Consider the following 57671-nt stretch of genomic DNA (forward strand, 5'->3'; position numbering starts at 1 on the left):
TATGGGTTTCATGGATTCTGCAACTATATCAATGGTTTGTTTGTTATAATCATTGTCAAAAACCTCGGCCTTTCTTTTGGCTCATTTTGGATAACACGAATTGTCTCAGATACGACTATACACTATTCCAACCGACATGATCGATACTGCCTGGAAGCAAATACTTCACTCACTTGAAAAGAGCCTGAACCCCAATCTGTATACAGTTTGGATTAAGCCTCTGCAGGGACGCGTGGACGGAAATAAACTGATGCTCATAGCGCCCAATGAATTTGTAGCAAACTGGGTCCGTGACCGTTTGCTGCAGGTTATTCGTGAAGCTGCCGCTTCTGTTCTGGGAGGCGAACCACGTATCTCCATAAACGTGAGCAACGTGAAACCTGCCAAGCGAAAACCCCGTTCGGTGCAGCCGAAAAAGGTTGTACAGGAAGCAGCGCCAAGACATATCGGGTTGCCCCTGGATCAGCCTCGACCTCTTGTCGCACCCAACTGGCGTTTCTCCTTTGATGATTTTATTGTTGGGCCATCCAATGAACTGGCCTGTGCGGCGAGTAAATCCATCAGCAATACATTTTTTAATTCCGACCACCTTTTTTTGAGTTCCGGTCCCGGGTTGGGCAAGACGCATCTCCTTCAGTCTGTCGGACAAAGTCTCTGCAAATCCTCCCATCGTAAGAATCTGCGTGTGGCCTGTCTCTCCTCCGAAGAGTTCGCGACCCGTTGGGTGTTGTCCTTCAAGTCAAGACAGGTTGATCAGTTCAAGGCGCAGTTCAGGGATGGTATTGATGTCCTGTTGCTGGAAGATGTCCACTTCTTCCAGGGCAAGGAAAAAATGCAGGAAGAGCTGTTGTGTACGCTCACGGCTCTTCGTGAGCGCGGGTGCAAAGTGGTCCTGACCAGTTCCTTTATGCCCAAGGAATTTTCCGGTGTTGATGACCGGCTGGTTTCCCGGTTCTGTTCCGGGTTCCTGGCACACATCAACCGCCCGGACATGGAGACCCGCCGTCGGATCGTCATGGAGAAGGCGCGCAGTCTTCAGGTGGATGTCCCTGTTGAGGTTACGGAACTCTTGGCCGAACGGATCACGACAGATATTCGTCAACTGGAAAGCTGTCTGAACAACATGGTGCTCAAGGCGCGTCTGCTGAATCGGGCCGTGACCTTGAACCTGGCCTGGGAAGTACTCGAAAACTATGCCGTGCAGCATTCGGCCCCGGATTTTGCCCATATCATTGATTTCGTCTGTACAAGCTACAGCCTGTCCGAAGAGGAGTTGAAGTCCAAAAGCCGCAAACGACAGGTCGTTCTGGCACGAAACACGGCTTTCTTCCTCGCGCGCAAACACACGGAGCTTTCTCTCAAGGCTATCGGTGAGCGGCTGGGCCGCAGGCATTCCACCGTGCTCAAAGGCATCACTAAACTGGAACGGGAAATTTCAATGCAGACCCCGCTGGGTCGTCAGATCGAGAACACGGCACAGAGGCTCACCCCCTAGCACAGCCGTCGGCACAACGCCCCCCATAAATTCCCCTGGAAGCGCAATGGCATCAGTCTCATGAATTCAAGCGGTTTCAGGGGGATTTTTTTGTTCTATGGTCAGGTGAGTGTCGACGCGGAATCAGGAGGCTGGCGGTGTGCAGGAGAAAATCTGGAAGGCGCTATTCCGTGCCGTTTGGTTTACCGAACCCGCCACCACCTGGAGTTTCCAGTCGGATGTGATCGCCTTGTTGCGCGGTTCGATGAAATTTCCCCGGCAGTATTTCCTCGACCCCGTTATGGGTGAGGACGTTTCGGCCAGGCTGACCAGATTCGCCTCCGGCAATGCCGAACGGACCGCGCTTTCGTCTTTCCGAGAGGACGGTTATTTCGCAGTCAGTCAGCAGTTCGATATCTCTGATCATGCCGTCACCTCCGGCATGGAAGCCGTCTCCGCCAGTGCCTCGTCTGACAGCATAGGTGTGCACCCGGAAAGGGTAGGCGTATTCCAGTGCTTCAACAGGGGTGTTGAGGGTGTTGGTCATGTGTGAGTGTACGGCTGATTCGCCGTCAGCGTCCCGAGAACCGCCCATACCACCAGCCAGAGTCTCGTAGTAGGCAAAGGGCGCTCCCCGCCATTCTCCGCCGATTGTCAGGTTGTTCATGGTCCCCTGGCTGGCCGCGGGCATGGCATCCGGCATGGCCTGGGCCAAAGCGCCGAGAATCACGTCCACCAGCCGCTGTGAGGTCTCCACGTTGCCCCCTGCCACGGCAGCAGGGAACCGGGCGTCCACGATGGAGCCGGGTCTTGTCACAACTTCGATGGGGCGCATGCATCCGGCGTTGGCCGGAATATCCCGCTCTGCCAGCGAACGGAAGACGTATAGCACGGCGGACAGCGTAATGGCACGAACTCCGTTGACGCTGCCCTGAACCTGATCGTCGCTGTCGCTGAAATCCAGTTGGGCGGTGTCGCCGTTGATGGTCATGGAAAGATGGATGGCGATGTCTGTGGTGCCCATGCCGTCACCGTCGAGAAAGTCCCTGAATGTATAGGTGCCGTCTGGCACGGCAGCGATACCAAGACGGGTGATGCGTTCCGAGTAGTCCATGAGCGCACCGGCATAGGCCTGGCAGGTTTCAAGACCATATTTTTCAATACATTCGGTCATGCGACGCACACCTGTGACATTGGCCATGAACTGGGCGGAAAAATCCCCTTCACGCTCGGATGGAGTGCGGACGTTGTTGAGGACCAGACGCATGAGTCCGGCGTCTGTGGTGCCCTGCTTGATGATCTTGACGGGCGGGATGATCAGTCCTTCCTGAAAAAGCGAGGAAGAGAGGGGCATGGAGCCGGAGGCCATACCGCCAACGTCCGCATGGTGGGCGCGGTTGGCCACGTAGAAAGCAGGCGTGTCCATGCCTTTGGCAAAGACCGGCGCCACTATGGTGATGTCCGGGAGGTGAGTGCCTCCCTTGAACGGGTCGTTGAGCATGACCATGTCACCCGGAGCAAAGCCTTCCGTTTTGCCCACGGTCTCCATGGCGGATTTGACGGACAGCGGCATGGAGCCGAGATGCACCGGGATATGCGCGGCCTGGGCAATCATGTCGCCGTGCTCATCAAAAACGGCACAGCTCAGATCCTGACGTTCCTTGATATTGGGAGAAAAAGCGGTCTGGGTCAGGGTCACCCCCATCTCTTCGGCAATGGACGAAAATCGGTTCTTGAAGACTTCGAGGAGGATGGGGCTGATCTGCATGGCGACTGGTTCCGGTGGTTATTGGTTCCTCAGTTTATCCAGCCGTTTTTTAGCTGCCTCCGGGTCCAGGCCGCGTTTTTTCGCTATCTGGGGGAGGTTGTCTTCGGCATCCGTGGGACGGACGTAGACAGGGTCCATTGAGTCGGCGGAAGCAACTGCCTGAATACCTGCTGCGAGCAGGGTGTCTGGTGAGGGGGTGTCCCACTGGGCATCCAGCAAGGTGTATCCGGTGTTGGCGGCGGCCAGTTCCGCGAAGAAATCAGGGTTCTTGCGCAGGCCCGATCCCATAAGGGTGGCGGTATTGCCAAGCTCGGCCATGCGAGCGGCAGCGTCCTTCAATGTGAATGACATAAGAGGGGCGGTTTCGACCAAGGTGGGCGCCTCAAAGGATTGGGAATAGACCAGGCCGCGCCGTGCATAGGTCAGAACATGCAGGGGGCCAGTCACGAGCGACGCCGGTCCGCTGGCAAGTAGAGGGAGGTAGTCCACCCCCGCCAGAGGCAGGTCGTGGCCCGCGGCAATGCCCTGCGCGGCGGCCAGAACCACTCGGAGGCCGGTAAAGCTGCCGGGGCCGCGGACACAGGCTATTTTTGCCAGCGCATCAGTGGTCACACCGAATCCGTCCAGCGCGGCCTTGATGCCGGGAACGAGAACCTTGAGCGACTGGCGTGGCGCGTGCCATTGACGGGCCGCGAGCACGCTGTAGCCGTTCGGTCCGGGTTCACCCAGAACTATCTGCAACCGCTCCTCGGACCCGCACAGGGCCAGGACGAGGCGGTCCGGTTTATGGCAGGAGACGGCGGACATCGTTGAACACTGCCAGAGACATGAGCAGAAGGAGCATGAGCAGACCAAGACGCATGGCTCGTCCCTTCCACTTTTCATTGAGGGGGCGTCTGAACACCATTTCAAGGACGAAAAAGAGAATGTGCCCACCATCAAGTACCGGAATAGGCAACAGGTTGATGATGGCCAGGTTGACGGAAATGAGCGCCATCATGGAGAGCAGATCGTAGATGCCTTTCTCGGCTGACTCACTAACCATCTGGGCGAGCATGATTGGTCCACCGACCTTCTCCACCGGAATGAGTCGTTCGATGATGGACAGAAAGCCTTTGACCACGACCATGGACATGCCCCAGGTGTGCATGAGAGCGGCTTCGGCGCCTGATCCGTCTACGGTTTCATAGCGGATCTTGCCTCCCTGATTGATGCCGACCATGGGCACGGTGACGGTCTCACCGAAGAGATTCTTGAAGGTGTTGATCTTGGGTGTCACCGTCAACGTGAGCTGTTCGCCTGCACGGTCAACGACCACTGCAAGGGATTTCCCCTCGGCCACCCGGATGGTTTCCACCATCTGGTTCCAGGAGACAATGGCGTTGCCTTCAATGGTGGTGATGAGGTCGTCCTTCTGAAAACCGGCAGCCGCCGCCGGACTGTCAGGCAGTACACCGCCGACAGTGGGCAGGATGACTGCCTGTCCCTGCGCCAGTACCAGGAACCAATAGATGATGAAGGCAAGCAGAAAATTGAACAGTGGACCGGCGGCCACCACGCACAGACGCTGCCATGCAGGGCGGTTGCTGAAAAGTTGGTCGTCCGGGAAGTCTGCTTCCTCTTCGCCTTGCTCTCCGGCCAGGGCGACATACCCCCCAAGGGGCACAGCGGACAGTTTGTATTCGGTTTTTCCCGAAGTGAAACCGGCCAGCTTGGGGCCGAAGCCGAGAGAAAAGGTCTTCACTCCCATGCCAAGCAGGCGGGCAATAGTGAAATGTCCCAACTCATGGAAGAAGATAAGACCGCCGAGGACGGCTATTATGGCGACAACGCTTGTTATCATGGTTTCCTCATAGGCCGCGGGGGTTGTTTTGGCATGCGGCTCGGATCAATATAAGCATTTTTGCGGTTTTGGCTAGAGGGCGGCGCGCGTCTGTTCCCGTACTTCCCGGTCCAGCGCCAGCACGGCCTCAGGCGTGGATACGTCCACACTGGTATGTCGGTCAAGTCCGGCCTCAATCATGTCCGGGATATCCAGGAATCGAATGGTTTCATTGAGGAACGCGGCCACAGCGACTTCATTGATGGCATTGAGCACGATGGGATGGCTTGGTCCGGCAGCATAGGCTTCCTGAGCCAGACGAAGGCACGGGAAGGCCTGCAGGTCCGCTTCCTCAAAAGTCAGATTGCCCACCTGAGCGAGGTTGAGCTGCGGTACGTCTACCTGCACGCGATCAGGAAAGCACAGGCAGTGCGCGATGGGCACCTGCATGTCGGGGTGGCCGAGATGGGCCAGTTGCGAACCGTCAACATACTCAACCAGCGAATGGATGATGGATTGGGGGTGGACCACCACGTCCACCTGCTCCGGCGGCAGTCCGTAGAGATGACAGGCCTCGATGAGTTCGAGGCCCTTGTTCATGAGCGTGGCGGAATCGATGGAAATTTTTGCGCCCATATCCCAGTTGGGGTGAGCCAGCGCCTGGTCGCGGGTGACGTTTGCGAGGAACCGTTTGTCCTTGCCTCTGAAAGGGCCGCCTGATGCTGTCAGGATGAGGCGTTTGAGGTCTTCGTCCTTGCCGTGTCCGGCAAGGCCCTGGAACAAAGCGTTGTGCTCGGAGTCCACCGGCAGGATGATCGCGCCTGAGGCGGAGCAGGCCTCCCGAATGATGTGGCCGCCCAGAACCAGCGATTCCTTGTTGGCCAGACCGATCATCTTGCCCGCTTTTGCGGCGGCCAGTGTGGGGCCGAATCCCGCTGCGCCGACAATGGAGGAGAGGACGCAATCCACTTCTGTCAGGGTTGCGAGTTCTTCATATCCTGCGGGGCCGATGAGAATTGTGGGTGAATAGCCTGTGGCGAGGTTGTCGACAAAAATCTGTCTGGTCTGTTCGTCAAGGACGCAGGCATGTGTCGGGCGAAACTCATTGCACAACTCGGCCAGTTTGGCGCCGTTGCGTCCTCCGGCCAGTGCCGTGACAATAAACAGGTCAGGGTGTTTTCGGATGACCTTGAGGGCGCTGTCACCGATGGACCCTGTGGCACCGAGGATGCTGATGGAGCGCGGAAAGTCCGGTAGGTCGGAAGTTCCGGGCCAGGAAGAAATATATGTTTTCACAACGAGTGTCCGCCGACAGGCTATTTGAAGAACGGGTGGAACAGAGAGATGATACCGAAGGTCGGGGCTGCCAGGAGCAGGCTGTCCACGCGATCGAGCAGGCCGCCATGGCCGGGCAGGATGACGCCGGAATCCTTGATATCCAGAGTGCGCTTCAGTGCGGATTCGAAGAAATCGCCGAATTGGGCGGCGATATTCAGGAGTGCGCCGAGCAGGAGCCACTTCCACCAGGCGACTTCGGCAAGACCAAAGGTCATGCCGTAGGCGGTAACGGCGCCCATGCACACAGTCAGGCCGCCGATGGAGCCGGCCCACGATTTCTTGGGGCTGACCCGGGGCCAGATCTTCTTTTTCCCCCAGAGCGAGCCGGAGTAGAAAGCCGCTGTGTCCGAGGCGGCAGCGGCCAATATGACCAGAATGATGCCCCACGGACTCATGGTAAGAAAAAAGTGAAAATTCAGCGGGATATAAATGAGGCCGGCCAGAAAGATCGCTGCGTGCCGGTAGGATGCGGTGACGTCCTTGTTGTATCTGACGAGAAAGACGAACCCTGCGGCCCAGAAAGCGATGAGCAGGACCACGGCGGGATATTGGACCTTCCCGGTGGTGAAGGCACCAAGCAGGAGGAAAGTGAAGGCCGCTCCCAGTGACTTGAAAGCCGTCATGGACTGCACCGGGCGGAACATGGAGTAGAATTCCCAGAGTGTCAGTACGGAGAAGAGGGAGAGAACCGTGAACAGAACCCATCCCTGGAAGAACAGGGCCAGGGCTGGCAGAATCGCCAGGCCTATACTCGTGGCGATTCTTTTTTTGTGTGGGGAAATATCCATAAGTTATTCAGTGGTTGCCTGTGTTGTTGTAGGGTAAGCGATTTTATTTCGTGTACGCTATTTGACGGATGGGGGCAATATAACACGTGACTGATGCCCGAATCGTCTGCAGGCGTTACTGATCATCGATCTGTTCAGCGGTTTTGCCGAAACGGCGTTCTCTGTCGTTCAGTTCGTCAATGGCCTTTTCCAACTCGGTGGGCGAGAAGTCCGGCCACATGATGTCCGTGAAATAAAACTCGGAGTAAGCGCATTGAAAGAGCAGGTAGTTGGACAGCCGCAGTTCACCGCTGGTGCGGATGATCAGGTCCGGGTCCGGCTGACCTGCGCTCCAGAGTTCTTCGGCAAAGGCTTCTTCTGTGACTTGGTCCGGGGCGATTCCCTTGGCGATCAAGGATCTGGTCGCGCGCAGGATCTCATCCCGTCCCGAGTAGTTGAGTGCCAGATTGAGCACCATGTCCGTACAGTCTCTGGTCTGGCGCATGACATGTTTGATGACTTGGCGAACCGCCGTGGGCAGCCCCTCAAGATCGCCCAGAATATTCAGGCGGACACCTTCCTGCTTGAGGCTTTTTTCTTCTCTTGTGAGGAACTGGGTTAGCAGTTCGAAGAGGGTCTTGACCTCACTCTTCGGACGTGACCAGTTTTCCTTGGAAAAGGTATAGAGCGTGAGGTGCTTAACCCCCAACTCACGGCACCGTGTGACCACGGCGCGGGCTGTTTCGGTTCCGGCCCTGTGACCTTCTGTCCGTTTCAGCCCGCGCTGTTTGGCCCACCTGCCATTGCCATCCATGATGATGGCTATATGGTCGGGAATATTTTTTTTAATCAATGGATGGTCCTGCTAGATTGCGAGGATTTCCTTTTCTTTTTCAGCCAGGGAGGTATCAGATGCCTTGACGTAGTCATCGGTCAGTTTCTGGACCTCGGTCTCTCCGTGCTTTCTGTCATCTTCGGAGATGTCCTTGTCCTTTTCCATCTTCTTGAGGGCGTCGTTCATATCGCGGCGCACGTTCCGGATGGCGATCTTGGCATCTTCCGTGTACTTCTTGGCAATCTTGACCAGATCCTTGCGTCGCTCCTCGGTCAAAGGAGGAATGGCGATGCGGATGATCTTGCCGTCGTTGACTGGATTCAGTCCGAGATCGGAAGCCATGATAGCTTTTTCAACCCCACCGAATGCGCCCTTGTCCCAAGGTTGTATGGTGATGGTCTTGGAGTCGGGAACAGACACAGAGGCGAGCTGATTGATAGGCGTGGGAGTGCCGTAGTAGTCTACGATGATCCCATCGACCAGGCTGGTTGTGGCGCGGCCCGTGCGCAGTTTGGAAAATTCTTTTTCAAGAGAGGTGATGGCACCTGCCATCCGTTTTTTTCCATCATCAAGTACGGTTTCCATATTATTCTCCTTGGACAGTCGTTCCTATGTTTTCGCCGTTGGCAGCCCTGCGGATATTGCCATCCTTGTACAGGTTGAAGACGATGATCGGCAGGTTGTTGTCCCGAGCCATGGAAATGGCTGTGGAGTCCATGACGCCGAGTCTTTTTTCCAGGGTTTCCATGTATGACACGGTTTCGTATTTGACTGCATCATCATGGATGTTGGGGTCTTTGTCATACACGCCGTCGACTTTTGTGGCTTTGAAAATGGCGTCGCACTTGAGTTCCAGTGCACGCAAAGCCGCTGCGGAATCGGTGGTGAAGTAGGGGTTGCCTGTACCGGCGGCACAGATGACCACGCGCCCTTTGTCCATATGACGCAGCGCACGGCGACGGATATACGGTTCGGCCACATCAGCCATTTGCAGTGCGGTCATGACACGGGTGTCACAGCCGTTTTTTTCCAGTGCGTCCTGAACGGCGAGGGCGTTCATGACAGTGGCCAGCATTCCCATGTAGTCGCCCTGTGCGCGATCCATGCCTTTGGCGCTGGCAGCCATGCCGCGGAAGATGTTGCCTCCGCCGATGACGAGAGCCAATTGGAGGCCTGTTGCGGCAACTTCAGCGATTTCCTTGGCAAATTGGCCGATAGCTGTCGGGTTGATGCCAAACTGTTGTTCTCCGGCGAGGGCTTCGCCGCTGAGTTTGAGTAGAATTCGCGAGTACTGCGCGTTATCCATTATTACCCCTGCGTGTATGTTATTGGTGGAAACAAATCTCGCCCAAAGGCGATAGCATGTTTTTCGGATAAAAAAAACGGGCCGTGAGGCCCGTTTTCATTTTTTATAAGCTCGTCAACTATTCGGCTTTTTCACCGAGAGCGAGACGCTGGAAGCTGGCCACTTCGGCTCCGCCCAGGATCTGCTTGATGGTCTGCTTGTCGTCCTTGATGAAGGCCTGCTCAACGAGACAGACTTCTTTGTAGAACTTGTTCAGGCGACCGGTAACGATCTTTTCAGCGATATTTTCGGGCTTGCCTTCGTCCATGGCCTGCTTGAGGTACAGGGCCTTTTCCTTCTCCAGAGTCTCGGCAGGGAGCTCGTCGGAAGTTTTGCAGGCGGGGTTCATGGCTGCGACATGCATGGCAACGTCCTTGGCAATGTTGTCGTCATCAGTACCGGTCAGCTCGACGATGGCGGCGAGCTTGTTGTTGGAGTGCACGTAAATGCCGAGCACGCCATCGGTAGTGATTTTGGCAAAACGGCCAACACCCATGTTCTCGCCCAGCTTGGCGATGAGGTCGGTGACGTCGGCAACTTCGGCAGGCAGGTCGTCTGCGTTACCGGTGGTGACGTCCAGGCCGGCGATCTTCTCGGACAGTGTTGCGGCAAAACCGGTGAAGTCGTCGCCTTTGGCAACAAAGTCGGTTTCACAGAGCAGCTCGGAAATGACAGCGGTCTTGCCATCTTCGGAGATGTAAGGAGTGACCAGGCCCTCGGAGGTGGCGCGGCCAGCTTTCTTGGCAGCCTTGGACAGGCCCTTCTCACGAAGGTACATGACGGCTTTTTCTTCGTCTCCGCCGGATTCAACCAGGGCTTTCTTGCAATCCATCATGCCTGCGCCGGTCTTTTCGCGCAGCGTCTTAACTTGTGCAGCAGTGATAGCCATTATTATTTCTCCTCAGCAGGGGCCTCAGCTTTTGCTTCAGCCTTCTCTTCGGTTTTGGGCTCAGCTTTGGCCTTTCTTTCTACCTTGGGAGCATCAGCCTTGGGCTCGGCCTTGGGAGCGGCGGCTTCCTTGGCGGCTTTGGCTTCAGCTTCGGCTTTGGCAGCGTAGTCTTTCTGCATGGCAGCGCCTTCGAGGCAGGCATCGGCCATGTGAGTGGCGAACAGCTTGATGGCGCGGATGGCGTCATCGTTGCCCGGAATGATGTAGTCAACCATGTCGGGATCGCAGTTGGAGTCAACGACAGCGACAACCGGGATACCGAGTTTGCGGCATTCCTGGATGGCGATCTGCTCACGCTTGGGATCGACGACGAACGCTGCGCGGGGCGCTTCGTTCAGGTCCTTGATGCCGCCCAGAGCCAGATTCAACTTCTTGACCTCGCGGTTCATGCCCACTGCTTCCTTCTTGGTGTAGCGGGAAATGGAACCGTCTTCGAACATCTGCTCAAGGTGCTTGAGGCGGTCGATGGATTTCTTGATGGTCTGGAAGTTGGTCAGGGTGCCGCCCATCCAGCGATGGGTGACGAAGAACATACCGGCGCGCTCGGCTTCCGATTTCATGGATTCCTGAGCCTGACGCTTGGTGCCGATGAACAGCACTTTGCCGCCCTTGGCAACAGTGTTGACGATGAAATCGTGAGCGGTAGCAAACATTTTGACAGTCTGCTGAAGGTCCATGATGTGGATGCCGTTACGAGCGCCGAAGATGTAGGGGCGCATTTTGGGGTTCCAACGGCGGGTCTGGTGGCCGAAGTGGACGCCGGTCTCCAGCATCTGCTTCATAGTAACATAAGCCATACTAATCTCCTGGGTTTTTCGTCCATCCTGCGTTCCAATAAGGAGCCCGTACCGATACGGACCACCCGGAGTTATGGGCAGGATGTGTGAATTTGAAGTCGGGGGTACTTAGCGCATTCCTTGTGGGTTGGCAAGTGCTCTGCACGTTTTTTTCAGGTTTCTCCATGGGGAAAAGCCGAGGGCTACTCGCCGAATGCCTGCGCCATGAGTCGTTTTCCCAGTCCGCCGAAATCCATGGGGGCATAGCCGAAGACCTCGTTCCAGACTTCGGTGGATTCCATGCAGAAGTAGAGCTGTTTGTCCATGCCGTGTTTGCGCAGACGATCGACCATGAAGGTGAATTGTTCCACGCGCAGAGGGCGCAAGAGACGGGCCTTGCCATCCAGGCCGGGTACAAATTCATTATATATGTACGTAGTGTCAGGGAAGTTGTCCGCGATGATGGGGTTCAACTGCGGCATACAGCGGAAGGAACCGATGGACATGTACGCGATGTTTTCGGGCTTCACATAGTCGAAGATCATGTCGATGATCGCACCATAGCCTTCCTTCCAGCCAGGGTAATGGATGACGGGATCGAAGTGCAGGCAGACTTTGAAGCCGGCTTCGGCACAGGTCCTGGCGGCTTCGAGGCGTTCTTTCAAGGAGGAAACGTCGAATTCTTCATGCTCATTGATAAAGGGGGCATTGAGCGACCATGCGGGCAGGATGCGGTCCGTGCGTGACGTGGCATCCATCCAGGTCAAGTCCACGACCTTGGATTTCAATTCAAGGACGACATTGTCGTATTGTTCAAGAAATTCAATAAGATTATGGCTGTATCCTGTGAGATGTTCCAGTGCCAGTGAATCCGTGAACTCGCCTGTTCCCACGCGATACCGCGTCTTTCTGTCCGCACCAAATGAGTTGCCCAGCTCGGTGAACAGGTCGTTTTGATTGGCCCATATTTTCAAAACCCGATCCTGAAAATACGCCTGCAAGATGCAATAGGAGCACGCCATGGGGCAGTTCTCGCCAATATGAATAATGCGGTAACCGCAACAGTGATAGGCGCGAGTGCCCGGGCAGAAACGGAGGAACTTCCCTTTGTATTCCTTGAGGTACAAGGCCTGTGTATCGCCTTCGTCAAACTCCACGCGGTCCTGTTCCGAAGGGACGACTGTCCATGGAATGTCAGCCTGTGTGGTGCCGGAGAGTTTCTCACGGACCCGGTTGGCCATGGGGGAATCCTGCATGGTTTCATCCACGAATACGTGGCCGATCTTGCGAAGGTGGCGGGGGAGCCGTTTAGTCATTGCCACCGCCCAAATTCCATATTTTTTTCCAGGCAGGGGCCTCGGCCATGGATGTGAGCTCTTCCACGGCCTGTTTGAGTTGGGCCGTGTTTTTTACCTGTACGATCAACTCACTGCCGCCGGTTTCGAAACTGTTGGGCTGATGCATGCGCCAGCGGGTGCCGGTGGTGATTTCGCCCGCTGCCGTGGCGAATGTGGTCTGTAGAGCGGAAAGTTCAGGGTAGCGGGCCAGTCTGGCTGCTGTGGAGATTCTGGCAATGGCATCCTTGGGCGACAGGCCCAACTGCAGTATTTCAGTGATCCCCGCCTGTTTCATGACGACTTGCACTGGCGCGTCAATCATTCTGGAGGTCTCAAACAGCCAGTTCAGGACATTGATCGCATTGGAGCGTGACCAGGAAAAACCGGTGAACAACGGTTCGACATGGCGGAGATCCTCCTGGCTCATTCTTTTGAGCGGTGTGGCGGAGGCCAGAGGGATATTGCCGGATTCCAGCAGGGCCTGCCATTGCTCAGGCATGTCGAGCCAGGTCAGCAGGAGTTTGGCATCCTTTGATTTGGGCTTGATTCCGAGACGGGGCAGGATGTCCGCTTTCACCGTGCGGCAGTCCATGAACGGTGCAAAGTATTTGAGTGCCTTGAGGCGCATGCCGTCATCCAGCACTCGGTGACCGTTGTCGGCCAGATAGAGCAGCCCCATTTCGACAGGAGAAACGTCCTCGACCATACGGGCAAGCACGGGGTTACCGAGGGCTGTCTGGACGGTCAGCCGGGCCATCCCCGCGATGAGCGTCAGCCCCTTTTCGGATTCGCAGGTCAGTACCGGTGCGGACTGGCCAAATTCCATAATGGATTTTTGTAATGATTCCTGAATGCTGTCGGTCCAAAACAGGTGTGATCCCGTGCACTCGATGCTTGTGGTTGAAGCTGTAAATATTTCGTTGGAAAGATGCAAATTCCGCTCCCGGCTGATCCTGTTCTGTTTGATCTAACTGTTTGTAATTATAGTTGATTGTAGAAAAAAAGACACAAATGTGTCAAAAAAACTTAATAATGTGAATAAGATATGCTACGGTCAAACCACCATTGGATAGCTTGACTTTCTCGCGTTGCTCTCCCTATAGGACTAAACGTGTTAAAAACCAAGTAGTGTACTTTCTCGGGGGCAGAATTGACCCCGAAAACATAGGGGAAACCTTAAAAAAATATGTGGAGTGAAGTATGCCTGATCTGAAAACCCAAAGAACGTATGCACTCGTAGGCCACGGCGGTTCCGGTAAAACCACCGTTGCCGAGATGGTGCTTTTCAACGCTGGAGTTGTAAACCGCCTCGGGAAGGTTGAAGACGGCAACACCGTCCTCGACTATGAGCCCGAGGAGATTAAGCGTCGCGGTTCCATTCAGCCCGGTTTTGCCAGCTACAAATGGAAAAAGAATGATCACTTCCTCATAGACACTCCCGGCGATTCCAATTTTGCTGGCGATCTCTCCTATAGCCTGACCGCTGCCGATGGCGTTGTCATGGTTATTGATGCCGTGGACGGCGTGAAGCCGTTGACTCGCAAGATTTGGGCGCAGGTTCAGGGGTACGGATTGCCCGCCATGATAGTCATCAACAAGATGGACCGTGACAGGGCCGAATTCGATGTCGCATTCAATGGTATCAGTGATGCCTTGGGCGCACGTCCGGTATTGTTGTATTACCCCATCGGCTCCAAGGAAAATTTCAAGGGTGTTGTGGACATGATGTCCGGCAAAGCCCTGCTGTTCGGCGAAGACAACGCAGTGAGCGAAGGGGAGATCCCCGGAGAAATCGCTGATGAAGTCGAACTGCTGCGTGAAACCATGGTTGAAAATATCGCTGAATCCGATGAAGATCTCATGGAAAAATATTTTGAGGACGGCGAACTTTCCACTGAAGATATCACCAAAGGCCTTCAGGCCGGTGTCGCTGCCGGAGAGCTGGTTCCTGTGGTCGTCTCTTCTGCCCTGAATAACCAGGGTGGTCAGATGATTCTTGATACTATTCAGAGTCTGTTGCCCAATCCTTTGGCACACACTCCGTGGGAAGGCGAGGACGGCGAACGCACCAGTTCTCCTGACGAGCCGCTGGCCTGCTTTGTCTTCAAGACACAGGCCGACCCCTTTGCCGGTCAGCTTACGGTTGTGCGGGTGCTTTCCGGTACGCTGAATCCGGACTCTCACCTGCTCAACGCCAACAACGGTGAAAAAGAGCGTGTGGGCCAGCTTCTGACAATGAACGGCAAGGATCAGGTTCAGGTCAAGAGCGGCATGGGCCCCGGTTCTATCGTGACTCTGGCCAAGCTCAAGAACACCGCCACTGGTGATACGCTGGTGGAGAAAGACGAGTTCAAGCTGATCAAGCCCGAATTGGCTCCGCAGTTGATCACCTTTGCCCTGGCTCCGGCCGAAAAGGGGGAAGAGGACAAGGTTTATGCCGCCGTTGCCAAGCTGCTTGATGAAGACATCACGCTTACCCTGGCTCGTGATGAAGAGTCCGGCGATATCCTGCTGTCCGGCATGGGACAGAATCATATTGAAATATCCGTAGAAAAGGCCAAGCGTCGCTACAAGACCCAGATCGTTCTCAAGACCCCCAAGGTTCCGTACCGTGAGACGTTCAAGACCGGCGCCAAGGAAGTGCAGGGTCGTCACAAGAAACAGTCCGGTGGTCGCGGTCAGTTCGGCGATTGCTGGATCAATGTGAGCCCGAGGCCTTCCGGCGCAGGGTATGAATTCGAGGACAAGATTGTCGGTGGTTCCATCCCCCGTCAGTTCATCCCCGCAGTTGACAAAGGCGTTCAGGAAGTTGCTGCCCGTGGTGTGCTTGCTGGCTACCCGGTAATTGATTTCCAGGTCACACTGTATGACGGCAGCTATCACAACGTTGATTCCTCGGAAATGGCGTTCAAGGTCGCTGGCTCCCTGGCCCTCAAGAAAGCCTGTGAAAAGGCCAAGATGGCATTGCTTGAGCCTATCATGCTCGTCACCGTGGCTGTTCCCGATTCCTTTATGGGCGATGTTATCGGCGACCTTTCTTCGCGTCGCGGCAAGGTGTTGGGGTCTGATTCCCAGGCTGGCCTGACCGAAGTCAAGGCGCATGTTCCCATGGCCGAGATGCTCAAGTACGCACCGGATCTGAACTCCATGACCGGCGGACAGGGAACGTTCTTCATGGAATTCGCTTCCTATGAGGAATGCCCGCCTCAGGAAACAGAGAAAGTCATCGCCGCCAACAAGAAGGTAGACGACGAATAGGCTTCATTTCTCGAAAACGATTAAGGGCGGCAGGTTTTCCTGTCGCCCTTTTTGTTTTCCTTGTTTCATCCCCTGTTTTGGTTTACTCAATTCTGAGCCTAAACAATAAGGAAAGCCGATGTTTCGACGTATATTTTTTGTCTTACTGCTCTGGATTGTGACCGTATACTACAGCTACAAAATGATGCAGGTCGATCAGGAGAACTCCACCCCGGAAGAGTTTGATAAATGGGGACTCAAATGGGGTGAGGCCGCTGTTAATCTGTCCGGTATGAAGATTGAGGCGGATATGGGGGATATTGATCCCAACGGACACTACGTGTTTATCTGCAACCACCAGTCCAATCTGGATATCCCGGTCCTGTTTGATAAACTCAAGGGGAATCGTATTCGTTTTGTGGCCAAAAAGAGCCTGTTCGATATTCCCATTTATGGCAACGCCTTGCGGCATGCAGGACATATCTGCATTGATCGTGAAAACAGACGCTCCGCCATGAAGAGTCTGAATGAGGCCGTGGAAAAGGCCAAATCCGGTTTTTCGCCGGTCATCTTTCCTGAAGGGACGCGCAATCAGCATCTGGAAGAACTCATGGAGTTCAAAGTCGGCGGCATGATTATCGCGCTGAAGTCCGGGCTGCCCGTAGTTCCTATCGTCATGACCAATACCGGTCTTGTCATGGGCAAGGGACAATACATTGTCGATAACAAGCCCATTGTCCGGGTCAAGGTGCTGCCTGTCATTGATCCGTCCCAGTATACGCTCAAAGATCGTGAGAAGTTGAAAGACGATCTCTATGAGATGATGAACACTGCGTACAAAGAACTTTTGGCAGAAGGCTAGTCATGGCTGGAAAACCTGTCAGCCTGTATCCCCTCGGCGGTCTCGGCGAGATCGGGATGAACTGCATGCTCTACAAGACCGACAAGTCCATGGTCATGGTGGACTGCGGGCTCATGTTTCCTGAAGATTATCACTTCGGCGTGGACGTTGTTATTCCCTGTTTTGATTTTGTCCTTTCCAACAAGCAGATGCTGCACGGTATCGTCCTGACCCATGGTCATGAAGATCATATTGGTGCGTTGCCCTGGTTGCTCCAGAATGTGGACGTACCTGTTTACGGTTCGGAGTTCACCCTTGGGCTGGTGGAAAACAAGTTGCGGGAACATGATCTCGACCAGTGGGCGGATCTGCGTCCGGTCAGACCGTATGATCGTGTGCTGCTTGGCGATTTCCATTTTAATTTTTTCCCGGTGTGTCACTCCATCATCCAGGGGTTTGGTCTGGGCATCGAGACCCCTGTGGGCCGGATGGTCCATACGGGCGATTTCAAGATCGACCGTAATCCGCTTGGTGGACACGCAACGGATCTCGCAGCCTTTCGCTCGTTCTCCGATGAGGGCATAAAGCTCATGCTTTCGGATTCCACCAATGTGGGGAGCGAAGGGTTCGCGCTGACGGAGCGGGAGATCAAGGTCAGTCTGCGTGAGATTTTTTCCACGGCAAAAGGCCGTATCCTTGTCTCATTGTTCTCCAGCCATATCCAGAGAATGCAGGAAGTTTTCGATTTGGCGGATGCCGAAGGGCGCAAGGTCGCGATCTCCGGCAAAAGCCTGTACCGGAATATCGAACTTGCGCGAGAGTTGGGACATCTCAAGGTCCCCAAGAGAACGCTCATTGATGTCGACATGATGGATGCATACGGCGACAGCGAGCTGGTTCTGCTGGTCACTGGGTCTCAGGGGGAGCCGCTGGCGGCACTGCCCCGCATGGCCGTGGGTGAACATCGCCATTTGAAGATCAAGGAAGGCGATCTGGTGTTGCTTTCCTCCCGTTTCATTCCGGGCAATGTGCGGGCCATCAACCGGGTCATCAACAATCTCTATCGCCTCGGTGCCGAGGTCCTGTATGAAAAAATGCACGGCATCCACGCTTCGGGGCACGCGCACGCCGGCGAGCTGACGCTCATGCTTCAGACCGTGCGCCCTGAATATTTCATCCCCGTGCACGGAGAGTACCGCCATCTGGTCAAGCACCAAAGGCTGGCTGTGGAGTGCGGGGTTGAGGAAGAGAAATCTCTGGTTGTTGACAATGGGCAGCCCGTGACGTTTTTTGAAGACGGCACCATGGTGTTCGAACCCAGAATTTCCGCAGAGAAGATTCTGGTGGACGGCAAGGGCGTCGGTGATGTCGGGCAGAGCGTGCTCAAGGAACGGCATCTTCTGGCAGGCGAGGGTATGGTCATAGTCGTGGTCGTGGTCGATGAAGCCACGGGTGAGATTACCATGGGGCCGGATATCATGAGCAAGGGGTTTGTTTTTGAGCAGGAGTATAGACATCTGCTTGATGACGCCAAATGCATCGTTTTGGACGTGCATGAAAATATCGCTCCTGGTGAGACCGAAAAACTCAAGGAACGCATTCGTTCGGCCCTGAGGCGGTTTTTCCGCAAGGTGCTTGGGCGTGATCCTGTGGTGGTGCCTCTGGTTATTACGACATAGGCATCTGGACTTCATCTTCGTGTTGGGCTAAATATTATTTTAAGAGTATAAAATTTCATTTTTTGTGAGGATAGATCGTATGAAAAAATTTGTGTTTGCCGTGCTCATTGTCTCCATGATCGTCAGTCTTGCCGCTTGCGGTGCCCAGAAGACAGACCTGACCGAAGGGGTTGAGCTGTACAAGGAAGGGAACTGCAAGGGCGCCATACCCTATCTGGATGCGACCATTGCCAACCCCGAAACGTCCATGGATATGGCGTATGCCTATTTCCTCAAAGGACAATGCGCCGAGAAAGCGGGTGAATTGGCCAAGGCATACGAACACTACTATGCGGCCAAACGGGTCACCTGCTATGAGGTCGGCAATGAACGGCGTACCAGTAATAATACAATCGCCCGAAGCGAATACTGCCAGCAGATATTGCCCAAGAAGCTGACAAAGTTGGCTCCTTCAGTCGGCGAAGAGCAGATTCAGGCCATCACAGCCAAGGTGGATGAAGAACTCAGCTCCATTTATATGCAGCGGTTTCAAAAACGGTTGAGTGACTAAATGACAACGCCTCGGTTTGCCGGGGCGTCTTTCGTTGGAGGGAGTACATGCTCAAGAATTACACCGAGGTCGTGGAACGATTGCAGCAGACTCTAGGCAAAGGTTTTGCCGAGGAGCCGTGGACTCTCAACCTGCCGGGCAAATCCATTGCCTGCAAGATTGATCAATATTATTATCTGGCAGTCATGCCCGCCTTTATCGAGCGCCTGGGACGGATGGGGGGCATGTTTCCCGATCAGGTACAGGAAGCACTGGTCAAGACCGGCAACCTGATCACTCGCGCTCCTGAGCGGGATCCGCTTCTTTCCCTTTCCGTAGGCTGGGGAGGCAAGGGGGTGACCATCAAGGGAGCATTCGTGGACGCCGATTTCATTGATCGCGCCGTGAAAACATATGGCGGCCTGCCATCTGTCCTGAACGTCTCAGACCTCAAGATCAGCGAACACGAAAGGGAAAAGGTCGAGGCCTTTTTCGAGGGCAAGACTCCGCCTCAATCGCTCGCCTATTACTAAGATGCTTTTCGACCTCATGGGGCATGGACTCCTTTTAGGTCAGCAATGAAAAACTCCCCATTGGACATGTTGCTTGTGTCCAATGGGGAGTTCTTTTCTGATGGTGACAAGTTGCCACAGGGACAACGAGTGTATCGGTCCGAGACAGCGTCCCGGGACCGTGCGGAACAGGTCGTGTCTTATGCGTGTCTGACAGTGCTTTTGGGGCAGGTCTCGCTCATGTAGCAGACTTCGCAGCCGCCGGTGTACGGATACGGTGTCAGGACGGCGTATTTGCGGTTGATGGTGCCTTCACTGTTCCATGTCAGGTCCAGGTCTTTGAATACGCCCAGGATGCCTTCGCCCGGACGGGGCAGGGGGGCACATTTACCGTCCTGCAGCTCGGGGACGAAACCCTGGGCCGAGCTCATGACCATGGTGATGGCCAGGGCGTGGAAGAGCAGCCCGTGGGTGGGAGAGTCCTGCCAGATGCCTTCAATGGCGTTGTCCACTTCTTCGTCGAGGTAGATGAGCAGGAATTTGCCTTCACCTTCGGTGTTGGTCAGTTCATAGGCACGCAGGTTGTTGTTGGCCCATTTGTCCCAGAACTCTTCAAACTCTTCGAGGATGTCGCCTTCAATACGAGTTTCGCCAGCAATTTCCATGAAATACATCATGTCGAACTCAGGCTGTGGGGTCATGGGATTGATGTCATATTTGGGCATGTATAGTCTCCTGAAATAGGTGTTGTTCGGTTTGGGAGGTTTTGGTTACCTTTTTTCTCGACGACCCTCAAGTTTTACACGCGTATCGTTGCGTTTGATGGTCGAATCGGGCTATATTCATCCCGTAGAAGTATATCGGGATCACATAAAGTCAACCGCTTTCGCTACCGGGAACACTGGAGATTCAATGACAACAGATCGGGGTAAACCGCTCATTCAAAAACTCAAGCGTCCCAGTGTCAGATATCTCTTCCTTGCTATTCTCATCGGTGTCCTTGCCGGATACGGTGCAGTCCTTTTCAAATATATCCTCAAATACATGCAATGGGTGTTTTACCAACACGCCGATGATTTTCTCACGTTTGCGGACTCTGTCCCGTTGTGGATGAAAATTGTCATGCCTACCGTGGGAGGCGTTGTGGTGGGGCTGGTGGTCAGCAACTTCGCTTCGGAGGCCAAAGGGCATGGTGTCCCTGAAGTTATGCAGGCAATTGCCTTGCGCGGTGGACGCATTCGGAAAAGGGTGGCCGCAGCCAAAATCTTTGCTTCGGCCGTGACCATCGGCTCTGGTGGTTCGGTGGGGCGTGAGGGCCCCATGGTGCAGATCGGTGCCTCAATCGGGTCGTCAGTCGGACAGATGTTCCACACGCCCAGTGTGCACATGAAGACCATGGTCGGCTGTGGTGCGGCAGCGGGCATTGCCGCCACGTTCAATGCACCCATTGCCGGAGTGCTCTTTGCCCTTGAGATCATCATTGGTGATTTCGGGGTCATGCAGTTTTCGCCAGTCGTCCTGTCCTCGGTTACGGCAACGGCTATTTCCCGCTATTATTTCGGTGATTTTCCTCATTTCACGCTTCCTGAGTATTCCATTGTATCTCTCTGGGAATATTTGTTTTATCCGGTGCTCGGCGTGGTCACCGGTTTTGTGGCCTTGTCGTTCACTTCGATCCTGTATTGGTTTGAAGATGGCTTTGACGCCCTGCCTATTCCCGAATGGATCAAGCCTGCCATCGGCGGCGCGCTGCTCGGTGTGGTGTTCGCCGTTTTTCCGCAGGTCTTTGGTGTCGGATACGGTGCCATGAACCTCGCTCTGGTCAATAATATGGAATTTCAGCTGTTGCTGGTCCTTATATTCGTGAAGATTCTGGCCTCCAGCCTCACTCTCGGTTCTGGTGGCTCTGGCGGCATATTTGCGCCGTCCCTGTTTCTCGGCTGCATGTCCGGCGGGGCATTCGGGTTCGCGCTGCACACACTTTTGCCTGAGTATACAGCCTTGCCCGGGGCCTATGCGCTGGTCGCCATGGGTGGCGTGGTGGCCGGTACGACGTATGCCCCCATCACGGCGATCTTGATCATTTTCGAGATGACCTCCGACTACTCCATCATTCTGCCTCTCATGCTGACCTGCATTACGGCAGCGGTCATGAACTCCACCATAAAGCGGGCGTCCATCTATACCACCAAGCTGCTCCGCCGTGGGATCGACATCGAGGCCGGGCGTGATCGGCATCTGCTCAGTCATCTTGTGGTCAAGGAAATCATGGATTCCAATATCGTCACCATTCCACAGTCCATGTCCCTGTCCCGGATCATCTGGACGTTCAAGACCGAGAATGCCCCCTATCTGCATGTGGTCGATGATGAAGGGCATCTCTCCGGCATGATCTCATTCAGGGATATCAGGGCGGTACTGCACGAGGAAAGTCTGAATGACTTGCTCATTGCGCATGATCTTGCCACCCGCGATCTGGTGACGGTCACTGCGGACGATACGCTTCAGGAGGCTCTGGACAAGATAACGGATCGTGGCGTATCTCAGGTCCCTGTGCTGGCATCGGGACAGGAGCGGAAGCTCGTAGGCACCCTGACGGAGTCGGCCATCAATGCAGCCTATAATTCGGCCATAGTGAAGGCTGAGATACGTGAGGAACATGAATGAGTGAAATTCGAATTTCCGTGACACTTTCTCTGGATGAGAAGCATCCCGAGGATGGATTCATTGACTTCAACCTGTCTGTTGACGGTCAATACCTGCATGATGTCGGGGTCTATATTGATCCCGTCAATCTGGTCAACTCCACCTCCATGTCAGGGGAATTCTTCATTTATACCTGCGATTGCGGTAACCCCGCATGTCAGGGCATCGAAGAGGGCGTTATGGTTTCCCATACCCCGGATGAGGTCACCTGGCGACTCAGGAATCCTATTTCCTGGCCTCCGAACGAACCGCGGCCGGACTGGGCGCATGATGGAGAGTTCGTCTTTTCCAAGGGCAACTATCTGCAACAGGTGACCATGGCGCTTGATCACGCCAAGCGACTGACGCGCGGTTTCGGTCTGAGCGGTACGCTCTGGGTTGGCCCCGGTCTTTCTCAGGAGGCGCTCCTCGCTCTCGAAGTGCCGGATCAGGGAGACGGTTTTCTTCTCGCCGCACCCATGGGGCGGGCACTGCACTAACCGTTGCGTCTTCCTGTAATCTGAACTATAGTCTTTTTCTGCTCGGCTGCTTTTTCGGTGGATATCAATCCAACTGGAGGAGCAGATATGTCTGTTTGTTTCCCATCATTGAATTCTGTTGTTCGTGTCCACCTGTTGCGTGGGCCTCCTCTCGTCGTGGAGTGATGCGTATCATTCCATTGGGGGAGAGTTGACTGTGTTCAGGGCTCGGGTGTCACACCCGCGGGAGGAGTGCCTGCTTTCGGAGACAGATCACTGATCTGTCGTAATCATGACCGAAAACAAGGTGCACCTATGTTATATGTACCAATTAAAATCTATTCCGATCGGCGGAGTCTGAAGGGGTGTCTCGCTCGTGCGGCCGTCTGTCTGGTCCTGGCTGTGGTCGGGTTCCATTTCATTAACGATAAAAACATCAGGCTCGCTGTCTACTCCGTTTCCATGGTGGGATTTGGGGTAACCATGCTCAATGGTATTGCCGTGACAACCAAGCAGCCGATGATCAAGGTCTTGGACGATCGTTTCTCGATATACACGCCGTTTGGCTATGCTGTGATCCGTTTCGGCGAGGTGCTGGCCTTCAGGACGGGGCGGGTGCCGTTCTTCAGGACGTTGCGCGTGCAGGTCAACAGATCAGCCAAGCCACGTTTTCCGTCGACGTTCGGCAGGCTGTTATATACCGTCACCAGTCTGCATTTTGCCAGCACGGTGTCCATTCAGGGCTTCATGTTGGGAGCTGATGTAAAGTCAGTCGTCAACATGTTGGAAAAGAGGCGGTTGACGGCGGTCCGTCTGGAAGCCGTCGGGGGGTATGATTCCACTGCCTTGACACCCGCATCGTAATTGAAAAAGAAACCCCGGAGCCTTAGCGGGGCTCCGGGGTTGATTCTTCTGAGTGAGGGGGTGCCTAGCGCACGGCCACCTTCATGATAACCTTGTGCAGTTCGCCGTCCGATATCATGGGCAAGTGCCCGTCTTCCGGGAAGTAGATGGCGAACATGCCGGGTGTGACTGCAGTCCAGATCGTGGGGGCATCTTCGTAAAAGGCCACATCCGCACGCGGGTCGGATGCGTCTGTCGGTGCGCCAAGGCTCTTTCGGGCTTTCCAGCCCATTGAGTCCGTCCCGCTGATCACATACTGGATGTCGATATAGTGATCATGGGTCTCGATACGTGCGTCCTCGGGGGCGCGGCCAGGTCCCTTGGCGACCACGGCGTATACGGCATCGCCATCCACCTCGTGTTGTCCTTCGGGTAGTTTTGCCAGATCCTGTCTTTTCAGGAAGGCAAAGGCTGTGGTGAAATGCGGATTGAGGGCCGCATATCTATCGCAATTGTCGAGGACATCCAGGATCATTGGATTTTCGTCCTTTCCGTTTTCAGCGCCATGAGCAGGGATTCATCCAGAGATGGGTGCGAGAAGATGATCGAATGGATATCATCCGCAGTCCACCCCTGGTTCACGATCATTGTTGCTGCGGTCACCAGACGGGAGACATCGTGACCGACGGCTGTGATGCCGACCACTTTTCCGCCGGACCAGACGACCTTGACGAATCCCTGGGTGAAGGCATGGGCCTGTGCCATGGGATTGGCCGCGAGCTGTGCCCTGGACACTTCGCAGGTTTCGAAGTCCATCAGGTATGCTTCGTTTTCAAGTGCGCCAACGCGCATGACTTCGGGAGCTCCGTAGAGCACGCTGGGCACCGGCCCGGAGACATAGGGGGTCGATATCTTGCCAGCGGCATGGGCTGCCACATACTGGGCCTGATGCGACGCGGCATGGGCCAGTTGAATCTGGCCGTTGGCGTCGCCGATGGCATAGATGTTCGGTGCGGCTTCCATGTATTCATTGACCTGAATCTGATGGAACAGCAGTTCGATGCCTTTTTCCTCAAGGCCGATGCCTTGGGTGACCGGGCCACGTCCAATGGCTACAAGCGCCTTGTCCGCAATGATTTTTTCTCCATCAAAGAGCGTCAACTGCGCCTTGCCGTCCACGGTCTTGACGCCGGAGACACGGCTGTCCAGCCGCATATCCCATTTCCACCGCTTGAAGATGGATTGCAATCCCTTGGAGATTTCCGGGTCCTCCAGCGGAGCCACGCGATCCATGGCGTCGATGACGGTGATCTTCGCACCGAAGCGGTGGGCGACCTGTGCCATCTCAAGACCGATGAATCCCGCGCCCACGATAATGAGCGACTCGGGCATGGCTTCCTGATTGAGAAACATGTCTGAATCAAGCACACAGTCGCCGTCAGGTTCGATGCCGGGGAAGAAGGTCGGCTTGGAGCCGGTTGCGATGACCAGCTTCTTGTATGCAAGCTGCTGTTCGCCATCGGATGTTTCCACGGAGACAACACCTGTTTCACCCAGTGAACCCAGCCCTTCGACAAGGTCAATGCCGAGTTTCTTGAGCTGCATGGCCATGGCCTTGCGGGTGCCGGTCAGGTGCTTTTGCACGCGAGCCTGCAGGGCGGTGAAGTCGACGACGACCTCGCCGGACGCCACTTTGACCTTGGCTTGGTTGTGCAACTCCTCGATGGCGGAAGTGGCGCCAAGCCAGAGTTTGGTGGGAATGCATCCGCGATTGAGGCAGGTGCCGCCCAGTACGTCTTTTTCCACCAACGCGACCTTGAGGCCGTAATGAGCAGCTTCAACCGCGCAGTCAAACCCGCCGGGGCCTGCTCCAATTACAACGAGATCATAAGTCATCTGTGAGCTCCATGGCGCGAGCGGCCTTGGTTTCGTCCAGTCGGGTCACAGGCAGGGTGACCGGAGCGGCCTGGATGAGTGCAGGATTGGACTCGGCCAGTTCCGCGATCTCGATGAGATCATCAATGAATTGGTCCAGCGTCTCCTTGTTCTCGGTCTCGGTCGGTTCGACCATGATCGATTCCGGCACGATAAGCGGGAAGTAGACCGTGGGAGCGTGGTGCCCCTTGTCGAGGAGCGCCTTGCCGATGTCCAGGGCGCGAACGCCATTCTTGGCCTGTTTGGAAGCGCTGGCAACGAACTCGTGCATGCAGATGCGGTTGTAGGGAATTTCGAAGTGGTCGGCCAGACGCTTGCGCATGTAGTTGGCGGACAGGACCGCGTTCTCGGTGGCGCGGGTCAGGCCCACACCGCCCAGGCGGAGCATGTAGGCGTATGCCTTGAGGTAGACGCCGAAGTTGCCATAGAACGGGGCTACATAGCCGATGGATTTCGGGTAGTTGTAATCAAGGAAGAACTGGCCGTCCTCCTGTTTCGCCACGCGGGAGATGGGCAGGTAGTCCACCAGACGCTCGGAAACGCCGACCGGGCCGGAGCCGGGACCGCCGCCACCGTGCGGGGTGGCAAAGGTCTTGTGCAGGTTCAGGTGTACGACGTCGAAGCCTACATCCCCCACGCGCATCTTGCCCATGATGGCGTTCAGGTTCGCGCCATCGTAGTACAGGAGTGCGTCGACCTTGCGGAGCATCTTGACGATCTCGGGCAGGTTCTTTTCAAACAGGCCGAGGGTGTTGGGGCAGGTCATCATCATGCCGGCGACCTCGTCGTCCAGCACTTCGGCCAGAGCCGACGGGCTGATGATGCCGTCCACGGATTCGATGGAGACAACGTCATACCCTGCAATGGCAGCGGAGGCCGGGTTGGTTCCGTGCGCGGAGTCGGGTACGATGATCTTGGTCTTCTTGTTGCCCTTGTCCTTGTGGTAGGCGGCCATGAGCATGACACCGGTCAGTTCGCCGTGGGCGCCTGCCATGGGGTGCATGGTGTAGGCGGCCATGCCGGTGATTTCGGTCAGCAGGTTCTCGGTCTCGTACATGACCTCAAGCGCACCCTGGCACAGACCTCCGGCGCCCTGAAGCTGCGGCAGCACAGGGTGGAGACGGGTGAAGCCGGGCATGGCGGCCACGGTTTCGGTGAACTTGGGGTTGTACTTCATGGTACAAGACCCCAGAGGATAGAAATTGCCGTCCACGCCGAAATTGCGCTGGGAGAGCTTGGTGAAGTGGCGAACCACGTCCAGCTCACTGGCGGAAGGGAGTCCTATGTCGCCGTCGCGCAGCAGTTCGGAGGGGATGTATGCTTCCTCGGCCATGCCTTCGCAGGGCCAGCAACCCTCGCGTCCGGCTACGGATGTTTCGAATATGGTTTTCATTTGAGGGCACCTCTCAGCATTTCGGCAAAGATGCCGATCTGTTCTTCACTGGTCTTTTCCGTACACGCCACGAGCAGTCCGTCTTCCAGATCGTCGTAGTATTTGCCCAGCGGGAAGCCGGGAACATAGCCGCGGGCTGTCAGCTTGGCGATGACATCGAATGTGTTCACAGGCAGCTTGATGGCGAACTCGTTGCCAAAGGGGCCAGAGGTCAACATTTCCACGCCTTCTATTGCGGTAAGGCGTTCGGCGCAGATGTGGGCGCGTTCGATGGAGACTCGCGCGGCGCGTTTCATGCCGAGCTCACCCAGAGCGCACATGTGCACCAATGCGCGCAGGGCGCACAGGGACTGATTCGAGCAGATGTTGGACGTGGCCTTCTGGCGGCGAATATGCTGCTCGCGGGCCTGGAGCGTGAGGACGTAGCCGGTGCGGCCTTTGGAATCCTCGGTGCGTCCGACAATGCGACCGGGCATCTGGCGGACCATCTTCTTGGTGCAGGTCATGATGCCGAGATACGGGCCACCAAAGGAGAGCGGCAGGCCCAGTGACTGGCCTTCAGCAACAGCGATATCCGCGCCCATGGCGCCCGGTGTCTTGAGCAGGGTCTGCAAGACCGGATAGCTGGAGATGATGGACACGGCCTTTTTCTCTTTGGCCGCGGCAAACAGTGCGGTGAAATCATTGATGGAGCCAAAGAAGTTCGGGTTCTGCACCAGCAGCGCGGCGGTGGAGTCGTCAATGGCGGCCATCAACCCATCGATGTCGGTCATGCCGTTTTTGTGCGGTATGGTAACGAATTCGATATCGAGGTTGGACGTGTAGGATTCCAGCATGGTCCGGTAGATCGGATTCAACGCCTCGGAAACAATGACTTTACGGCGCTTGGTCTTGCGCACGGCCATCATCAGGGCTTCATACAGGGCGGTGCCGCCATCGTATACGGACGCGTTGGAGCATTCCATGCCGAGCAGGCGGGTTACAGCGGTTTGGTATTCGAAGATCGCCTGGAGGGTGCCCTGGGATGCTTCGGGCTGGTATGGAGTATAGGCAGTGTAAAACTCGCCGCGCATGGTCAGCGCGTCAACCGCCGCCGGGATATAGTGGTCATAGAATCCGGCACCCAGAAAGCTGACGCGATCCGTTGCGTTCTTGTTGGCCATGGCTTCGAGTTTGGTGAGCACTTCCATCTCGGAGAGTCCCTCGGGGAGTTCGAAGCTCTGGGGGCGCATGTCTTCAGTGATTTCTGCAAAGAGGGCTTCCACGGAATCCACGCCGATGGTGGCGAGCATCTCGCGGACTTCATCCTCAGTATGTGGTACATACGGCATGATAAAACCTGCTGGTTATATTGTATAAAGAAAAAGGCCGAGACATGTGTGCCCCGGCCCTTGCGATCGTGCTTAGTGGGCTTCGGATTCTACGACAGCAGTATATGCTTCGGCGTCCAGTAGCCCTTCAGGCTCGCCCTTGATCTTGAACTTGAGCATCCAACCGTCGCCGTATGGCTCTTCGTTGACCATCTCGGGAGCGTCTTCCAGCGCCTCATTGACCTCGACTATTTCGCCGGTCACCGGGGCATAGATTTCACTGGCGGCCTTGACGGATTCAACAGAACCCATTTCGGAACCGGCTTCAAAGGTGTCGCCTACTTCGGGCAGTTCGATGAATGTCATGTCGCCCAGCTGTTCCTGAGCAAAATGGGTGATGCCGACAGTGGCAATGTCGCCTTCAACCATGACCCATTCATGAGACTTCGAGTAGAGCAGATCTTCGGGAATCATATTTATCTCCTTTTGGAAAAATTGGCTTCTGTGCACGGGTTGATCAGGATTCTTTAGCATGTGATTTATACCTTGAAAATAGTAAAAAAAATGACGCTTTCTCCATTATTATTTTTGTTGGAAGGTTGGTGTGCTTAAAACGCCAAAAATATGACGACAGAAATAGTGTGTTTATTTAAAATTAATTAATATCAAATGGTTATCAAGTTGCACAAATTGAGGGCGGTTTCACGATGAAGGAGATGATTATGTAATGTGTATTACGAATGTGGTTGACGATAACACTGCCGGGTTGTAGTCTGGTGTCCGCTTATGAGTACAGTATCGAAAGAAATGGATATGGTGGATACATGCACCGCTCTCGACCCCGGCTCCAGAGTGGAGGTTGAGGTTGAAGGGCATGTCTGGCTGCTTGATCGAGCCGCCGACATGGAGGCTTTGTGGGACGCCATGGACGGTGACGACCTCGGTGATGACGAGCGGTTGCCGTACTGGGCCGAGGTCTGGCCTGCCAGCGTGCTGCTTGGCCGGCATATACTGCGTCAGGCGAAAGCGCTAAAGGGGCGGCCCTGTCTTGATCTCGGCTGCGGCCTCGGGTTGACCGGCATGATCGCCAGTTCCATCGGTGCCCGTGTGGTGGCCTTTGATTATGAGTGGCCCGCCGTTCGTTTCGCCCGCCACAATGCTGAACTCAATGCTGTCCCGCAACCGCTGTGGATGCTCATGGACTGGCGCCAGCCAGCCGTGAAGCAGGGGAGCTTCGACTTTATCTGGGGCGGGGACGTTTTGTATGAAAAACGATTTTTCGATCCGTTGATCCGGCTCTTTCGCCATGCCCTTGCGCCTGGCGGGAAGATCTGGATCGGCGAGCCGGTGCGCACCGTGTCCCGGCCTGTCTGGGACGAACTGCGGGAGCAGGGCTTTGAGGCAGAGAAACTGACGGTGGAAAAGGTCGCTCTGTGCGGCCAGAATGCAACAGTGAATCTCTGGGAAATCCGGATATCCTGATTGGAGGAAAAGATGGGCAAGACTATTCGTTTCGGTGTGTCGCTTGATTCCGACTTGTTGATCAAGTTTGATCAGTTGTGTGAAGAGCGTAGCTATCAGACGCGTTCCGAGGCCATTCGTGACCTTATTCGAAACACCTTGGTTCAGCGTGAGTGGGAACAGGCGGAAGGCGATCTGGCCGGAACCCTGACCCTGGTATATGATCATCATAAATCCGGTCTTTCTCAGCGTCTGACCGAAATTCAGCACGATGCGCATCATGTCATTCAATCAACGCTGCATGTCCATCTGGATCATCACAACTGCCTGGAAGTGATCGTCCTCAAAGGGGATGCTGATGTGATCAAGGAGCTGGGGCAGAAACTCATTTCAACCAAGGGCGTCAAGCACGGCAACCTGGCTTTGACAACAACAGGCAAGGACTTGATTTAGATGGAAGATGTTCAGAAAGGGCAGGCAAACATCGCCATGCCCATTGATCGTGTGGGGGTGAAAGGGCTTCGTGTGCCCATGATCGTCCGTGACCGTGAGTCAGGGACGCAGCACACTGTGGCCGAGGTTTCTCTTTCCGTGGACTTGCCTGCCGAGTTCAAGGGAACGCATATGAGTCGGTTCGTGGAAGCGCTGGAGGATTGGTCGGGTGATCTCGATTACAATTCGTTTCGTACACTGCTCGACGACATCGTGGTTCGACTTCAGGCATGCAGTGCGCATGTCCGGTTCGTGTTTCCATATTTTCTGCGTCGCAAATCCCCCATGTCCGGTGCCAGTGGCCTCATGGATTACACCTGTCGTGTGGATGGCGAATTGAAGGATGGCAAGCTGACCTTCACTTTGGGTGCTGATGTGCCAGTGATGACGGTGTGTCCCTGCTCCAAGGCGATTTCCGACGAAGGTGCGCACTCGCAACGGGCCGAGGTCCGTATCCGTACCCGATTTGACGGGTTTGTCTGGTTGGAAGATCTGATCGAGATAGGTGAGCGTGCCGGATCGTGCTCAGTTTTTTCCCTGCTCAAGAGGGAGGACGAAAAATTCGTCACTGAGGCCGCGTTTGCCAATCCCATGTTCGTTGAAGATGTTGTGCGGGAGGCGGCCAAGGGACTCGAGGATCATCCCCAGATTCACTGGTTCAAGGTTGAAGTGGAGAGTTTCGAGTCCATCCACAATCATTCCGCCTTTGCGGCCATTGAAAGCACGGATGGCTAACCGCACGTCCAATACCAAGGAGATACACATGAAACGTCTGATTCCTTTCATGGTCCTGTTTGTTTTTTCTTTGTTCGCAACCGGAGCTTTCTCGGCTGAACCGGTGCCTTCGTATATCCATTTCGTTGTGGTGGATTCCGTGTTGCCGGACGGTTCAGACTCCAGGGACGCGGTGCTGGCTTTTGAAAAGGAAGTGATCAAACTGGCGGGTGGTTTTACCGAGATAGGCGCCACCCGCGGCGGCGCACTTGAAGGTGATGCAGTCGTGCCACAGAAGAACATCTCGTTCATGATCAGTGCGGACCGGGATATCTCCAGGGAATTGAAAACACTGACAACACAGTTGTTCGGTGGCCGAGGCGGGTTTATCCTGGCCTGGCAGGGGACCATGCTATACTAGGGCTGATTGCGTTCGTCGTTCAAAAAGCGTATATTAGGCATTCAGGCTGCTTCCCTGTTGCTCGAAGGGAGTCATTTTTCATGTCCGATACCAACCTTTCCGCTTTATCCGCTCTGGGGACCACTCAACAGGTCTCGGCCAATAATATTGCCAATGTGAATACCGAAGAATTTCGGTCCAGTTCAGTCGTGCTCGAATCCGGGCCCGGCGATCAGGGGGTGCGGGTGGCTGCCATTCGGGAATCCACCAATCCCGGGCCGATGATCAATGGCGTGGAGATGTCCAACACCGACATCGGGCGGGAGATGGTGGACATGATACAGACCGGCCGCGCTTTTTCCGCCAACACCACTTTCATTCGTGCTTCCGAGGAAATGACAGGGCATCTGCTCAATATGATCGCCTGATCCTCTCGCTTGACAGGCTGATCTTTCCTGTCTTACGGTCTATCATGGCCCGTCTACGCGCGTTCTCTTTTTCTGGGAATGCCATTGTGCGGGCCATACTTGTGATTAATTGAGAGGAATCTATGAACGCGAAGACTGTGAAGACTGACTACGATGTCATTATTGTTGGTGGTGGTCCTGCCGGACTGTTTGCCGCATATTATCTGGGGGAACACTCCGATCTGGATGTGTTGCTCATCGACAAGGGCAAACGGCCCCTGAAACGGGATTGTCCGTTGTCCGGTGATCAGGAATGCATCAAGTGCCGTCCGTGCAATATCCTGTGCGGCGTAGGTGGTGCAGGGCTGTTCTCTGACGGCAAGCTCAACTTTATCCACAAACTCGGCAAGACTGACCTGACGCAGTTTCTCGGAGTGAACGAGTCCCTCGCACTGATTGATGAAACTGAGGAAATATTCAATCGATTCGGCATGGACGGCAAGGTCTTTCCCACTGACATGGACAAGGCCAAGGATATCCGCAAGGCCGCCCGCAAGCACGGCATCGACCTGCTGGTCATCAAGCAGAAGCATTTGGGCAGCGATAACCTGCCGGGACATATTGCCGCCATGGCTGAGTACATCCAGGAGCAGGGAGTCACCTTCCGCACCAGTGAAACTGTCAAGGATGTGGTGGTGGACAAGGGCAAGGTGACGGGCGTGATCACCTCCCGTCATGAATACAAGGCCAAAAACGTCATCCTGGCTCCGGGCCGTGTCGGTGCGGAGTGGGTCAGCAGTGTGGTCAAGAAGCACGGCATCGATGTCTCTCAACGAGGTATCGAGGTTGGTGTGCGTGTGGAAGTGCACAACGAGATCATGCAGGATCTGTGTTCAGTGATCTACGATCCGACATTCTTTGTGCGGACCAATAAATATGATGATCAGACCCGCACGTTCTGCACCAATTACGGTGGATTTGTGGCGCTGGAAAACTATCAGGATTTCGTCTGCGTCAACGGCCATGCGCTCATGCACACGAAGTCTGAAAATACCAACTTTGCTTTCCTGTCCAAGGTTGTGCTGACCGATCCGGTAGAAGACAATCAGGCATATGGCGAATCCATAGGGCGGCTGGCCACGCTGATCGGCGGCGGCAAGCCCATCCTGCAGCGATTTGGCGACCTCCGGCGCGGACGGCGGTCAACCTGGGATCGTATCGGCAATGGATATATCGAGCCGACCATGAAAAATGTGGTCCCCGGAGACATCGCCATGGCCTTGCCCGAGCGCATCCTGACCAACCTCATGGATGGTTTGGAGCAACTCAACAACGTGGTCCCCGGCGTGTCCAATGATGAAACGTTGCTCTACGCCCCGGAGATCAAGTTTTTCGCCACACAGGTGGATACCCGTGAACATCTGGAAACCAGGGTTGAAGGGTTGTTCGTAGCCGGAGATGGACCCGGTGTGGCAGGGAATATAGTCGGTGCAGCGGCAACGGCCATCATCCCTGCAAAGGAAATCATCAAACGCAGTTGATTGCCTATCACAGCATCAAACGAGGCCCGGCAGCGATGTCGGGCTTTTCTTATTGTGTGTTCAATGGATTCTGATTCTTTTATTTTCTAGAGTATTTATATAAAAAGGTGAATTCTGTCGTTGACACGCCGTCATAATATTGACAGAGAATATATATGTTAAAGAAATAGTCGCGGGATGGGGTTCCCGCTCACTGCATATCCATGTGATAGTGGAGGACAAATGACGCTCAACCTGGACGGCATAATTGGTGACAGTCCTGTTCTTGCCGAGGTGTTCAAGGTTCTAAAAAAAGTCGCTCCCACTGACAGTACCGTGTTGGTCACTGGTGAATCCGGTACCGGCAAGGAGTTGTTGGTGAGGGCGCTGCATCGAAACAGCATCCGTCGAAACCAGCCTTTCATTCCTATCAACTGCGGGGCTATCCCCAGAGAACTGCTTGAGTCCGAACTTTTCGGCCATGAGAAGGGGGCCTTCACTCATGCCATTCGCTCCCGGCCGGGGCGGTTTGAACTGGCGGATGGGGGCACGCTCTTTCTGGATGAAATCGGCGAAATGGATCTGTCGTTGCAGGTCAAGATTCTCCGGGCACTTCAGGAAAAGGAAATCGAAAGGGTGGGCGGCACTTCCATCAAAAAAGTGGATGTGCGCGTGGTGGCGGCGACCAACCGTGATCTTGAAGACGAAGTGGTTGCGGGGCGTTTTCGCGAAGACCTGTTCTATCGCCTCAATGTCATCCCTTTGCAGCTTCCGCCCCTGCGCAAAAGAGGGAACGACATCCTCCTGCTGGCTGAATATTTTCTGTGCGGACATTGTGCCAGCAAGGAAAGGAAACACCTCAAACTAAGCGATAAGGCCAAGGAGATGCTGCTGACCTATTCCTGGCCCGGCAATGTCCGTGAGCTTGAGAATTTCATGGAGCGGCTCTCCATTCTGTGTGACGGCAACGAAGTGCTGCCCGAAGATCTGCCACAAAAGATTTTCGATGATATAGGCGAGACACCGCTCAAGAAGGTTGAAGAGGTTCAGCCCATGCGTCCTGCCGGGTTTGTCTGGCCTACGCTCAGGGATATGAAGGACAAGGATATGAAACTCAAAGAGTTTCTGGAGGATATCGAAGGGCGTCTACTGGGTGAGGCTCTGGAAATGGCAGACGGTGTCAAGAATAAGGCCGCGGAGTTGGTCGGCATCAAGCGGACCACACTCATAGAGAAATTGAAAAAAAGAAATTTGTTGTAATACCAGAGAGTCAGAGCAGGAAAACACGTACTGGATTGCATGACATTTGCATAAGTGACTGGCGTGACAGTGAAAAGCGTAAAAAAGATACCTTGGCCCCTGATAACGGCCCTCCTTGTTGGATTGATATTCGTCAGTCCTGCCAAGGCTCTGCGCGTGAATTTCAAGTCGCAAGGGGACTCTGATAAGCTGACATTCGCTTTTGATTCCGGTAAGTTGGTTGATGCATCCGTGGCTCGCCGTGGTGCCGAGGAGCTCGTGGTTACACTTCCCGACGGGGTCTGGGATTCTGAGCCGAAGCCCACTGTCAAAGATTTTCCGGGCAAGCTGGTCAAATCCATCTCGGTAGAGGGAAATACCATCCGTCTTACCACTCGAACCAATGCTTTCGGGTATATGCGTCTGCCGGTCCCGGGAAAATCTGAATTTTTATTGCAACTGTTCCGTGACCCTGTGGGTGCTCGTTGGAAACCCGCGTCAGCTGCGCCCAAACCCAAGCCCGCGCCCAAGCCGAAAGCAGCGACTAAACCTGTTGGCAAAACATCTCCAAAACCCAAAGCCAAGGCGCAAACACCTGTTGCCCCGGCCCCTGAACCTGACTCCGCCATCCCAAAAGCTGCCGAGGTCGCCCAGGCTTTGAATGCGGTCACGCCGGAGACCTCATCGGCTGCTCCTCAGCAGGGAGCGGCCCCTCAAGGCGAAGATGATTTGCCTCCTGAGCCGCAGAAAACTGACCATAAACCATTTTTTGCCGTCCCCTATTCTGTTCGTGAAGAAGTGGAGCCTCCCGCAGAAGCCGAGGCTTCACCGCAGGCGCCTGTTGTTCCCCATGAAGTGGAAACGGGCGATTATCCTCCGGCGAGCGAGCTGCGCTTCAAGGCTGTGGATAAAACGGCTGAGCAGGTAAAGTTTGCCGAGTTGGCTGGTGACGGCGGAGGGAGTGCTTCGGTTGTCCCGTCTGGACAGCAACAGGACGAAACGCGTCCGAATCAGGTGGGAGGCGCTGTTGCTCCGCCCCCGAATGAAGTTTCCGGCCAAGGACAGGCTGGAGGGGCGGTCGCTCCTCCGGAATCGGTTTCTGGTGCCGGTAGTGTGAGTAGTTCTGTGTCGCCGCCTCCGGCTGAAATGTCCGGTCAGGGGCAGGTCGGCGGTGTTGTTGCGCCGCCGCCTTCGGAAGAGCTCCCCACGGGCCAGGGGCAGGTCAGTGGAGCCGTTGCTCCTCCGCCCAATGAGACGGAGGTGGCCGAAGAGGGTGCGTCTGCCCCCGCTCCCGTAGCTGCCCCGGTCGTGGATCAAGAAGTGGCTGACGAGGCTGCACAGATTGCTGCTGCCCAGAAAGCAGCCAGAGAGGCGGCTGAAGAGCCGCAAACCACAGAAGGGGATGAAGCCGCTGCACCTTATGAAGAAGGTGCGCAGGTTGAAAAGCAAAAGACCCCGGTTGAGCTTGCGGCAGAGCGGGAAGAGGAACTCAGGAACAAGTTGTATGAGGCGCAATCGCTCATGTTCAATGGTTCTTTGGAAGAAGCCTTGCCGTTATATGAAGATGTTTTGAAGCAGCCCACCGTACCTGATGATGTGCGCGAAGAGGCTTTGTTCGCGATAGCTGACATCAAGAAGCAGATTTTCAGTACAGACCTTGACGGAAATTTCGACGATATCGCGCAGGCATACATCGAGGCAATGAATGCGGACCTGCAATCGACCAGAGTGCCGAGGGCATTGCTGAATCTTGGTCTGCTGAATCTGCAGGTGGGCAACTTTCCCGAGGCGCGCGCCTATTTCAAGATTCTTCAGGAAAAGTACCCGGACGACGAAAATATCCCGTCCATCAGCTATTACTGGGGTGAATATTTCTATAAGAAAGGTGACTTTAAAAAAGCAGCGGATCAGTTCCAGTATCTTATTCAGACCTACCCTGAACATCAGCTCGTCAAACAGGCGTCATTCTATCTCGCCGATTCTCTGAACAGGACGGGTTTCCTGGATCAGGCCTTCCAGATTGTGGACTACATCGACAAGCGGTGGCCGGATTATTACATGGAGAACATGAAGTTTCTGGAGCTTGCAGGCAGTATTGAGATGAAGCTCAAGAAGTGGGATGCAGCCAAGGATCACTATTTCACCTACTACAACCTCAATCCTGAAAATGACGATGCGGATATTGTGCTGGCGCGGATCGGTGATATTTACATCCGGAAAGGGCAGAAACAGCCTGCCAAACAGATCTACGAAAAGGTTGTCAGCAATTATCCTGATCAGGAAGGGGCGCTCATTGCCAAGATGCGTCTGGCTGAAGAGGGGATCTACGATGAACCGGCCATGCATGAAATGGTGGACATCTTTGACCGTCCCTACAATCTCAATCCGCAAAAAGTGTATTCGGAGATCGTTTCCAAGCATCCTGACAGTCCGCTTGCCCCGATCGCCCAGTTGAAACTGGCCATGTGGTATGCCTTCAACAAGAAGTACCCCGAGGCCCTGACAGCGGCGCAGGACTTCATTGAAAACTATCCGGATAGTCCCTTGCTCGACAAGGCCAAGGCCTTGGGTGATTCCGTCTTTGCCCAGGCGGTTCCCGGCATGATCGGTGAAGAGCGATATGGGCGCGTTGTCCGGTATTGGGAAACATACGATTTCATCGGCAAGGAAGGGTCCAAGGTTGACGACAAGACCAAGCTCGCCATTGCAACGAGTTACTGGAAGGTTGGTCAACCGGAGAAAGCGCTTGCGCTTCTCAAGCCATATCTGACGGAAAAGCAACTGCCAGGCGTGTCTGACAAGGCTCTCGGGCTGGCTGTGAACATCTATCTTGATCAGCTTGCCTGGAAGGATATTGCCGACCTTGTGGCCATGACCAAGAAACATTGGAAGCTCGCCCCCGCACAGCAGCGGCAGCTTGATTATGCCCGCGCCATGTCCCTGCAGAACCTCGGCGACTCCCTTCAGGCCGTGCCCATGTGGGCAGAGCTGGCCAAGGACCAAAGTGTTGACCCGGCCTTCCGTGCCTATGCCATGTATTATATGGCCAAGGATGCCATGGAACGGCAGGATCTACGCCGGGTGTTCGTCTATTCGCAGGAGGCGTTGGCCCTTCTGCTCCAGACCAAGGGTGACCCGGAAAAAATCAAGGATACTGTCTTGATGTCCATCTACGCCACCGAGCGTTCCGGGCGCTACGATGAGGCGCTGAAATGGGCCAAGGAGTATGATAAGTATATTGAGGTGGATAATCCGGAGTGGGCTTCCACCCGTTTCAAGCTCGCACGTATCTATCGCAAGGCCGGTGCCATGGAAGAGTGGAAACAACTGCTCTCCGATATCATCGAGAAGAAGCCGGAATCCCTTCAGGCTCAGCTCGCCAAGTCGGCTCTGGAAACCTACGAACTTGAGCAACAGGCATCAGAGTACGCACCGAATCCAGGTTAAACTCCGAACTCTCAGGGGGAGTCATGGATAGACAACCCATTGTAGCCGGTCGATTTTACGACGCAGATCCAGACAAACTCAACGCCATGGTCGATGGCTATCTCGCCCTTGGCGGGGAACAATCGCAGGAGATAACGCTCCTCGCCATGGTGCCGCACGCAGGCTATGTCTTTTCGGGAGCGGTCTGCGGCAAGACGTTTGGTATGGCCAATCTTGCCGATACTGTCGTACTTATCGGTCCCAATCATACCGGACGCGGCGAGCGGTTTTCGCTGTGGGAAGAGGGGCGCTGGCATATCCCCGGCGGATTTCTGCCCATAGATACGCAACTGGCAAAGCTCCTTTTGGAATCCGACCCCAATATCGTGGCCGATACGGCGGCGCATGTTGGCGAACATTCTCTTGAAGTCATTCTGCCGTTTTTGCGTCAACTGGCTCCGGCTTCCACCATTGTGCCTCTTTCCGTGTCCATGCCTTCATTACCTGTTCTCAAACAGGTTGGTCAGGCTCTCGGACAGACTCTCGCGTCATTGGATCGTCCGGTTTCATTGGTGATTAGTTCCGACATGAGTCACTATATCAGCCACGATGATGCCAAAAAGATGGATTCCCTGGCGTTGGACGCAGCGGTCAATCTTGACCCTGAGCGATTGTACAATACGGTTCGAGGGCACGATATTTCCATGTGCGGTGTGTTGCCCATGACTGTCGGGCTGTATGCGGCCCTGGAGATGGGAGCGGAAAAAGGTGAACTCGTGGCCTACGCCACATCTGGTGAAGTTTCCGGCGATTTTGATCAGGTGGTCGGGTATGCTGGCGTGCTGGTGAGTTGATTATTATTGAAATGTAGTAAAAGGTCACCCTGATCAGGGTGATTTTTTTTGTCATGCGACAGCCTGTCGCAAATCAGATTCCTCAACAGCCCCTCTTGAATCCGACGGTCGCCTTGCCGTTTTCTACAATGACCGGGATTGTCTTTACCCCGTCAGAATGTTTCAGCATGGCATCCATGTTGGCTTGTGAAGCGAGTATATCCACAAAGACCGCTTCGGGGTGGGCTTCAAGAGCTCGTTTTGTGTGCGGGCAGGTCGGCTTCCATAAATGATCATCTCAGCCATGGTTATTTCCTCACTATAGGGAATACTACCAAGTGATCGTAGTGGCTGTCCATGCGTCAGAGCGTTCTCTTTATGGAGATGAAACAAAAGAAAACCGCCCGGTTCAGCTGATGCCGAACCGGGCGGTTGTTAGTGTGTCTATGTGGGACTAGCGGCGTCCGCGAGGACCACCACGGTTGTCACGACGTCCGCCACCACGGTTGTCGCGTCCTCCACTGCGGGGGGCAGGGCGCTTGAAGTCTTCCAGGTTTACTTCCTGTCCGGCTTCTTCCATCAGCCATGCCTTGCGGGACAGACGGATACGTCCGCCGGGTTCCAGGGAGATGCACTTGACCCAGACTTCCTGACCGAGCTGGACCACGTCTTCGACACGTTCCACACGCTCGAAGTCGAGCTGGGAGATGTGCAGCATGCCTTCCATGCCAGGCAGGATTTCGACAAGTGCGCCGACTTCCAGAATCTTGCGAACAACGCCGAGGTAGTTCTTGCCGGGCTCGGCTTTCTGGTCGTAGTAGAGGACCATTTCCTTGGCCTTTTCCATGGATTCGAGGGTCGGAGCGAAGATGGAAATCTTGCCGGAATCCTCGATGTCGATGTTGGCTTCGGTTTCGGCTGTGATGGCCTTGATATTCTTGCCGCCGGGTCCGATGACCGAGCGAATCTTTTCGGGATCGATATGAACGATATCCATCTGCGGAGCCAGCTTGGACAGTTCCGGGCGGGGAGCCGCGAGGACATCGTTCATGTGGCCGAGGATGTGCAGACGCGCTTCCTTGGCCTGGTGGAGAGCCTTTTTGAGGACTTCCTGGGGGATACCGGCGATCTTGATGTCCATTTGGATAGCGGTGATGCCGTCCTTGGTACCGGCGACCTTGAAGTCCATATCGCCCAGAGCGTCTTCGTCACCGAGGATGTCGGTGAGTACGAAGAACTGATCGTCTTCCTTGCACAAGCCCATGGCGATACCGGCGACCGGCTCGGAAATGGGAACACCTGCGTCCATCAGGGACAGGGTGGCGCCGCAGACGGATGCCATGGAAGAGGAGCCGTTGGACTCCATGATCTCGGAGACAACGCGGATGGTGAACGGGAAGTCATCCTGGTTCGGCAGAACCGGGGTGAGAGCGCGTTCAGCCAGTGCGCCATGGCCGACTTCGCGGCGGGAGGTACCACGCAGCATACGGGCTTCACCGACGCAGTACGGCGGGAAGTTGTAATGCAGCATGAAACGCTTTGTAGCGTCGCCGAGCAGGGAGTCGTAACGCTGTTCGTCACGGGTGGAACCCAGCGTGGCGACAGCCAGGGCAGAGGTCTCGCCGCGGCGGAAGAGGACGGAGCCGTGTGTCTGAGCCAGCAGGCCAGTCTCGATGGACAGCGGACGAACGGTGGTGGTGTCACGACCGTCGATGCGCAGACCTTCGTTCACGATGCGCTCACGAACGAGCTTTTTGGTGATGTCGCCAACGATATTGCCGACAGCCTTGAGCTTTGCCTCGTCCTCGGGGAACTTTTCGGCAACAGCGGCTTTGGCTTTTTCCTTGGCAGCATCCTTGGCAGCGTAGCGGACCAGCTTCTCAGGGGTGATAACGGCAGCCTTGATATCTTCGGTGATGAAGTCGCCGAGGAAGGCAACGAGTTCTTCGTCCTTCTCGGGAGCTTCAACTTCCAGTTTGGCAACGCCGACCTTTTCGCGGAGTTCGTCCTGCAGATCGAACAGCGGTGCGACCTGCTCATGGCCCCAGGCCAGTGCGTCAGCAACCAGATCTTCTGAGACGAAGTCGCCGCCGCCTTCAACCATAACCATGGCTTCGCGGGTTGCTGCGAAAACGAGGTTCAGGGAAGACTCTTCTTCCATGCCCTTGTAGGTCGGGTACAGAACGAATTCGTTGTTCACGTAACCGACGCGAGCACCCACGATGGGGCCGAGGAACGGCATCTTGGAGATGTGGCAGGCAGCGGATGCGCCGGTCAGTGCCAGAACGTCCGGGTTGACGTGTTTGTCAGCGGACAGGACCGTGGCAATGATCTGTACTTCGTCGGCAAAGCCGTCGGCGAACAGGGGGCGGATGGGGCGGTCGATGAGACGGGAGATCAGAGTCTCGCGCTCGGACGGGCGGCCTTCACGACGGAAGTAGTTGCCCGGTACGCGACCGGCTGCATAGGCCATTTCCTGGTAGTTGCAGGTCAGCGGGAAGAAGCCGCGGTCAATGGCCAGGGGCTGGGTCACGGCTGTGACCAGAACAGTGGTGTTGCCGGACGAAATGGTAACCGCGCCAGAGGCCTGGCGGGCGTATTTGCCGGTTTCGATGGTGATGTCGATGCCGCCGACCGTAGCGGACAGGCTTGTGGCATCAAAAGGAATCATCGTCATAAGTGATTTCCTACCTTATAAGGTAATAGATGGACCACTTCCTGCGTATTCCCTCTGAATAGGGTTAGCCGGCTTGGGGAGGGACTCTTGAGACATGCCTCAAGAACACCTTCCGCAGCCAACTAAGCTAAAACCGCGAGGGGCGAGGAGTCGAGAAGACGGCTCCGTCGCAGGAAGTGTAAAACAGGCGGGGGAGGTTTGACCCTCCCCCGAACACTAATTCTTCAAAGAACTACTTGCGCAGACCAAGGCGGCCGATAAGGTCGCGATAGCGCTGGATGTCCTTGTTGGCAAGGTACTTGAGGAGCTTTCTGCGCTGGCCAACCATTTTCAGCAGGCCGGTGCGGGAGTGGTGGTCCTTTTTATGGGACTTGAAGTGGTCAGCCAGGTACTTGATGCGTGCGGTCAGCAGCGCAACCTGAACCTCGGGAGACCCGGTGTCACCTTCGCAGGTTTTGTACTCGTCAATAATCTGTTGCTTTTGTTCAGCAGTCATAACCACAGCGATATCCTCCTAGTTGGATGTTGCTAGTATATTTTTGCTTTTCATGCAGCCTAAAGCGTATCAGTCCTGATTCCAGAGACCGCGAAGGATAGCCCATTTAGGCGTTCCATTCTGGAGTTTCGCTTCCACCAGAGCCAGAGGGGTGCCTTCGGGATCAAGCAGCATGGCCTGATCGCCGAGTTCGCCCGCCAAAAGCTCGCCAGGTTGGTCGACAACCGGTAGCCAGGCCCCGTTTTTCACGAGTCCTGACAGCGGTTCGGTCAACGTGAACCTGGGCCAGTGGGGCAGGGTATCCGCTAGTGGGATGACCCTTTCCGGAAATGATTCCGGATTCTCCAGAACGTCCATGAGGTCAAGAGCCTGATCAAGCCCGAAAGGCTCGCTCGACTCCCGGACCAGGCTGGTCAGCGTCGCGCCGCACCCTATTCGTGTCCCCAAGCTGTGGACCAGGGAACGTATATAGGTACCGGCGGAGCAACTGACCCTGAATGCCGCTTCCGGCATTTGCACGTCCAGCACTTCCACATGAGAAATAACAATGGGCTTTATTTTGACCGGAGTTTCCTTGCCCTCGCGGGCCAGGGCGTACAACGGCTTACCCTCGTGTTTGGCAGCGGAATAGGCAGGAACTTCCTGCTCTGTCAACTCTTTCCAATATAAAATTGCACGTTTGACATCTTCCGCAGAGGCCGAAACATCACTTTCTTTAACAACTTCTCCTTGAATATCAAGGGTATCTGTTGTGATTCCAAGGCGAAATGTGCCTCGGTAGGTTTTGGTCCCGCCGGAGAGATACGGAGCCAGTTTGGTCCCGTGTCCGAGCAGGACAAGAAGCACGCCTTCGGCCATGGGATCAAGAGTTCCTCCGTGGCCGATCTTGAACTGTTTGAGTTGATGCTTGATGTCGTTGAGACAGGCTGCTGAGGTGGGGCCGGAAGGCTTGTTGAGTATAAGTAATCCGTCTCGTTGTTCCGGGCTTCTTTTCTTTTTTCTACGTCCCATCAGGATATTCCCAGTGCGTCGGCTATTGCAGAAATAAGCATCGCTTTTGCTTCGTCAAGAGGTGCGGCAATAGTGCCGCCGGCAGCGTTGTGGTGACCGCCGCCACCAAAAGTGGCGGCAATGGTCTGAACATTGTCTTCACCATAGGAGCGCAGAGAGAATTTGTAGAGATCCGTATCTTCTTCACGGAGTATGGCGGCCACTCGGACAGGTTTCAATCGGCGCAGGAAATTGATCAGATTTTCAGTGTCTGCCGGGGTCGTCCCCGTGTCGCTGAACATCTGCTGGGTTATGGCAATGGATGCAACCTGCTTGTCATGGTGCAGTTCGATATTGCCCATGGCCTCGGTCCACAAGCGCATGCGGTTTTCGGACCACTGCTTGGTGATGACCATGTTCATGTGCGCGATATCCAGTCCATTGCGCAGCATGTCGGCAGCCAATTCCAGAGATTCCGGAGTGGTGTTGCCGTAGGTAAAAAAACCGGTGTCAGTAGAGACCGCCAAGTATACGCATTCTGCCAGATCTCCGGTCAGGGGGATATGCAGTTTTCTGGCAAGTTCGGCAACCATGCTACCCACGGCCGGTTGACTTGGATCAACCCAGTTCTCAGTGCCGAAGTTGTCATTGCCCAGGTGATGATCAATGTTAATGACTGTGGTTTCACCTGTGCGAGCCTGCAGTGCTTCTCCCATGCGGTTTCCAGCTCCGCAGTCCATGATGATGGTCCATTTGGGCATGCTCTCGGGCAGCTGCTTTTCAATGGGGCCGGGGAGATTCACAAAGGCGTAGCGGGAAGGCAGCCCTGACTGATTGTAGAGTGAAAATCGTTTGCCCATGGCCGCGAGCAAATGTCCCATGGCGCAAATGGACCCAATGGCGTCTCCATCGGGATTGAAATGCGAAACAATCAGGAAGTCATCCTGATCGCGGAGAATCTCGCTAATTCTTGTCACTGGATTTTGCATAGACCACATCCTCAAGGAAATCGTCGAAAATGAACCTGAGTTCAGGAGTGAATTGCAGCTTGAGGGTGCGGCCCAGGCGGGAACGGAGAAAGCCGGAGGCTTTTTCCAGACCGGTTTGTACTTCCTTGCGGTGTTCTGCGTCACCGGACACTGTATAAAAAATTTCGGCAATACGCAGGTTGGCGTTCATGCGAACACCGCTGAGCGTGACGAGCTGGAGGCGCGGGTCAGCGGCTTCTTCCACTAACAATGTGCCTACTTCGCGCATGATCTGGTCGCCCATACGGACGGCTCTGCGGGAACTTGATGCTTTCATGGTCTGTATCCTTAATCCGTGTCAGAGAAAATTTCTGTAGAACACTTGGTCAGTTCTGCGGGCGATATGGCCTCAACCATGGCAAGTGTTTTGGCCAGCCTGCTTTCCACCCGTGTGGTTTCGTTGGCTGTGGTAACTATGCCCAGAACCAATGTGTCGTGTACGTCCATGGCCTCGGTTTCGGCAACAGACACATTGAATTTGTTGCGGATTTTTTGTTTCAGACTTTGAGCAACCTTACGCTTGTCCTTAAGTGAGCGGTTGCCGTGCAGTCTGAATTCGAGGTGTAAAACGCCTATTATCATAAATGATCCAATGAATAAAATAAATACGGGCGGCCCATTGCGCAATGGGTCGCCCGTATTTTTGTACTTTTTATCTTAATCGATGGTGCGGGCGATTTCCTTGGTTTCAAAGGCTTCGATAATATCACCGATCTTGATGTCGTTGAATTTCTCGAGGCCGATACCGCATTCGTAGCCCTTGGCAACCTCACGGGCATCGTCCTTCTCGCGCTTGAGCGAGGAGACAAGGCCTGTGTAGATGACAACGCCACCGCGAAGCAGGCGAACCATTGCGCCACGCTTGATCTTTCCATCCGGGATGAAGCAACCGGCGATAACACCGATCTTGGGTACGGAGAAGGTCTGACGAACTTCTGCCTGACCCAGATACACTTCTTCGATATCCGGTGTGAGCATGCCGCTCATGGCGTCCTTCACTTCCTGCACCAGCTTGTAGATGATGTCGTAGAAGCGGACTTCGACACCTTCCTGCTCGGCGATTTCCTTGACCTTCAGGTTCGGACGCACGTTGAAGCCGAGAATGATGGCTTCGGATGCGCCGGCCAGAAGGATGTCGGACTCGGTGATGGCACCGGCACCGCCGTGGACGACATCGATTTTGATTTCGTCGGTGGACAGCTTGTTGAGTGCTTCGGTGACCGCTTCCAGAGAACCCTGTACATCGGCCTTGAGGACCAGGTTCAGGGTCTGGGCCTCGTCGTTCGGCTTGGATGCGAGGAAGGACTCCAGGGTGACCTTGGACTTGGAAGACAGAATCTTCTCGCGCTTTTTCATGGCGCGGGATTGAGCGATGCGGCGGGCCATCTTTTCTTCTTCCACCACGAACAGTTCGTCACCGGCTTCGGGCAGACCATCAAAGCCCTGGATTTCCACGGGCATGGCCGGACCGGCTGTTTTGAGTTTCTTGCCCTGGTCGTTGAACATGGCGCGGACTTTACCGAAGTGGACACCGGATACAAAGCTGTCGCCCTGATTGATGGTACCTTCGGAAATGAGGATGGTGCCCACGGGGCCACGTCCCTTGTCCAGACGCGCTTCAACGATATGACCGCGAGCAGGTTTGTCCGGGTTGGCTTTGAGCTCCAGTACTTCTGCCTGGAGCAGAACCATTTCGAGCAGTTCGTCAAGGCCGGTTTTTGCCTTGGCTGAAACATGCGCGAAGATGGTGTCGCCGCCCCAGTCTTCAGGGGAGAGCCCCAACTCGGCCAGTTCGCGTTTGACGTTATCGGGATTGGCTCCCTCTTTATCCATTTTGTTGACTGCAACCACGATGGGGACGCCAGCCGCTTTGGAGTGGCTGATTGCCTCACGGGTCTGATCCATGACGCCATCGTCGGCAGCGACCACGAGGATGACGATATCCGTCACCTGGGCACCGCGCATACGCATGGTGGTAAATGCTTCGTGACCAGGGGTATCCAGGAACACGATCTCGCCGCGTTGTGTCTGGACGTGGTAGGCACCTATATGCTGGGTGATACCGCCAGCTTCTCCATCGGTCACATTGGACAGACGGATGGCATCCAGCAGGGAGGTCTTACCATGGTCAACGTGACCCATGATGGTGACCACGGGAGGACGGGGCTTGAGATCTTCATCTTTGTCTGCCTCGGTGGGAATCAGGAAATCCTGTTCGTCGAAGGAGACGTTCTCGACCTCGTAACCGAACTCGCTGGCGAGCAGGGTGGCCGTATCCAGATCCAGGGACTGGTTGATGGTCGCCATGACACCCATGCCGAACAACGCCTTGATCAAATCCTGGGCCTTGATGCCCATCTGGTGGGCCATGTCGGCCAGACGAATGGTTTCGTCAAATTTGATCTTGCGCTTTGCAGCCTTCATCGGCTGGGCTTGCACCTGTTCAACCGGCTGTTGCTGCTGATTGTTCCGCCCCTTCTTCTTGTGTCCTTTACGGCCACCAGGAAGGCTGTCATTGAAGCGATTGCTACCGGAATCTTTACGACCGCTTGTGGCAAATTCTACGACACGACGGTCTTTCTTGCCCTTTTTCTTCTTGCTACGTCCGTCAGGTATGCCTGGTGCCGGAGCAGGGGCCATACCAGGGCCTCCACCGGGACGACCACCAGGACGGCCTCCAGGACCTCCGGGACGGCCACCAGGACCGCCGGGACGACCGCCAGGACCACCGGGACGACCGCCAGGACCGCCGGGACGACCGCCGCCAGGACGACCGGGACGACGTTCAGGCTGCTGCATTTTTGCTGCAGCACGTGCCTGTACCTCTGCCTCGGTAGGCATGGAAATGATTTTGACTTTAGGAGCTTCAGGCTCTTTTTTCTTTTTCTTTTTCTTTTTGGGTTCGTCCTTGGCAGCGGCTTTCTTTTCAGCAGCCGGTGCAGGGGTTTCTTCCTTGGGAGCAGCCTTGGCCTCTTTTTCAGCCTTCACAGCCTTCTCCTTAACAGGAGCGGCTTCTTCCTTGAGTTCTTCGGAAGCAGCTTTGGTCTCTTCAGGCACGGGTTCGGGGGCGGCCTCTTCAACCACGGCTTCTTCCACCGGGGCCTCGACGACCTCGGCTTTCACCTCAACAGGCTCTTCCACGGGAGGTTCCTCCACAGCAGGTTTGATAATCCTGACTTGTGGTTCAGCCTTTTTGGGAGCCTTTTTCTTGCTGGGCTTCTTTTTGGGCTTTTCTTCCACCACTTCTTCAGCAGGAGTGGCTTCTTCCACTACGGAAGGCTCTTCTTTTTCTTCCACAGCAGCTTCCACCGTTTCCTCAGTCTCTTCTTCGACTGCGGGAGCGGCTTCTTCTTTTCTGGAAGATTTTGATTTGGTGCGTCTGCGCCTGATGATTACGCCGGAATCGCCGACGCGACGGACTTCACTCTGTTGAGCTCCGCCTTTCTTTAACTCCGCCTTGAGGCGTTCCACATCTTCGTCTTCCACGACGGTTTTCTGGCTTTTAGCCTGAACGCCGATCTCGCGAAGCTGCTGAATGATCTCCTTGTTGCTGAGCTTGAGCTCTGCAGCCAAGTCTTCTACCCGAACCTTTGCCGTCATCTAATCACCTCTCAACGTTTCTTCATCAGGCCCGAGACCACTTTCGGGAATCTCTCCCGGCACTGGGTCTGGCCGCATAGGTAAAAACCGCGCCCCGAACATATTTGTTTCGGGTCGTGAATCGGACCTTCCTGATCCGTTTCACTGGCGCCATCCGGTCGCACATACCGCGTCAGTTCCGTTTTGGGGAACTTCTTGCGGCAGACAATGCACATCCGCTCTGCAATATGCTTGCGGCTCATGTCTTGTTGTACTCCGGTTTCTATTTCGACTCCTCGCCATCGGCGGGAGTGTCGGATTCTTCAGTCTCTTCTTCGACAGTTTCTGCTGTTTCTTCAACAACTTCATCTGCAGTTTCGGTTTCATCAACAGGGGCTTCCTGCGGCTCTTCACTGTCGTCCTTGTCGGCCTCAAAGAGGTCGGGGGCGAGCATGTTGATAGCCACACGGATATCACCGACTTTACTCTCGGTCATGTCCTTGATGGAGAGCAGTTCTTCATCAGAAGCCTGGATGATGGAATCAATGGATTCGTATCCGGCAGCAAAGAAATTCTCCATGGAGATCTCGGCCACAGCCGCAACCTGATCCATGCCTTTGCGCTCTGCGTTGAGTTCTCCGTAACGAGAGTTGGTGAAGATGTCTATCTTCCAGCCAAGAAGTTTGGCAGCCAGTTTGACGTTCTGGCCCTTGCGGCCAATGGCCAGACTGAGCTGATCGTCGGGGCAAACCACTTCCAAAGTCTCCTCTTCCTCGTCCACGGTAATGCGTGAGATGAGTGCGGGGGAGAGGGCGTGCTGCGCGTACATGGCGATGTCCGGGGACCAGACAACGATGTCGATACGTTCGCCCTTGAGTTCCTGCACAACGTTTTGAATACGAGAGCCGCGGATACCGACACAGGCGCCCACGGGATCGACGTCGCGTTCGCGGGACATGACAGCCACTTTGGCACGCAGACCGGGATCGCGGGATACGCCCATGATCTTGACGGTGCCGTCTGCCACCTCGGGAACCTCGCGCTTGAACAGTTCGATCATGTAGTCCGGGTGGGACCTGGACACGACGACCTGCGGGCCACGGGATTCTTTCAATACATCTATGATATAGGCCTGGACGCGATCACCACGCTTGTAGCGTTCTCTGGGAATCTGTTCGTCCTTGGGCAGCAGGGCTTCCGTGCGGCCGAGGTTGATGATCCAACCGGTCCGGTCGCGACGCTGAATGATGCCGCTGGCGATTTCGGACACGCGGTCCTTGTATTCTTCGTAAATGATTTCCTGCTCGGCATCGCGCATGCGCTGGATGATGACCTGCTTGGCGCTCTGCGCTGCAATACGTCCCAGGTCCTCCACCTTGAGCGGGAAGCCCATCTCGTCATCCAACTGGGCGTTGGGGTCATGAGCGGTTGCCGCTTCCAGGGAAATTTCACTGATAGGGTCATGGACATCTTCGACGACGATCTTGAATTCGAATACTTCGATTTCGCCGAGTTCCTCGTTGAAGGACACTTCGATATCCATGGTCTCGCCATATTTGCGAGCTACGGCAGATCGTACTGCTTCTTCAAGGGTATCAATGAGCAGGTCACGGTCAATGCCCCTGTCTTTGCTTATCTGGTCGATTGCTTTTTTCAGCTCCGACATGATCAAACCTCCGCTTGTGCCCGGATCTCTGTATGGTCCGGGCAAGTAGTGATCTTCAAACTAAAATTCGTGGATCAACCGGGCTTTCTTGATGGAAAGCCAGTCGATATCCATTGTTTCTTCATCAACGGTCATGGTGATGGTGTCGCCTTTCACTGCGACCAGTTCACCTTTGAGCTTGCGACGGTCAGCCACGGGGTCGACCAAAGTCACCTTGATTGTCCGACCGATGTAACCGACCATTTGCTCAGGTGTGAAAAATCGTCTTTCAAGACCGGGGGAGGAGACCTCCAGCGTGAATGCCCCGGGAATGACGTCTTCCACTTCAAGCATCAGCCCGACCTGACGACTGACATGCGCGCACTGGTCAATGTGCACACCGTCTTCACCGTCGATATATATGCGAACAACGCGCTTTTTGCCGGACGGCGGGGAACTCAATCCCCAAAAGATAAGACCGAGATTTTCAATCTCGGGCCGGATTATATCCGTCAGCATTTCTTCGAAAGTCTGGCGCATTTATTCTCCTGCCCCCGTGGGGAGCGATTTGCCAATAAAAAAGGTGAGCCCGAGCTCACCTACGCGAACCCCGCAAAGCCTAAACGGTCAAGCCTTGCGAAAGGCATTGGAGCGGGTGACGGGGGTCGAACCCGCTACTTTCAGCTTGGGAAGCTGACACTCTACCAATTGAGTTACACCCGCTTGGAAACGAGCCTATTTATACATATATGAATCCGATGTCAACAAAGAGCATGGGTAAATCGACTTCCGGTGCTATGTCTTTCCCTGTTAATTCCGTGTGTCTGTTCGGCTTCTGCTTATTTTGCATTCGTCGGTAGCCTGCGTCGTCCGATGATGCGAGTGGGGCACTGTGCGAGTAATCCATATTGACATGTTTCGTGCGTCTTGTCGTGTGTCCTTTTCACGGCGATTTTTCCATTTGATTTTGCGTTGGCATACATAGTGCAATTCTCTCGTCGAACAGGAGGATCGCATTATGCGCGATAGTACTCAAAGCGCGTTATTCGGCGCTTTATCTAATGAAATGAGGATGTCATCCATCGCCAATAATTTGGCGAACGTGAACACGTCGGCTTTCAAAAAAGATCAGTTGGCCTTTCACGACACTTTTGTCCGTTTTGCTCACGACTATCTTGTTGACGGCAAAACAAACCTGCGTGGAAAAGATCTTTTCCCCCGTGCAAACGTCATGGCCAAGGCGCGTCTTTCCGACCAGAGAACGGACTTTTCGCAGGGTAGCCTGGAGAAAACAGGTAACCAACTGGACTTCGCCCTTTCAGGTGAAGGCTTTTTCAGGGTTCAGGGCGAGGGAGAAGTGCTCCTGACCCGCGCTGGAAATTTCCTGACCGATGGGCAGGGAACCCTTAAAACACAGGACGGCATGACTGTTCTGGTTGGCGGCGGTCCCTTGACCATTTCCCCGGGGGCGCATGTGGCTGTTGATCCGGGTGGAAACATTTCCATCAATGGAGATCCCGCAGGGTCCTTTGATCTTGTGTCCTATGAAGATCTGTCCAAGGTGGAGAGGATCGGAGGCAACACGTATCGGCCCAAGGTCGACGCGGTGCAGATTCCTCCGGAAGACATGACCGTGGAACAGGGCTTTGTGGAAAAGGGAAACGTGGATGTCGTCACCGAAATGGTGGCCATGATCGAGACCCAGCGTGCGTTTACCATGTATTCGAAGATGATCCAGACCACTGATGAGAGCGACAAGAAGCTGATCACGCAGGTCGGACGCCCAACCATCTAATTAACAGGAGGATACTGCAATGATGCGTTCCCTTTGGACCTCTGCCACAGGCATGATCGCCATGCAGACCCACATTGATACGTTGTCAAACAACCTTGCCAACGTGAACACCACGGGCTTCAAGAAAAGCCGCGCCGAGTTCGAAGACCTGATGTACCAGACGCTGAAAATAGCCGGTACACAGAACGAGGCTGGAAATAGAACACCTGTGGGCATGCAGATTGGTATGGGTGTGCGTCCGGTGACGGTGCATAAATTTTTCACACAGGGTGATTTCAAGAACACCGGGAACCCGTTGGACATGGCCATTGAAGGCGACGGTTTTTTCCGCGTTTCGCAAAACGGTGAGGACGTGTACACCCGCGCGGGTTCGTTCAAGCTTGATGACGAAGGGCGCGTGGTTACTGCTGGCGGACATCCCCTCCAGCCTGAATTTACCGTGCCGGCAGAGACTGTCAGCGTTGTTATTACCGAATCGGGCAACATGGCTGCTCTGGACAAGGATGGCGCCACGCTGTCCGAGACGGATATTGATATCTATCGCTTCCAGAACCCGGCCGGGCTCATTGCAACTGGTCGTAACTTCTACCGTGAGAGTGAAGCCTCCGGCGCAGCTGTGGCGGGAACTCCGGGTGATGACAACTTCGGAACAATCGCACAGGGATTCCTTGAAGGGTCCAATGTCGAGATGGTCGATGAAATGGTCGGACTGATTGTCGGGCAGCGTGCCTTCGAGATCAACTCCAAAGCCATCACCACTTCTGACGCAATGTTGCAGACGGCTGTCAATATCAAGCGATAACGGATGATTGAATGCATTCAACTCCGGGGAAGGTGAGCATTATGTCGAGTAATACTATGAAATGCACTGAGAGTTTCGGTCGAGTCAGGTACATCCTTGCTGTGCTGCTTTTGGCAGCGTTGCTGCTGATTCCTTCCGTAACGGGGGCTACCGCCGGTATGGCCTGGCAGGCCATCGTGAAAAGTGCCGCCTGCGTTCAGGGGCCATATGTCCTGCTCGGTGAAATTGCTTATCCTGCCGGGAGTATGGATGATGCCACATGGGAGTCGCTGGCGAATATCAAACTGTGGAAAGCTTCCACTCGCGCCGGACGTCCCGTGGCCGTGAGCCGTGATAAATTGCGGAGTATTCTCAAGTATTACCTGGGTGATATGGTGGAGAACCTCATACTGCCCAGCCAGATTACGGTGCAGACCGGTGGGCGGGTCATCTCGGGCGAGGAACTCAAGTCGCGGGTTGTCGCATTTTTGACACCTCGCGCAGAGGACTTGGGTGGCGATGTGGAATTCAAGGATTTTCATCTTCCTCGTCAAATCTTTTTTCCCAATTTATATGATACGCTTTCCCTCAGTGCCAACGACATTGTTCCGGGGCGCAACCAGGTCAAGATTCATGGTGTCACTCCTGATGGCAAGATCGTGACCAGCAAGGCCGGAACAGTCTTCATCAATGTCTGGAAGGCTATCCCCGTGGCCGCCAAACCCATGAACCGGTTTGAGCGTGTCTCTCCGGCAAACGTATCTTTTCAGCGGGTTAACCTCGCTTACCGCCAAAACGTGTGGGATGGCACCGGCGGTCCATGGCGGATGGCGCGGACCCTGGGGAGAGGGCAGCCTTTCACCCTGTCACACCTTGAACCTATTCCGCTTATTGAGAAAGGGGAGCGCGTGTACCTGACCTTCCAGGGCAAGCGCGTGAAGTTGACCATAAAGGCTGTCGCGTTGGGTGAAGCCGGTATGGGGCAGCAGGTATCGGTCAAGAATTTGCAAAGCAACAAGACAGTGCTGGCAACCGTGATCAGTGATGACACGGTTGTCGTCAGATAGCCAAGGAGACTGTCATGAAACACTATTTCATCATCGCCATAGTTTCGATCCTGCTGGCTTCCATTGCGCTGATTGCAGGATGTGCTCCCAAATATCAGGAACAGCCCATGCCCGCGATGACTCCGCCTGTCTATGAGGAAGAGGATCCTGCACTCAATCCGGGGTCGTTGTATGACTCCAACAGGTCGGAATTCCTGTATGACGACAATCGCGCCAGTCGGGTCGGTGACATCGTTATGGTGCAGGTGCAGGAATCAGCCACGACTTCGATCAAGTCGGAGACGACGGCCAAGAAGGAAAACACCGTGGATAACTCGGTCTCGGCCATGCCCAGCACCGGCCTTATCGGCGGCATTCCCCTGGCAGGTACGCTTGGAGCGACCGCGGGTATAGGCATCGGCGCCAGCCAGTCTTCTGATTTCAAGGGGAATGGTGAGACCTCGCAGGAATCGGAATTTGAAGCCACTGTGGCCACGCGTATTGTTCGCAGACTTCCGGGCAACCTGCTGCAGGTCGAAGGTGCCAGGCGCATCCGTGTCAATCATGAGACTCAGTTCCTGGTGGTTCGGGGACTTATCCGTCAGCGTGATATCTCCTCCGACAACACGATCCCGTCCACCAGCCTCGCTGAAGCCCAGATTGAAATTTACGGCCAGGGTGTATTGGCTGACAAGCAGCGCCCCGGTTGGCTGTCACGGATTCTTGATAACATTTTCCCGTTCTAGTGATCGGGCTTACATTTAAAGACTCAGCAACGTTAGAGGGATGAACACCATGCTTACGCATCCGCACTCAACTCGAATCGATTCCGGCGAAGTGGCCCGGTCCGTCATTTTGACGGTCCTGTTTGCCGCGCTCCTCATATTCCTGGGAACAGTCCTGATGCCCCGTGACGCGGGTGCAGCTCGCCTGAAGGACATCGCCAGTTTCAGTGGCGTGCGCCACAACGAACTTGTCGGGTACGGTCTTGTGGTCGGTTTGTCCGGTACGGGGGACGGCACTTCTTCAACATTTACCATGCGCTCCATGGCCAACATGCTTGAAAAGATGGGCGTCGAAGCCAACCCGGACAAACTCAAACCCAAGAACGTGGCCGCTGTCATGGTAACTGCCAAGATGCCGGTGTCCGCCACGCCCGGTTCAACCCTGGACGTCACGATATCTTCCCTGGGCGACGCTGAGAGTCTGCTTGGTGGCGTTTTGCTGCTCACGCCTCTCAAGGGCTTGGACGGCAAGGTCTATGCCGTCAGTCAGGGCGCGTTGACCGTTGGTGGATACTCTGCCGGAGGTCAGGCTGCTCAAGCGCAAAAGAATATCGCCACAGTGGGGCGCATCACCAGTGGTGCCGTTGTGGAGCGGGCTGTTCCTTTCAGATTCAATAATCAGAATGCCATGACACTGAACCTGTCTGTACGGGATTTCGGTACCACGATGCAGGTGGTGAACAAGATCAACGCCAGCATGGGCGGCAGTTTTGCCTCTGCACGGGACATCTCGACCATTGACCTGAAATTGCCGGATCAATTCCGTGGCAACATGGTGCCTTTAATGGCTTCTCTGGAAAATCTCGATATTTCGCCCGACGGCAAGGCCCGTGTGGTTGTGGATGAAAAGACCGGTACAGTGGTGCTTGGTCAGGATGTTCGTCTGAGCAAGGTGGCCGTGGCGCACGGCAACCTGCAGATCGTAGTCTCCGAAGAACAGGAAGTCAGTCAGCCGGGGCCGTTCTCCGATGGCGAGACCGTTGTTTCTCCGAGTACCGACATCGCGGTGTCTGAACAGAATAATCAGCTCATGCTCATGGAAGGTGCAACCCTGCAGGAACTCGTGGATGGTCTGAATTCAATCGGCGCAGCTCCGCGAGATCTCATTTCCATTATTCGTGCTCTCAAGGTTGCCGGTTCATTGCATGCCGAAGTGGAGGTTATCTAACATGATCAGTAGCACTGTAGACCCACGGTTGGCAGCCAAGCAGGCCGATACCAAGGATCTGATCCGTTTCAAGCAGGAGATGGACGGCCTCAAGGAGCGTTTGACGGATAAGGGCGCGAATGGCCAGCTTAAGAAAGCGTGTCAGAACTTTGAAGCCGTGTTTATCGGCAAGCTCTGGCAGCAGATGCGTCAGAGTGTGCAGAAGGAAGGGTATCTGCATTCCAAGCAGGAAGACAGTTATATTTCAATGTTTGATCGGGATTTCTCCGAGAAAATGGCTCAGGCGGGCGGGATCGGTCTGGCAGACATGATTTATGCCCAGCTTAGTGAAAAGTTGAAGGAAACAAGCAAGACAACCCTGGCCGGCGGCGTTGCCATCAAGCCGCTCAAGGAAGAAAAGCCCATATCCGTAAATCAGCCCGGCGCAGGGATACAGATCAATACCGGCAAGGGCATTACACTGGAGGAGTGGGGCGGGTCAGTCTCGTCTGAAGCATCTGGTGGAAATGCCGTGGTGCCCGCGCCTGCGGCGCAGGTATCCACTCAGGAGGTCGGCTCCACGCCCAAGCTACTGACTGACGTAGAGGTCCAGGCAAAGCTTGATACGCTGGTGCGGCGTCTTGAGTCAGAGCATCTTCGTGACAGCCTGACACAAGGGCGCGCTCAGGGGGAAGAGTATACTGACAAGGCCGTGGAAGCACTTGGCCGGAAAATTGCACAAAGAGGGTAGGTTTCAATAGGGAAATATTAAGATTTCTAAGTAAATATTCATGATTTAAGTCGGTTACAACTGTGAGGGGTGAGAAATGATTCGTTTGATAGAGGAAAATTTGGTTCGGCAGAATAAGGCTGTGATGCTGTTGTCTATCCTGCTTGAGGAAGAATTTTCCCGCCTGATGAATCTCAAGCCCCAGTCGGTCTCGCAGATTGAACTTTCCATTCAGGAGCTTATGCGTCAGATCGCGGCAGAGCGCGTCTCACTGCGCACGATGGTGGGACAGATGAGCGCCGGTTCCTTGCGTCTGGCCGAAATTTACCCCCTGCTTGAACCCGATGTGGTTGAAGCGCTCAAGGGCCTTGTGATCATGATGGACGACACCGAACAGAAGTGCGCAATGCAGGCTGCCAAGAATAATGAGATGGCTACAGCCCTGTTTGATCAGTCCAAGGGATTGCTCAATTACATGCACAATCAGATCAAGCCCAAGAATACCAACGCCTATGGCCGGACCGGCCGGTTTGCCAAGGCTCCCAGCGATGCTCGTTTGTTGACCGGGAGGTTGTAAATGTCTTTTGGAGCCAATTCCATACTCGACATGGGGCGGTGGGCCCTGTTCGCTTCGCAGGTTCAGCTGCAGGTCACTGGCGAGAACATCGCCAATGTGAATACGGAAGGGTATTCCCGGCGTTCCGTTATCCTGGAGGAAGGCCCGTATATTGACTATTCGCCCGGTCAGCTCGGCACGGGAGTCAAGGCCAGGGAAGTCGTTCGCAATTTCGACGATATGGTGGAAGAGATGTATTTGGGGCAGGCCGCGCTCAAGGATAAGTGGGGGCAGCTCTGGGAGCAGCTCAAGTCCGTTGAGAACCTGCTCAATGAATCCAGCGGCACAGGCGTCAGTAATGCCTTGTCTCAATATTTTAATTCGTGGAATGAAGTGGCGCAGCGACCTGACAACTATGGTGCGCGTCAAACGGTTCTGAATGATACGGCGACCATGATTTCCACGTTGAAGCAGGTGGACACCGATCTCTCTCTCATGCAGCAAAGGATCAACAAGGACGTCGCCGCTCAGGTGACCGAAGCCAACAAGCTCATGGTGGAGATTTCCGATCTGAACAAGGAAATTCAGATTCATCACGTTGAGGGTGAGAACAACGCCAACAGCTTGTTTGACGAACGTGCGCGCAAGGTGCGCGAGCTTGCTGAACTCATGGACATCAAGACTATCGATAACGGTGGCGGAAATTTCACTGTCATGACCACGGCCGGGCAGAACCTCGTGGATGGGGCCAGTCACTATGCGTTGGAATTCAACGCCGCGGTCACGACCACCGATCTTCGTCCCGACTCCGATTTTGAAGGCTCGATCTATTTCGATGGCAATGACGACTACGAGTACACGGTCGAGTTTCTTGCCTCCAGTTCAGGATCGACGCTGGCAGGTCAGGCGACTTCCGGAGCCAACGCTGCCCAATTCAGGGTTTCACTGGATGGTGGCGTTACCTGGCTCTCCGACGATCTTGGCAATGAGCGTCATTTCAGTGCGCGTGATTACAACAGTCGTGTCAATGTGGAAGGGCTGCAGATCTGGTTTGGCAGCAGTACGGATTCTCAGGGAACGCCTACTGGCAACTTCGTTCCCGGTGACCGGTATGTCATCAGTCCGCATCAGGGACTGTATTGGGTGGAAAACACCTCCCATGCAGAGGAAATCACGCCGCAGTTACATTTCAATGGTGAAGAGAATTCCCAGCGACTCACAGGCGGTAGCCTGGCGGCCCTGTTGACCTTCCGTGACAACTATGTGGGACGGTACCGTTCCAAGCTCGACGAACTGGCTGAGACAATCGTTTGGGAGACCAACCGCAGGCACAGTCAGGGTGCCGGACTTCAGGCCTTCACCTCTTTGGATGGGACCTACAGTGTCGATTACACTGACAAGGCCCTGGCCAGTGATTCAACCGGTCTGACCTTTGGCGACAAGCTCCAGTCAGGCAGTTCCTTTGTCTATGTGTACAACGAATCCACCGGTCTGCTGGCTTCCAGCGCGGCACTGGATTTCGATGGCAGCGGCGCCACATTCAATCCGGCCATTCATACTCTTGAAGATGTTCGTGACGCCTTTAACCGAACATATGCAGGGGCCATCAACGCGACCATCGTCAACAACAAGCTCCGCCTCGAAGCAGAGAACGGGTATACGTTTGCCTTTGGTACCGACAGTGCCGGGTTGTATGCCGGACTGGGAATCAACACGTTGTTGAAGGGGGATGACCCCGGCAACATGATGCTCAATGAAAAGATAACCAGCGACATTGATTATTTGGCCACAGGGCATGTGAACGGCTCCGGCGAAATGAATGCAGGAGACAACACCACGGCGTTGTCCATGTATGCCTTGCGTGAGGTCAGCGTAACAACCCGTACGGCCGCAGAGGGCGCGACTTCGCAATCCATCCTCGATTACTACAACGGTATTGTGGGCAATGTGGGTACGGACGTGAACCGGGCCGAGTTCAACCAGAATTTTTATGGCACGTTGGCGAGCGACCTGAATGAACGACAGCAGCAGGTGGCGGGCGTCAACCTTGATGAGGAAATGAGTGATTTG

Annotated in this window: 54 protein-coding genes, 1 tRNA gene and 1 pseudogene (1 of these 56 running past the window's edge); 26 read left to right on the plus strand and 30 right to left on the minus strand. The window is 54.9% G+C overall.

Going from position 1 to position 57671, the window contains the following annotated elements; genetic code table 11:
• The first annotated feature begins 136 nt into the window (after positions 1-136).
• A complete protein-coding gene (gene dnaA, locus SRBAKS_RS00005) occupies positions 137-1495 on the plus strand; it encodes a chromosomal replication initiator protein DnaA (RefSeq protein WP_229597021.1) in 1359 nt (452 codons plus the stop codon).
• A gap of 163 nt (positions 1496-1658) precedes the next feature.
• Here the strand turns inward: dnaA and SRBAKS_RS00010 are convergent, their stop codons facing one another.
• From SRBAKS_RS00010 to SRBAKS_RS00065, 12 genes are all read right to left on the minus strand, one after another.
• Positions 1659-3242, minus strand: coding sequence for a hydantoinase B/oxoprolinase family protein (locus SRBAKS_RS00010; RefSeq protein ID WP_229592321.1), 1584 nt, complete (start codon positions 3240-3242; stop codon positions 1659-1661).
• Between the two features lie 18 nt (positions 3243-3260).
• Positions 3261-4049 carry a tRNA (adenosine(37)-N6)-threonylcarbamoyltransferase complex dimerization subunit type 1 TsaB gene (gene tsaB / locus SRBAKS_RS00015; protein WP_229592323.1) on the minus strand — a complete coding sequence of 263 codons (789 nt, stop codon included), beginning with the start codon at positions 4047-4049 and terminating at the stop codon, positions 3261-3263.
• A complete protein-coding gene (gene rseP, locus SRBAKS_RS00020; RefSeq protein WP_229592325.1) occupies positions 4027-5085 on the minus strand; it encodes an RIP metalloprotease RseP in 1059 nt (352 codons plus the stop codon). Before rseP ends, tsaB begins: the two co-directional genes overlap by 23 nt.
• A gap of 72 nt (positions 5086-5157) precedes the next feature.
• Positions 5158-6360 carry a 1-deoxy-D-xylulose-5-phosphate reductoisomerase gene (dxr, locus tag SRBAKS_RS00025; protein WP_229592327.1) on the minus strand — a complete coding sequence of 401 codons (1203 nt, stop codon included), beginning with the start codon at positions 6358-6360 and terminating at the stop codon, positions 5158-5160.
• A 20-nt stretch (positions 6361-6380) separates the two neighbouring features.
• Positions 6381-7190, minus strand: a complete 810-nt coding sequence (locus SRBAKS_RS00030; protein WP_229592329.1) for a phosphatidate cytidylyltransferase — start codon at positions 7188-7190, stop codon at positions 6381-6383.
• 115 nt (positions 7191-7305) lie between these two features.
• Positions 7306-8022, minus strand: coding sequence for an undecaprenyl pyrophosphate synthase (uppS, locus tag SRBAKS_RS00035; RefSeq protein ID WP_283816499.1), 717 nt, complete (start codon positions 8020-8022; stop codon positions 7306-7308).
• A gap of 12 nt (positions 8023-8034) precedes the next feature.
• Positions 8035-8589, minus strand: a complete 555-nt coding sequence (gene frr / locus SRBAKS_RS00040; protein ID WP_229592331.1) for a ribosome recycling factor — start codon at positions 8587-8589, stop codon at positions 8035-8037.
• A 1-nt stretch (position 8590) separates the two neighbouring features.
• Positions 8591-9310, minus strand: coding sequence for a UMP kinase (pyrH, locus tag SRBAKS_RS00045; protein WP_229592334.1), 720 nt, complete (start codon positions 9308-9310; stop codon positions 8591-8593).
• Positions 9311-9428: 118 nt separating this feature from the next.
• Positions 9429-10238, minus strand: a complete 810-nt coding sequence (tsf, locus tag SRBAKS_RS00050; protein WP_229592336.1) for a translation elongation factor Ts — start codon at positions 10236-10238, stop codon at positions 9429-9431.
• Between the two features lie 2 nt (positions 10239-10240).
• Entirely contained in the window at positions 10241-11095 is an 855-nt protein-coding gene (rpsB, locus tag SRBAKS_RS00055; RefSeq protein ID WP_229592338.1) for a 30S ribosomal protein S2, read from the minus strand.
• A gap of 182 nt (positions 11096-11277) precedes the next feature.
• Positions 11278-12390 (minus strand): SPL family radical SAM protein, encoded by a 1113-nt coding sequence (locus SRBAKS_RS00060; protein WP_229592340.1) that lies wholly within the window; start codon positions 12388-12390, stop codon positions 11278-11280.
• Positions 12383-13345: a hypothetical protein gene (locus SRBAKS_RS00065; RefSeq protein WP_229592342.1), complete on the minus strand. Its 963-nt coding sequence runs from the start codon at positions 13343-13345 to the stop codon at positions 12383-12385. Before SRBAKS_RS00065 ends, SRBAKS_RS00060 begins: the two co-directional genes overlap by 8 nt.
• Positions 13346-13611: 266 nt before the next feature.
• Between SRBAKS_RS00065 and SRBAKS_RS00070 the strand changes: the two genes are divergently transcribed.
• From SRBAKS_RS00070 to SRBAKS_RS00090, 5 genes are all read left to right on the plus strand, one after another.
• Entirely contained in the window at positions 13612-15669 is a 2058-nt protein-coding gene (locus SRBAKS_RS00070) for an elongation factor G (protein ID WP_229592344.1), read from the plus strand.
• A gap of 118 nt (positions 15670-15787) precedes the next feature.
• Positions 15788-16510: a lysophospholipid acyltransferase family protein gene (locus tag SRBAKS_RS00075; protein WP_229592346.1), complete on the plus strand. Its 723-nt coding sequence runs from the start codon at positions 15788-15790 to the stop codon at positions 16508-16510.
• 2 nt (positions 16511-16512) lie between these two features.
• Complete coding sequence (locus tag SRBAKS_RS00080) at positions 16513-18168, plus strand: ribonuclease J (RefSeq protein ID WP_229592348.1); 1656 nt, start codon at positions 16513-16515, stop codon at positions 18166-18168.
• 79 nt (positions 18169-18247) lie between these two features.
• The gene (locus SRBAKS_RS00085) at positions 18248-18718 is read left to right on the plus strand and encodes an outer membrane protein assembly factor BamD (RefSeq protein WP_229592350.1); all 471 of its coding nucleotides are present in this window, start codon (positions 18248-18250) and stop codon (positions 18716-18718) included.
• A gap of 47 nt (positions 18719-18765) precedes the next feature.
• Positions 18766-19230, plus strand: coding sequence for a hypothetical protein (locus tag SRBAKS_RS00090; protein ID WP_229592352.1), 465 nt, complete (start codon positions 18766-18768; stop codon positions 19228-19230).
• A gap of 179 nt (positions 19231-19409) precedes the next feature.
• On the opposite strand, the gene SRBAKS_RS00095 is transcribed toward SRBAKS_RS00090, so the two are convergent.
• Positions 19410-19934 (minus strand): hypothetical protein, encoded by a 525-nt coding sequence (locus tag SRBAKS_RS00095; protein WP_229592354.1) that lies wholly within the window; start codon positions 19932-19934, stop codon positions 19410-19412.
• A 187-nt stretch (positions 19935-20121) separates the two neighbouring features.
• Between SRBAKS_RS00095 and SRBAKS_RS00100 the strand changes: the two genes are divergently transcribed.
• The 3 genes from SRBAKS_RS00100 (at position 20122) to SRBAKS_RS00110 (ending at position 23237) form a co-directional block, all read left to right on the plus strand.
• The gene (locus tag SRBAKS_RS00100; protein ID WP_229592356.1) at positions 20122-21876 is read left to right on the plus strand and encodes a chloride channel protein; all 1755 of its coding nucleotides are present in this window, start codon (positions 20122-20124) and stop codon (positions 21874-21876) included.
• Positions 21873-22394: a hypothetical protein gene (locus SRBAKS_RS00105; RefSeq protein WP_229592358.1), complete on the plus strand. Its 522-nt coding sequence runs from the start codon at positions 21873-21875 to the stop codon at positions 22392-22394. The genes SRBAKS_RS00100 and SRBAKS_RS00105 overlap by 4 nt, the downstream gene beginning before the upstream one ends.
• Positions 22395-22688: 294 nt before the next feature.
• Complete coding sequence (locus tag SRBAKS_RS00110; protein WP_229592360.1) at positions 22689-23237, plus strand: hypothetical protein; 549 nt, start codon at positions 22689-22691, stop codon at positions 23235-23237.
• A 64-nt stretch (positions 23238-23301) separates the two neighbouring features.
• On the opposite strand, the gene SRBAKS_RS00115 is transcribed toward SRBAKS_RS00110, so the two are convergent.
• From SRBAKS_RS00115 to gcvH, 5 genes are all read right to left on the minus strand, one after another.
• The gene (locus SRBAKS_RS00115) at positions 23302-23751 is read right to left on the minus strand and encodes a NanQ anomerase/TabA/YiaL family protein (protein WP_229592362.1); all 450 of its coding nucleotides are present in this window, start codon (positions 23749-23751) and stop codon (positions 23302-23304) included.
• Positions 23748-25112 (minus strand): dihydrolipoyl dehydrogenase family protein, encoded by a 1365-nt coding sequence (locus tag SRBAKS_RS00120; RefSeq protein WP_229592364.1) that lies wholly within the window; start codon positions 25110-25112, stop codon positions 23748-23750. The genes SRBAKS_RS00115 and SRBAKS_RS00120 overlap by 4 nt, the downstream gene beginning before the upstream one ends.
• Positions 25102-26544, minus strand: coding sequence for an aminomethyl-transferring glycine dehydrogenase subunit GcvPB (gcvPB, locus tag SRBAKS_RS00125; RefSeq protein ID WP_229592366.1), 1443 nt, complete (start codon positions 26542-26544; stop codon positions 25102-25104). The genes SRBAKS_RS00120 and gcvPB overlap by 11 nt, the downstream gene beginning before the upstream one ends.
• Positions 26541-27875 (minus strand): aminomethyl-transferring glycine dehydrogenase subunit GcvPA, encoded by a 1335-nt coding sequence (gcvPA, locus tag SRBAKS_RS00130; RefSeq protein WP_229592368.1) that lies wholly within the window; start codon positions 27873-27875, stop codon positions 26541-26543. The genes gcvPB and gcvPA overlap by 4 nt, the downstream gene beginning before the upstream one ends.
• A 72-nt stretch (positions 27876-27947) precedes the next feature.
• Positions 27948-28328 carry a glycine cleavage system protein GcvH gene (gcvH, locus tag SRBAKS_RS00135; protein WP_229592370.1) on the minus strand — a complete coding sequence of 127 codons (381 nt, stop codon included), beginning with the start codon at positions 28326-28328 and terminating at the stop codon, positions 27948-27950.
• A gap of 312 nt (positions 28329-28640) precedes the next feature.
• On the opposite strand from gcvH, the gene SRBAKS_RS00140 reads away from it, so the two are divergent.
• From SRBAKS_RS00140 to amrB, 9 genes are all read left to right on the plus strand, one after another.
• Complete coding sequence (locus tag SRBAKS_RS00140) at positions 28641-29336, plus strand: class I SAM-dependent methyltransferase (RefSeq protein WP_229592372.1); 696 nt, start codon at positions 28641-28643, stop codon at positions 29334-29336.
• 12 nt (positions 29337-29348) lie between these two features.
• A complete protein-coding gene (nikR, locus tag SRBAKS_RS00145; protein WP_229592374.1) occupies positions 29349-29768 on the plus strand; it encodes a nickel-responsive transcriptional regulator NikR in 420 nt (139 codons plus the stop codon).
• Positions 29769-30542, plus strand: coding sequence for a GTP cyclohydrolase FolE2 (folE2, locus tag SRBAKS_RS00150; protein ID WP_229592376.1), 774 nt, complete (start codon positions 29769-29771; stop codon positions 30540-30542).
• 28 nt (positions 30543-30570) lie between these two features.
• A complete protein-coding gene (locus tag SRBAKS_RS00155) occupies positions 30571-30942 on the plus strand; it encodes a hypothetical protein (RefSeq protein ID WP_229592378.1) in 372 nt (123 codons plus the stop codon).
• Positions 30943-31022: 80 nt separating this feature from the next.
• Positions 31023-31349: a flagellar basal body rod protein FlgC gene (locus SRBAKS_RS00160; protein WP_229592380.1), complete on the plus strand. Its 327-nt coding sequence runs from the start codon at positions 31023-31025 to the stop codon at positions 31347-31349.
• Between the two features lie 122 nt (positions 31350-31471).
• Positions 31472-32869 carry an NAD(P)/FAD-dependent oxidoreductase gene (locus SRBAKS_RS00165; RefSeq protein WP_229592382.1) on the plus strand — a complete coding sequence of 466 codons (1398 nt, stop codon included), beginning with the start codon at positions 31472-31474 and terminating at the stop codon, positions 32867-32869.
• A gap of 222 nt (positions 32870-33091) precedes the next feature.
• Positions 33092-34108 (plus strand): sigma-54 interaction domain-containing protein, encoded by a 1017-nt coding sequence (locus tag SRBAKS_RS00170; RefSeq protein WP_229592384.1) that lies wholly within the window; start codon positions 33092-33094, stop codon positions 34106-34108.
• Between the two features lie 69 nt (positions 34109-34177).
• On the plus strand, positions 34178-37534 hold the full coding sequence (locus SRBAKS_RS00175; RefSeq protein WP_229592386.1) for a tetratricopeptide repeat protein: 3357 nt from the start codon (positions 34178-34180) through the stop codon (positions 37532-37534).
• A gap of 23 nt (positions 37535-37557) precedes the next feature.
• On the plus strand, positions 37558-38367 hold the full coding sequence (amrB, locus tag SRBAKS_RS00180) for an AmmeMemoRadiSam system protein B (protein ID WP_229592388.1): 810 nt from the start codon (positions 37558-37560) through the stop codon (positions 38365-38367).
• An 82-nt stretch (positions 38368-38449) separates the two neighbouring features.
• Here the strand turns inward: amrB and uxx1 are convergent.
• From uxx1 to SRBAKS_RS00240, 12 genes and pseudogenes are all read right to left on the minus strand, one after another.
• Positions 38450-38652 (minus strand): annotated as a pseudogene (gene uxx1 / locus SRBAKS_RS17820) (UXX-star selenoprotein family 1).
• A 148-nt stretch (positions 38653-38800) separates the two neighbouring features.
• Positions 38801-41023, minus strand: a complete 2223-nt coding sequence (gene pnp / locus SRBAKS_RS00190) for a polyribonucleotide nucleotidyltransferase (protein ID WP_229592392.1) — start codon at positions 41021-41023, stop codon at positions 38801-38803.
• Between the two features lie 232 nt (positions 41024-41255).
• Entirely contained in the window at positions 41256-41525 is a 270-nt protein-coding gene (rpsO, locus tag SRBAKS_RS00195; protein WP_229592394.1) for a 30S ribosomal protein S15, read from the minus strand.
• Positions 41526-41588: 63 nt separating this feature from the next.
• Positions 41589-42530 carry a tRNA pseudouridine(55) synthase TruB gene (gene truB, locus SRBAKS_RS00200; RefSeq protein WP_229592396.1) on the minus strand — a complete coding sequence of 314 codons (942 nt, stop codon included), beginning with the start codon at positions 42528-42530 and terminating at the stop codon, positions 41589-41591.
• The gene (locus tag SRBAKS_RS00205) at positions 42530-43498 is read right to left on the minus strand and encodes a DHH family phosphoesterase (protein WP_229592398.1); all 969 of its coding nucleotides are present in this window, start codon (positions 43496-43498) and stop codon (positions 42530-42532) included. Before SRBAKS_RS00205 ends, truB begins: the two co-directional genes overlap by 1 nt.
• On the minus strand, positions 43473-43814 hold the full coding sequence (gene rbfA / locus SRBAKS_RS00210; protein WP_229592400.1) for a 30S ribosome-binding factor RbfA: 342 nt from the start codon (positions 43812-43814) through the stop codon (positions 43473-43475). The genes SRBAKS_RS00205 and rbfA overlap by 26 nt, the downstream gene beginning before the upstream one ends.
• 11 nt (positions 43815-43825) lie before the next feature.
• Positions 43826-44119, minus strand: a complete 294-nt coding sequence (locus SRBAKS_RS00215; protein ID WP_229592402.1) for a DUF503 domain-containing protein — start codon at positions 44117-44119, stop codon at positions 43826-43828.
• A gap of 75 nt (positions 44120-44194) precedes the next feature.
• Entirely contained in the window at positions 44195-47137 is a 2943-nt protein-coding gene (gene infB / locus SRBAKS_RS00220; RefSeq protein ID WP_229592404.1) for a translation initiation factor IF-2, read from the minus strand.
• A gap of 11 nt (positions 47138-47148) precedes the next feature.
• A complete protein-coding gene (locus SRBAKS_RS00225; protein WP_229592406.1) occupies positions 47149-47379 on the minus strand; it encodes a YlxR family protein in 231 nt (76 codons plus the stop codon).
• A gap of 20 nt (positions 47380-47399) precedes the next feature.
• Positions 47400-48782: a transcription termination factor NusA gene (gene nusA, locus SRBAKS_RS00230; RefSeq protein ID WP_229592409.1), complete on the minus strand. Its 1383-nt coding sequence runs from the start codon at positions 48780-48782 to the stop codon at positions 47400-47402.
• Positions 48783-48842: 60 nt separating this feature from the next.
• The gene (locus tag SRBAKS_RS00235; RefSeq protein ID WP_229592411.1) at positions 48843-49301 is read right to left on the minus strand and encodes a ribosome maturation factor RimP; all 459 of its coding nucleotides are present in this window, start codon (positions 49299-49301) and stop codon (positions 48843-48845) included.
• A gap of 107 nt (positions 49302-49408) precedes the next feature.
• A tRNA-Gly gene (locus SRBAKS_RS00240) sits at positions 49409-49484 on the minus strand.
• Between the two features lie 295 nt (positions 49485-49779).
• Between SRBAKS_RS00240 and SRBAKS_RS00245 the strand changes: the two genes are divergently transcribed.
• The 8 genes from SRBAKS_RS00245 to flgK form a co-directional block, all read left to right on the plus strand.
• Positions 49780-50556: a flagellar hook-basal body protein gene (locus tag SRBAKS_RS00245; RefSeq protein WP_229592413.1), complete on the plus strand. Its 777-nt coding sequence runs from the start codon at positions 49780-49782 to the stop codon at positions 50554-50556.
• A 19-nt stretch (positions 50557-50575) separates the two neighbouring features.
• Positions 50576-51358 carry a flagellar basal-body rod protein FlgG gene (gene flgG, locus SRBAKS_RS00250; RefSeq protein ID WP_229592415.1) on the plus strand — a complete coding sequence of 261 codons (783 nt, stop codon included), beginning with the start codon at positions 50576-50578 and terminating at the stop codon, positions 51356-51358.
• A 41-nt stretch (positions 51359-51399) separates the two neighbouring features.
• Positions 51400-52404 carry a flagellar basal body P-ring formation chaperone FlgA gene (gene flgA, locus SRBAKS_RS00255; protein WP_229592417.1) on the plus strand — a complete coding sequence of 335 codons (1005 nt, stop codon included), beginning with the start codon at positions 51400-51402 and terminating at the stop codon, positions 52402-52404.
• Positions 52405-52418: 14 nt separating this feature from the next.
• On the plus strand, positions 52419-53129 hold the full coding sequence (locus SRBAKS_RS00260) for a flagellar basal body L-ring protein FlgH (RefSeq protein ID WP_229592419.1): 711 nt from the start codon (positions 52419-52421) through the stop codon (positions 53127-53129).
• 157 nt (positions 53130-53286) lie between these two features.
• Positions 53287-54336 (plus strand): flagellar basal body P-ring protein FlgI, encoded by a 1050-nt coding sequence (locus SRBAKS_RS00265; RefSeq protein ID WP_229597025.1) that lies wholly within the window; start codon positions 53287-53289, stop codon positions 54334-54336.
• Between the two features lies 1 nt (position 54337).
• Positions 54338-55066, plus strand: coding sequence for a rod-binding protein (locus SRBAKS_RS00270; RefSeq protein WP_229592421.1), 729 nt, complete (start codon positions 54338-54340; stop codon positions 55064-55066).
• 76 nt (positions 55067-55142) lie between these two features.
• Positions 55143-55622 (plus strand): flagellar export chaperone FlgN, encoded by a 480-nt coding sequence (flgN, locus tag SRBAKS_RS00275; protein WP_229592423.1) that lies wholly within the window; start codon positions 55143-55145, stop codon positions 55620-55622.
• On the plus strand, positions 55623-57671 hold the 5' portion of the coding sequence (flgK, locus tag SRBAKS_RS00280) for a flagellar hook-associated protein FlgK (protein WP_229592425.1). It continues 90 nt past the right edge of the window; 2049 of the gene's 2139 nt are visible here — the first part of the coding sequence; its start codon is at positions 55623-55625; its stop codon lies beyond the right edge, outside the window.

It is taken from the genome of Pseudodesulfovibrio sediminis (genome assembly GCF_020886695.1).
Taxonomy (GTDB): domain Bacteria; phylum Desulfobacterota; class Desulfovibrionia; order Desulfovibrionales; family Desulfovibrionaceae; genus Pseudodesulfovibrio; species Pseudodesulfovibrio sediminis.

Coding starts and splice junctions, on each gene's coding strand:
- SRBAKS_RS00160 (WP_229592380.1), top strand. CDS start 31,023: ATGTCCGATACCAACCTTTCCGCTTTATCCGCTCTGGGGACCACTCAA.
- SRBAKS_RS00105 (WP_229592358.1), top strand. CDS start 21,873: ATGAGTGAAATTCGAATTTCCGTGACACTTTCTCTGGATGAGAAGCAT.
- SRBAKS_RS00265 (WP_229597025.1), top strand. CDS start 53,287: ATGCCCCGTGACGCGGGTGCAGCTCGCCTGAAGGACATCGCCAGTTTC.
- SRBAKS_RS00120 (WP_229592364.1), bottom strand. CDS start 25,112: ATGACTTATGATCTCGTTGTAATTGGAGCAGGCCCCGGCGGGTTTGAC.
- dnaA (WP_229597021.1), top strand. CDS start 137: ATGATCGATACTGCCTGGAAGCAAATACTTCACTCACTTGAAAAGAGC.
- SRBAKS_RS00270 (WP_229592421.1), top strand. CDS start 54,338: ATGATCAGTAGCACTGTAGACCCACGGTTGGCAGCCAAGCAGGCCGAT.
- SRBAKS_RS00140 (WP_229592372.1), top strand. CDS start 28,641: ATGAGTACAGTATCGAAAGAAATGGATATGGTGGATACATGCACCGCT.
- truB (WP_229592396.1), bottom strand. CDS start 42,530: ATGGGACGTAGAAAAAAGAAAAGAAGCCCGGAACAACGAGACGGATTA.
- nusA (WP_229592409.1), bottom strand. CDS start 48,782: ATGTCGGAGCTGAAAAAAGCAATCGACCAGATAAGCAAAGACAGGGGC.
- tsaB (WP_229592323.1), bottom strand. CDS start 4,049: ATGTCCGCCGTCTCCTGCCATAAACCGGACCGCCTCGTCCTGGCCCTG.
- SRBAKS_RS00110 (WP_229592360.1), top strand. CDS start 22,689: ATGTTATATGTACCAATTAAAATCTATTCCGATCGGCGGAGTCTGAAG.
- pnp (WP_229592392.1), bottom strand. CDS start 41,023: ATGACGATGATTCCTTTTGATGCCACAAGCCTGTCCGCTACGGTCGGC.
- SRBAKS_RS00010 (WP_229592321.1), bottom strand. CDS start 3,242: ATGCAGATCAGCCCCATCCTCCTCGAAGTCTTCAAGAACCGATTTTCG.
- SRBAKS_RS00085 (WP_229592350.1), top strand. CDS start 18,248: ATGAAAAAATTTGTGTTTGCCGTGCTCATTGTCTCCATGATCGTCAGT.
- gcvH (WP_229592370.1), bottom strand. CDS start 28,328: ATGATTCCCGAAGATCTGCTCTACTCGAAGTCTCATGAATGGGTCATG.
- gcvPA (WP_229592368.1), bottom strand. CDS start 27,875: ATGCCGTATGTACCACATACTGAGGATGAAGTCCGCGAGATGCTCGCC.
- SRBAKS_RS00205 (WP_229592398.1), bottom strand. CDS start 43,498: ATGCAAAATCCAGTGACAAGAATTAGCGAGATTCTCCGCGATCAGGAT.
- nikR (WP_229592374.1), top strand. CDS start 29,349: ATGGGCAAGACTATTCGTTTCGGTGTGTCGCTTGATTCCGACTTGTTG.
- SRBAKS_RS00090 (WP_229592352.1), top strand. CDS start 18,766: ATGCTCAAGAATTACACCGAGGTCGTGGAACGATTGCAGCAGACTCTA.
- SRBAKS_RS00100 (WP_229592356.1), top strand. CDS start 20,122: ATGACAACAGATCGGGGTAAACCGCTCATTCAAAAACTCAAGCGTCCC.
- SRBAKS_RS00060 (WP_229592340.1), bottom strand. CDS start 12,390: ATGACTAAACGGCTCCCCCGCCACCTTCGCAAGATCGGCCACGTATTC.
- SRBAKS_RS00225 (WP_229592406.1), bottom strand. CDS start 47,379: ATGAGCCGCAAGCATATTGCAGAGCGGATGTGCATTGTCTGCCGCAAG.
- rseP (WP_229592325.1), bottom strand. CDS start 5,085: ATGATAACAAGCGTTGTCGCCATAATAGCCGTCCTCGGCGGTCTTATC.
- SRBAKS_RS00165 (WP_229592382.1), top strand. CDS start 31,472: ATGAACGCGAAGACTGTGAAGACTGACTACGATGTCATTATTGTTGGT.
- rpsB (WP_229592338.1), bottom strand. CDS start 11,095: ATGGCTTATGTTACTATGAAGCAGATGCTGGAGACCGGCGTCCACTTC.
- amrB (WP_229592388.1), top strand. CDS start 37,558: ATGGATAGACAACCCATTGTAGCCGGTCGATTTTACGACGCAGATCCA.
- gcvPB (WP_229592366.1), bottom strand. CDS start 26,544: ATGAAAACCATATTCGAAACATCCGTAGCCGGACGCGAGGGTTGCTGG.
- flgG (WP_229592415.1), top strand. CDS start 50,576: ATGATGCGTTCCCTTTGGACCTCTGCCACAGGCATGATCGCCATGCAG.
- pyrH (WP_229592334.1), bottom strand. CDS start 9,310: ATGGATAACGCGCAGTACTCGCGAATTCTACTCAAACTCAGCGGCGAA.
- SRBAKS_RS00095 (WP_229592354.1), bottom strand. CDS start 19,934: ATGCCCAAATATGACATCAATCCCATGACCCCACAGCCTGAGTTCGAC.
- SRBAKS_RS00075 (WP_229592346.1), top strand. CDS start 15,788: ATGTTTCGACGTATATTTTTTGTCTTACTGCTCTGGATTGTGACCGTA.
- SRBAKS_RS00170 (WP_229592384.1), top strand. CDS start 33,092: ATGACGCTCAACCTGGACGGCATAATTGGTGACAGTCCTGTTCTTGCC.
- SRBAKS_RS00115 (WP_229592362.1), bottom strand. CDS start 23,751: ATGATCCTGGATGTCCTCGACAATTGCGATAGATATGCGGCCCTCAAT.
- infB (WP_229592404.1), bottom strand. CDS start 47,137: ATGACGGCAAAGGTTCGGGTAGAAGACTTGGCTGCAGAGCTCAAGCTC.
- SRBAKS_RS00235 (WP_229592411.1), bottom strand. CDS start 49,301: ATGCGCCAGACTTTCGAAGAAATGCTGACGGATATAATCCGGCCCGAG.
- folE2 (WP_229592376.1), top strand. CDS start 29,769: ATGGAAGATGTTCAGAAAGGGCAGGCAAACATCGCCATGCCCATTGAT.
- SRBAKS_RS00260 (WP_229592419.1), top strand. CDS start 52,419: ATGAAACACTATTTCATCATCGCCATAGTTTCGATCCTGCTGGCTTCC.
- flgA (WP_229592417.1), top strand. CDS start 51,400: ATGTCGAGTAATACTATGAAATGCACTGAGAGTTTCGGTCGAGTCAGG.
- rbfA (WP_229592400.1), bottom strand. CDS start 43,814: ATGAAAGCATCAAGTTCCCGCAGAGCCGTCCGTATGGGCGACCAGATC.
- SRBAKS_RS00245 (WP_229592413.1), top strand. CDS start 49,780: ATGCGCGATAGTACTCAAAGCGCGTTATTCGGCGCTTTATCTAATGAA.
- SRBAKS_RS00030 (WP_229592329.1), bottom strand. CDS start 7,190: ATGGATATTTCCCCACACAAAAAAAGAATCGCCACGAGTATAGGCCTG.
- frr (WP_229592331.1), bottom strand. CDS start 8,589: ATGGAAACCGTACTTGATGATGGAAAAAAACGGATGGCAGGTGCCATC.
- tsf (WP_229592336.1), bottom strand. CDS start 10,238: ATGGCTATCACTGCTGCACAAGTTAAGACGCTGCGCGAAAAGACCGGC.
- flgN (WP_229592423.1), top strand. CDS start 55,143: ATGATTCGTTTGATAGAGGAAAATTTGGTTCGGCAGAATAAGGCTGTG.
- SRBAKS_RS00080 (WP_229592348.1), top strand. CDS start 16,513: ATGGCTGGAAAACCTGTCAGCCTGTATCCCCTCGGCGGTCTCGGCGAG.
- SRBAKS_RS00070 (WP_229592344.1), top strand. CDS start 13,612: ATGCCTGATCTGAAAACCCAAAGAACGTATGCACTCGTAGGCCACGGC.
- SRBAKS_RS00155 (WP_229592378.1), top strand. CDS start 30,571: ATGAAACGTCTGATTCCTTTCATGGTCCTGTTTGTTTTTTCTTTGTTC.
- SRBAKS_RS00215 (WP_229592402.1), bottom strand. CDS start 44,119: ATGATAATAGGCGTTTTACACCTCGAATTCAGACTGCACGGCAACCGC.